We start from the raw sequence: 57,671 nt of genomic DNA, 5'->3' as shown, positions 1-57,671 counted from the left end.
GCGAGCTTACTTCGCTTTTGCCAGTTCCGCTTCGATGGCGCTCACCACTTCGGATGACTCGGGATTAAGCTTCGGCGCAAAGCGGGCGGCTACCTGACCGTCGCGACCAATCAGGAATTTCTCGAAGTTCCACGAGACTGGGCCGGCGAACTTCGGATTGGTGTTTGCACCGGTGAGGTGTTGATACAACGGGGCGATTCCCTCGCCCTTAACCACGATCTTGCTGAACATGGGGAATTCGACCGCATACTTGGTCTTGCAGAACTCGGCAATCTCGGCGTCGGTGCCAGGCTCTTGCTTGCCGAACTCGTTGGCGGGGAAGCCAAGAATCACCAGGCCCTGACCTTGATACTTGCGATACAGACTTTCCAGGTTGGTGTATTGCTTGGTGTTGCCGCAACGGCTGGCGGTGTTGACAATCAACACGACCTTCCCTTTGTATTGCGATAAGTCGGCCGGTTTGCCGTCGATCGTGGTCACCTGATAGTCCAGCGGCGTCTGGGGCGAATCGGCAAAACCGACGTTGGCGGCCAGGGCCAGCGCGCCGGCCGCGACTAGTAGAACAAGTTTCTTCATCACGGATCCTTTGCTCTCTGAGGTGGGAAATGGGGCGGGAGTGAGACCGTCGAAACGATCCACCATGAAAAGCCTACTCGCCGCTGGCGTGCATTGCAAAGAGCGCGCACAGATTGCCGCCCAGCGGGGATAGATCGCTAGCTCGCGGTGGGATATGCTTGCAATGACTTGCCCACCGGAGACATTCACTTGCCCCAGCGGCGCCAATGGCCGACATGCGCCGCCTTCTCCTACAGCCTTGCCTGGGTGATCGCTCACACCTACTCAACTCGCGAAGTAGTATCCATGACTTGTGCGCGCGGCCGATGGCCGAGACTGTTCAGGTGCTCGTTCCCGCTGGTCGCGAGCTTGCTCGCGACTTCGTTGACGGTTTCCGCGGCCGATCCAGCGCCAGTCGACTTTTCCGTGAAGTTGGAAACCGTCATCAAGCATAACGGCGGTGACTTTCTCTGGTTTCACCCTCGTGCCGCCGCCATTCCCGCCCCCGAGGGCGTTGAGCCGTCGATCGTCATGACAATTCAAAAGCACCTCAAGATATCGGACTATTACTCCGGCTTGCACGTGCTAACTCGCGAGTCCCCGACTGGCAGTTGGGCCGGGCCGATTCTTCCCCAGGAACTGGATTGGCGTCAACAACCGGACGGCGTCACCATTAGCGTCGCGGACGTCACGCCCGGCTGGCACGCCCTCACCGGCAAACTGCTCGCCATCGGCTGCCAGGTGCGCTACAACGCCAAAGGGAAGCAGTTGGAAGACATCCCCCGCGCGCACCAAACGGTCTACGCGGTGTTTGACCCGCGGACGCGCCACTGGTCGCCTTGGCAAATGCTGGAGTTGCCCCCAGACGAACAATTCAATTTCGCGCGCAATGCCTGCTCGCAATGGCTGGTGCGGCCCGATGGCCGCCTGTTGGTGCCGCTGTACATTGGCCGCAACGCACGCGAACCGTTCAGCACGACGGTGGCCGAATGCCGCTTCGATGGCGCGCGGTTGACCTATGCGCGGCACGGGAGCGTGTTGCGGTCAAGCGTCGCGCGCGGACTTTACGAGCCCTCGCTGGTCGAATTTGGCGGCCGCTATTTCCTGACGCTGCGCAACGATGTCCGGGGATATGTGAGCGTCGGCGACGCAAGCCTGCAATTCGCCGAGCCGCAACCCTGGCTCTTCGACGACGGCGCGGAACTGGGCAGCTACAACACACAGCAACATTGGCTGGCGCACAGCGATGGCCTGTTTCTCGTTTATACCCGCCGCGGCGCGAACAATGATCATATTGTCCGGCATCGCGCGCCCTTGTTCATGGCGCAAGTCAATCTCGACAGCTTACGCGTATTGCGGCGTACCGAGAGAATCGTCGTGCCGGAGCGCGGAGCGGAACTCGGCAACTTTGGCGCCTGCCCGATCAATGCGGCGGAATCGTGGGTCACGGTGTCGGAAGGGATGTTTATGAAAGATTCCCAGCAACGCGGAGCCGAAGGGGCGACGTTCGTGGCCCGCGTGCTGTGGGCCAAGCCGAACCGACGATCCGATGTCTTGCCGCGGAGCAATCAGCCGTGAGCGAACCGGTAGTCTATCTGAATGGCGAGTTCGTGCCTGCCTCGTTGGCCAAGCTGAACATCTACGACCTGGGCCTGGTACTTGGCGCGACGTTGACGGAGATGACGCGAACATTTCGCCACGTTCCGTACCGCGTGGAAGATCACGTGGCGCGATTGTATCGCTCGTTGAAATACGCCGGCATTGCCGTCCCCATGACCCAGGCCGAGATGGTCGCCAAGACGCGCGAGTTGGCCGAGGTCAATGGCCGGCTACTGAATGCCGCGGACGACCTGGGCATCGTGCATTTTGTTACTCCTGGCGAGAACCTGATGTACGCGGGCAGCGCCGGCGCGTCGGGGGCGTTGCGGCCGACGATCTGCATTCATTCGTTCCCACTCCGCTTCAGCATGTGGCGGCACTTGTTCACCGACGGCGCGCACGTGGTCACCCCGTCGATTCGCCATGTCCCTCCCCAGTGCGTCGAACCAAAGATGAAGAACCGTAGCCGCCTGCACTGGTTTCTTGCCGACCGGCAAACCCAGGCGGTCGATCCGCGCGCGATCACCTTGCTGCTTGATCTCGACGGCAACGTCACCGAATGCGCCGGCGCCAACTTTGTCATTGTCAAGGACGAGACGATCGTCACTCCCACGACGCGGAACATTTTGTGGGGCGTCAGCTTGCAGACGGTCAAAGAGCTGGCCGCGTCGGTTGGCCTGGGGTTCCTCGAGAAGGATTTCCAGCCCTACGACGTGGTCAACGCCGACGAGGCCTGGCTGACGACGACACCTTATTGCCTGGCCCCCTGCACCAAGGTCAACAACATTCCGATCGGCGGCGGCGCGCCGGGCCCTCGCTTCCAGCGGATGCTCAACGCCTGGAGCGAGCGTGCCGGCATGGACATCGCCGCTCAGATCGCCAATTCGCGAATCTAGCCCGGCATTTGCCACGGCGACGGTCACGCTGCTTTACCTTGGCTCGTGGAACGCTTGACTTCGCGCCACGGGATGCCAAGCTACGTGTGCTTCCCGCCCCCCTCCCGCCACGCCACGGAAATAACCCACCATGCGATTGTGCCGTTTCACCCATCAAGGCCAGACCTCGGTTGGCATCTACGATGAGCAGCAGGTGGTCTCGCTGTCGAGCGCGGCTCGCGCCTATGCCGACGCGACTCACGAGAATATCGCGCTGCCAGCGAGCGACAACCTGCTCGACTATCTGCCCGCCGGGACGTCATTCGCCGCGGCGAAGAAAGTCGCCGGCTGGGTCGAACAGAACCGCGTCGCGCTAGCGGGCAAGCTGGCCATCGCCACGTCCGCGGTCAAGCTGCATGTCCCCATTCCCCGGCCGAACAAGTTGTTTCTGCTGGCTGGCAACTACGCCGATCACATCAAGGAAGGGGGTGGCATTGCGGCCGCCCGGGCCGAGACGTTTCCCTATGTCTTCATGAAACCGCCGACGACCACGTTGACCGATCCCGGCGCGCCGGTCGTCATTCCCAAGATTTCGCCGGCGGCGATCGATTGGGAGTTGGAACTGGCCGTCGTGATTGGCAAGCGCTGCAAAGCAGTTCCCGAGTCCGAGGCACTCGGCGTTGTGGCTGGCTACACCGTGATCAATGACATCTCCAATCGGAAGTTTCGACCGAACCCGGGGCGCAAGAAACGCGACAAAGACGAGTTCTTCGACTGGTTGCACGGCAAATGGCACGACAGCTTTTGTCCCTGCGGGCCGTGCATCACGTCGGCCGACGTGATTGCCGATCCTCAGCAGTTGGCGATGCAACTCAAGTTGAACGGCGAACTGCGCCAGAACTCGACTACCGGCGCCATGATCTTCCCGGTCGCCGCGATCATCGAGTTCATTTCAAACATGGTCACGCTAGAACCAGGAGACATCATCTCGACCGGCACACCGGCCGGCGTCGGCGCATCGAGCGGAACCTTTGTGAAACCTGGCGATCGGCTCGAGGCCTCGATCGAGCGCATTGGCCTGCTCAGCTCGCCCATCGTGGCGGAATGAGGCTGCCGGACCAGCGCCGACTAGTTTGAGTTGACATTGCTTTCACTTCTTCTTGCTGACAAACGAGGTTCACCATGCAGACAGCTTACCTGTGGGCGATTGGTGCGGCGGCCGCGCTGCTGGTCGCGATACCCGATGCGATGACACCCGACCCCGCCGGGCTGCGGCCGATTGCGGCGGTCGATTCAGTGTTTGTCGAGGAGCTTACCTGGATGGAGGTCCGCGACCAGCTCGCCCAAGGCACCGACACGGTCATCGTTGCCACGGGGGGAGTTGAACAAAACGGTCCCTATCTGGTGACCGGCAAGCACAACTACATCTTACGCGGCACGACCGAAGCCATTGCGCGCAAGCTAGGAAAAGCACTGGTCGCCCCCATTGTTCCGTTCGTGCCCGAGGGGGATATCAATCCGCCGTCGATGCACATGAAGTATCCCGGCTCGATCAGCGTGACGGAAGACACCTTTGAAAGATTGCTGATTGACATTTGCGGCAGCTTCAAGACGCACGGCTTTAAGCGGATTGTTTTGCTCGGGGACAGCGGTGGCAACCAGGCCGGCATGAAAGCGGTAGCCGATCGTCTTAATTCCCAATGGAGTGGAACTCCCCGCGTCGTTTTCGTGCCCGAGTATTACGACTACGCCGGTCTGACCAAGTGGATCGAAGCAGAGGGGGTCCACCAGCAGCCCGAGGGCTTTCACGACGATTTCGTGATTTCGGCGCAGATGATCGCCGTCGACCCACGAACCGCGCGGATGGACGAGCGCGTGAAGGCTGGCAAGTTTCGCATCAATGGCGTCGAGTTAGCGCCAGTCGAGAAGACGATTCAGTGGGGGCGTCGCATCATCGACCATCGCGCGGCCGAGACCGTGAAAGCGATCCGGGCCAAGTCGTAGTTGACGACCGCAACTGCGAAATGCAGGTCATGGAACCTATCACGCTTCAACAGCGAACGATCGTCGGCCACGCGGCGGGCCCTCGTCTACTGATCACCGGCGGCGTGCATGGCGACGAGTTCGAGCCCCTGGCGACGGTGCGCCGGCTGATGCACGAGTTCGCGCCCGAGCAACTTCGTGGGCAGGTCACGCTGGTTCCTGTGGTGAATGAGCCCGCCTTCGAGCGCGGCCAGCGAACGGCCGACGACGACAAGGATCTGGCCCGCACTTGTCCAGGTCGCGACGACGGCACGATCACCGAGAGGATTGCCGCGGCGCTGGCGCGGCTGATTCGTGACGCCGACTATTACATCGATTTGCACACCGGCGGCACGGTGTTCCAGATATTAGCGCTGGCTGGTTACACGCTGCACGCTGATCGCGTGGTGCTCGAACGCCAGCGACTGATGGCTCGCGCGTTTAACTTGCCGATCGTATGGGGAACCTCGGCCCGGCTTGAAGGTCGCTCGTTGTCGGTAGCCCGCGATGCAAATGTGTCCGCGATTTATGTCGAGAATGGAGGCGGTGGCACCTGCGACCCGCGACGCGTCGAGCAGAATGTGCAAGGCTGCTTGAACGTCGCCCGGGCGCTCGGCATGCTGGACGGCGCCACGGCCGCCAGCCAGGTCCGCTATGTTGTTGAAGACGATCGCGACCAGAGCGGCCACTTGCAAGTGCAATGCAACGCGCCTTGCGCGGGATACTTTGAACCAGCGGTCACGTTGGGCCAAACCGTCGAGCGCGGCCAGACGATTGGTCACATTGTCGATCCGCTCGGCAACCGGCTGGCGGCCATCACCGCGTATCAGGCAGGGACCGTGCTCTTATTGCACTCGTTCCCGAGCGTTCGCGTCGGCGATCCCTTGGTGGTGATCCTGCCGGTCACGGCTCCCGGGGAAGCGTCGTTCCCGCGGTAGCGAGGGTCTCGAAGAGTATCGTTACGTAGCCTGCTCGATCGGCCAGCATGTGCCGCTGGTAAAGCTGCTCGCGACGAACAGCTTGCTTGCGGCGACCGCACGTTAACGGTCAGTTAGGTAAAGGGAATAGAGACGCGCCTGGCTGTTCTCGGGGAAACTGACTTTGATAGCCAGTTGCTTCCCCGCCGGAAGTGACGCCGTTTTGGTCTTGGCCCAAATGACTTCTTGCTGGGTGCCGCTGTTGGTCAACATTGCCGCGTCAGGTCCGGACCAACCTGTCATCGGTTGGTCGCGTTCGTCGACAAGTTCGACTTTCAGGGGCGCCTCGGGCGAAAGGCCATCCACATTCATCAGCAAGCGGCTCGTCGCCCCTGACATCAACGTGGCCGTGACGCAATGGGCGTCGCTGTTCGCTTCCTTTCGCGATAGGTAACCGAAACCGTCACGGCGCAATGTGGCGAGGCCGATATCCATCGATTTCAATTTGCCGCCAGTGTCCCAATGTGAATACCAGATCATGGTCTGGTCGCCGACGTTAACGAAGGCGTGCCCCTGCAGCAGAGCTACGTCGTCCCATTCCCCCGGCTGGCCGCGGGGGATCACTTTGAAGTCGGGCACCGGTTCACGGAAATGGATGCCGTCGTTACTGACGATCAGCCCCAGATCGACATGAACACCTAGTAAATGCGATGCCCCTTTCGGTGGCGGAGTTGGGGCATCCTGCCACATGCCATACAAGCCGACAAGGACATTGCCCCGGCTCCATAAGCCCGCCCCCATGTGAGTCTGCTGGCCGGTGATCGCTGGCCGAGTGAGCTGCCCCGGCCGCGCAAACGAGAAGGCCTTGGCTGGGGACCAAGTCACGAAATCAGGGGAGCGATACGCCAACATGACGCGGCTGGAATTGCTGCCATCGAGCAGCCACGTCCAAGGCGAGATCAATTGCCCGGTTGTGTAGTAGAAGTTGCCAAAGCGATACAAGCTGCTGACCTCAAAACGCTCGCCTCCCGCGTTCGCCGGCCGATGGCCCACGACTTTCCACGTCAAGCCATCTGCGCTCGTTGCACAGATGGTCGCGCAGACCCGTTTCTCTTTAATACCGATCTTGCTCATGCCGCCGGTGATCTCATCGTAAGGGACATGGGCGATGAAAGCGGCTTTGTAGCGCTGCGCCGGATCGGGATCGCTTGGGTCGTGTAGCACCGACAGAAAATCGTTCACCCGCGTCAGTGAAAAGGGCTCGCCTTCGATCAGACAGATATTGTTCCGCTTCGAGCCGTTGAATTCGACCAATCCCAGCTCGGGCTTGGTCCAGCGGACGCCGTCCATGCTTTCGGCATAGCACATGGGACGCCACATCCCGGGCGCCTGGCCACGTTCGATCTTCTCCTCGAACATGCCCAAGTACCACATGCGAAACTTCTCGCCTTCCTTGATCACGGTACCGTAGAGGACCGCGTGTCCATGATCGGGCGCTCCTTCCGGCCCGCGTCGTAAGACAGGATTCTCGGCGTGCTTGGTCGCCTGCACCAACGTGAGCTTCAGATTGTGTGACCAGGGAATGCCGTGGTCATCGAAGGCAAAGAGCGTTTTTTCCTCGGCGCGCGCGGCGGCTGTCCCGAGAGAGATCAAAGCGACGATCAAGAGCAATGTATTCTTCATCGTATGACCAAGGTGGGAGAATCGAATTGTCACGTGGCTTCTAGAGAAAGAAAGCTACGGCGTGAACTGCAGCGAGTAGAGATCGGCATCCCGCATCAGAAACCGGAGTCGCACCGTTTGGCCGGCCAGCGCACTCAGGTCGTGCCCCCCTTTCCACCCGACGGCCTGTTCAATCCGATTGCCGAGCAACGCGACACAGTCATCGGCCGTGTAGCCTGGCAACGGAACCCCTTGTGCGTCTTGAATCTCGACTCGAATGCTCCCCGCGGCCGACGTGGCGTAATTCAACTTCAAATTCCGCCCCGCGAAGCGCAGCGGCTTGGTAATAAACTCGCCCGCCTCATAGGGGGCATTTATCGAAGCAAAGCCATCGAGCCGCAGCGAGTACCGCCGCAAGTGAGCGCTCGGCTGCGCGTAATCCTGGTTCGTGTAGAGCGACATTTCGTTCGGACCAGTCTGCACGACATTCAACGCCGGATACCCGGTTCGCGACACCCATTCATTCGGGCGCAGGCCCGGTCGAATCAAGGCTTCGCGGAATGTTTGTTGATAGGTGTGGCCGTCGCGCGAGGTCAACAGTACGGCGTCAGACACGTCCAGGAAATAGCCCGGGCTGACGTTGATCTGTTTGGCTTCCTCCTCGGTGATGGCCTGCCGGCCTTGCATGAACCGGGCCGCGGTGGCGAGATAGATGTGCGGCGCCCGGAAATAGGGATGCGTTTGACTGATATAAATATGAACTTCCTGCGGCGGCTCCCAACGCATCCGCTCGGGTTGGCTCCAATGAATGAAATCGCTCGAAGTGGCGCGCGACACCGAGCGTAGGCCAGCGACCTTCCATTCCGTGGCCGTGGTAACGCCCGAAGTGAAGATGCGGAAAAAGCAGACGTAACATTGCTCGGTCGGCGACCAGAACGCCACGTTCTGCGAATCGAACGCGCCGCGCGTGATGACGGCGGTATTGTGGAACGGCCGCCAATGTATGCCATCCGCCGATGCCAAGGCCATCAATCCGCCACTGGGATTCTTGCTGTCATGCACGCCACCGAGCGCCTTGAAACGCTCGTTGGTCGGCACGTCGGGCCTGGTGTCGAGGAAAGGGCTGAAATTGTGCGTCACTCCGGCCTCGTCGAGGATGACGTTATTATCCTTCGAGCCAGCTACTTCACACAGCCCCAGCTTCGGCTTGGCCCAGTGCTGGCCGTCCTTGCTTTCGGCATAACAGGTGACTTCTCCGGTGCCGTCGCGCCCCGCCGCCTTGCCGCGGTAGTAAAGCCTAAATGTGTCGCCGTCGCGGATCACGGTGCAGTAGCCACAGAACTGGCCTTCCCACGGTGCGTCATAGCGCAATACCTCGCCCTCATCGCGAGGCTCGTGCAGCTTGAGCCGCACGTTGTCGAGTTTCTCGATCAAGTATCGGTCGACGAACAATTCGCGCCGCGAGCCCAAGTCCAACGGGGCGTCCGCGGTTGGCACAGCCTGGACGATGCGCGCGACGCCGGTAACGGCCAGGGCCGATAGGGCGCCGGCGGTTCGCAGGAAATGCCGGCGCGAGGCTGAGTTGGCGAGGTGAGTTATCATGGTGTGGCGGTATTCTCCGGGGGGCTTCGGATTAGGCGGGCGGGTTCGCGGTAGCAGCCGCAGCGTAGGTGGCTTGGAGCCCGGGGTCGGTTCGCGTATGTGCGCCGCGATAGACGAGCAGCAGTCCCAAACGCGATTGGCCGCTCCGATTTGGCGCCGATTGGTGGATCGTCTGGCAATGATGAATCAGGGCGTCACCGGGCGCGAGCAGTCCGCAAAGCTGGTCAGCAAGCGGCGTCGCCGGAGGCTCGGCCAGGCCGATCGAGTTCCCTTTCACGCCCGAGGGTTTTGTCGGCAGCACGCCCGACGTGTGCGAGCCGCGCACATAGTAGACCGGGCCATTGTCAGGCGTGGCGGGGTCGAGCGCAATCCAGATCGTCAGCATGTCGGGGGGCGTCTGGCAAAAGTAGGCGTTGTCCTGATGGGGAGGCACACCGGACCCGACGCGTGCCGGTTTGTTGAATGTCTCGACGGCGCACAACCGTGGCTCGCCGCGAACGAGTCGCCCGGCCAGCGCCACGATGTCTGGGCGAGCCACCATCGGCACGATCGCCGGCAGATGTTGCTCTAAACGCCACAGGTTCCGCACGGTCTTGCCGTCGTCTTCGATCGTGCGCGCGTCGGCCGGTTTGGACGCCAGCACGTCGCGGACATAACCATCCAACTCTCCGCGTAGCGCGGCGGTTTGTTCGGCGGTGAACAGTTCGCGAATCACGACCACGCCGTCGCGCTCATAATCGTGTTGAAGTCGGGCAACATCAATGTTCATGGCTGGGCAGGCTTGGGACGCGTTGCCGTGGCTCCCTCGAGATAATGTCCTGATCGGGTCGTCGTATCGTCAAAGGTGAAGCCCAATGGGGCGAATTGCCGCTGGATAGCTTGCAGCCCACGTCGCACCAGCACGATGTCGGCCATGTGAAAGTGCAGTCGCGCGCCAAGTTCCATCAACTGTTGGGCATGCTCCACTGAAAATGCCGGCGTCCCCCAATGCTTGCCCTGATTGCGGGCGGCGTCCGCAACCTTCTGCACGGCGCTTTGAATCCGGGGGTGATCAAACGCGCCGGGAAAACCGCCCAGCACGGAAAAATCGGCTGGCCCGAACATCAGCACGTCGACGCCCGGCACCGCGGCAATCTCTTCCGCGCGGTCAACGGACGCTTGTTCCTCTAACTGAATCACGCAGAAAGTCTCGCGGTTGGCGGCGGCTACATAGTCGGCCATGGGCATCGAGCAGTAGCCAGAGTCGGCGCCGGCGCCGTCGAATCCGCGCGATCCGTGCGGCGCAAACTTCATCCAGCGCACCACCTCGCGGGCCTCGGCCGCATCGTCACAGCGCGGATACATGATCCCCTGCGCGCCAGCTTCCAACAGCCGGCCCATCCGCATGAATTCTCCCTTGGCCGGCCGAGCAAGAATGTCGGAAACCCCAACTCGCGCTGCCCGCATCAATCCAGCGGCGGTTTCCTGGCCCGTCGCGTGATGTTCCAGGTCCATCCAAATCGCGTCAAAGCCGAGCAGGCTGGTCATCTCATAGACCGCCGGATCGGTAAAATGCAGGCAGGTCACCAGCGCCGGTTCGTCACGATTTAGCTTGGCCTTCACTCGACTTGCTCTCATGACTACTCCTTAGGTGGATCAGTTAAATCGCGGTGATCAAAGCAGGCGGGCCGACGGTTGTCGGGTTCAGGCAATCCGTACCGGTTCTTGAGTGGCCTGAGGGCCCTCGGGCAGATAACGACGCACCTGGGCGCGAATCATCGCGCGGGCTCGCTCGACGTCGCGGTCGCGAATAGCCGCGGCCAGTTCCGCGTGCTCCCACACAATTCGTTCGGCATTCGAGGCATCCAAGGGTGTGCTCGTGGTCACCGTGCGAAAGAAATCGACCAGTACACGCTGCATACCGGCGACCAGGGATGACCCGGTCATCTCCAACAACAGCGAGTGAAAGGCGATGTCGAGTTCTTTCTGCTTCTTCGCCGCCGCCCGGCCATTGACCGCTTGCTGGAACTTCTGGCCAATGCTCACCAGCCGTGCGATCTGTTCATCGCTGGCGTTCTTGACTGCCAGCTCGATGGCGCCGACTTCCAGGACATAGCGCAGCCGGGCGAGTTCGGCCAAATCCTGGTCCGACCTGATCAATGACGGCAGACTGGCGGAGAACAATAGCACCGGATCGGGGCGGCGCACGATCAGTCCTTTGCGCTTCCGCCCCTCGAGCAACCCGATTGCCCGCAATCGCCCGACGGCTTCACGCGCGACGGTTCTCGACACTTGGAACTTCTCGGCCACCTCGGCCTCGGTCATGAACAACTCACCGTCGGGCAGACGAGCCTTTTCAATATGTTGCCGCAGGCGCTCGGCGAGTTGCTGTGACAGGTTCTTTCGCGATTCGTCGGCCATCAATTAAAACCTATTTTATGAGACGCCATGCCGACCGCTGCTGCTCCTGGGCGATCTCGCACTATTCCGCGGCTGGAAGAACGGTAGTAAACTGCCTGGCATAGTTTGCGACCTGCCGCTCTTGCGGCACTCGCATTATATAATACCATTTATTGTCGCCTGTCAAGGAAATCCGCTGCTGCCGGCCAGTGGCAATGCGGGGGCACGCTTAGAATCACCACCGTGGCGACCGCGAGCGGTCGAACCAGAAAGCCAGACGATGAACCATCGACATCGCGTCCTGATCATCGGCGTGGGCTCGATTGGCGAACGCCATTTACGCTGCTTTCAGGCGACCGGCCGAGCCGATGTCTCGTTCGTCGAGACGAACGACTCGCTACGCGCCACGATTGCCGAGCGTTATCGAGTGCCCGGTTTCGCCGAGTTGGCCATGGCCACGCCAGGTTGCGACGTGGCCGTGGTCGCCACCCCCGCTCCGTCCCACCTGGAAATCGCCACCATTCTCGCCGATGCGGGCAGCCACGTGTTGATCGAGAAGCCCCTCGGCACCAGCACGCTGGGGAGCGACCGGCTGGCGTGCGTGGCACGCGAGCGTAACGTAGTCGTTGGCGTGGCGTATGTTTACCGGTGCATCCCAACCCTGAGCGCTATGCGCGAGGCCATTCAAAGCGGCCGTTTCGGCAAACCGGTCGAGATCGTCGCCACCTGCGGCCAGCACTTCCCTAGCTATCGACCAGCATATCGCAATACCTATTACGTTGACCACGCTTTGGGCGGCGGCGCTATTCAGGATGCGCTCACGCACGTCCTCAATGCCGGCGAATGGCTGGTTGGGCCGATCGATCGGCTCGTCGCCGACGCGGCCCATTGCGTGCTCGAAGGGGTGGCCGTGGAAGATACGGCCCATCTGCTGACGCGCCATGGCGACGTGCTGGGGAGCTACAGCCTGAATCAATTTCAACCGCCGAACGAAGTGGTGATTACCGTCAATTGCCAACGCGGCACCGTGCGCTGGGAGTCGCACACCCAGCGCTGGCGCTATATGACGGTTCCCGACGGGCCGTGGACCGACATGCCTGGCGAGCCGCTGTCGCGCGACGCAATTTTCGTCGAGCAAGCCCAGCAGTTTCTCAACGCGGTCGACCATCGCACACCCCCACCATGTACACTGGCCGAAGGTTTGCAGACGTTGCGAGTCAATCTGGCCGCCCTCGCCAGCGTCAAAGTGGGCAAGTGGCAGACCATTGGGCGCGATGCCTGATCGCGGTGCGCACTCTCTAACGGCTTGATTACTTGATCACTGACGTTGTCAACACGGTCCCCATAATGACCAACTCCACGAATGCGACCGAACCCAGCGTTAAACAACTGTTCGACCTGACTGGGCAGGTGGCGCTGGTTACCGGCGGCTGCGGCCATTTGGGGTCGGCGATGTGCCGCGGACTGGCTGAAGCCGGGGCCTCGGTAATCGTGACCAGCCGTGACGCCCAGCGCGCCCAAGCGGCCGCCGCGACCTTGCCAACGGTTGGCAAGGCACAGCACGCTGGCATCGCGCTCGACCACATGCGCCTCGATTCGCTCGAGGCCAGCTTTCAAGTAGCGCTCGGCCGCGCTGGCAAAGTCGACATCCTGGTCAACAACGGCCACGAGGCCCTGGCCGCCGATTGGACAACCGTGACGCCCGAAGAGTTCTCGCGGCACCTCGGCAACGCCACTGGGTATTTCGAACTGGCGAAACTAGCGCGCGACTCAGCCGTTGAGCGCGGGGCGCCGGCGAGCATCGTTTTGCTCGGTTCGATGTATGGCGTCGTCGGCTCCTATCCCGAGGCCTATGCCGGAGTCTGCGCGGCAAGCCCGGCTGCGTACCACGCGCTCAAGGGAGCGATTGTCCAATTAACGCGACACCTGGCGGTCTATTGGGCGAAGGACAACGTCCGTGTGAACTGTCTGAGCCCAGGTCCGTTCCCGAGTGAAAAGGCGCCGGCCGAAATGGTCGAACGGCTGCAACAGAAGTCGCCGCTGGGGCGCATGGGGCATCCGCACGAACTCAAAGGGGCCGTAGTCTTCCTGGCCAGCACGGCCAGCAGCTACATGACGGGCCAAAATCTGATCATCGACGGTGGCTGGACCGCCTGGTGAGGTTTTGGCTTGCGCGCTTAGGTACGTTTCGAGTTGCCATCGCGCTTGCTTTGCCAGCCACGCGCCTCGGCCACCACGTACAAGGTGCCGCTTGAAGCGGGCACGACCGGGGGGGCAGGTCGTGGTCGTGGCGACCGGTGCGACGGGGTGGCTCGGGCCTGACTTGCCGCCACGGATCAGCATCGACCGTCCGCTGCTGGCGACTCGTTGATTAGCCGATCAACTCGGGAATTGGCCGACCGTGGTCGACGATCGGCGTGGGGCGGCCGTTGAAGTCCTGAATGAAGGTCGTCGCTGAGTCAATGCCCAGGTGGTGATAGATCGTGGCCAAGAAATCGTGCGGGCCACAGCGGCGCTCGACTACGTCTTCGCCGCGTTTATCGGTCGCGCCAATCACCCGGCCCGTTTCGATGCCGCCGCCGGCCCAGATGTTTGAGTACGCCCGCGGCCAATGGTCGCGGCCCGGCTGCATCGTGCCGGCCGGCGCGCTGGCGTTGCCGACGCCGGTGCTGGCGGCGTAGCTGATCTTGGGCGTGCGGCCAAACTCGCCCGTCACCACGACGAGCACTCGCTTGTCGAGTCCGCGTTCGTAAATGTCCTCGATCAGCGCGGTCACGGCCTGGTCATAGACTTCGGCGCGGAATCGCATGGCGTCAAAGACGTGATGATTCACCGCGTGATCGTCCCAGTTGTTGACTCGGCCGCACAACGGGCCGCTCAGGCTGGTCGTCAGCACGTCAACGCCCGCTTCGATCAAGCGTCGCGCCAGCAGCAGTTGTTGCCCCCACTGGTTCCGGCCGTACCGATCGCGAACGCGGTCCTCTTCGCGGGTTAGATCGAACGCTTCTTTCGTCTTGGGATTGGTCAGCAGGGTCAGCGCTTGCGTCTCGAACTCGTCAAGCGCGGCCAGTTCGCCTTGTTGGTCGAAGGCGCGTTCCAGCGTGTCGAGCTTGCGGCGCAGCGCCGTGCGTCGATCGAGCCGCATCACTTCGCCCGCGTCGGCCAACCCGATGTTCGGCACCGAGAACGTGGGGGAACTGGGGTCTCCTCGGACGATGAATGGCGAGTAGGCGTCTCCTAAGTATGCCGGGCCGTTGTATTCCAGCGGCGGATTGACCCCCACGTAGGCCGGCAGCGGATTGTTGCGCGGGCCTTGCTGGGATCGCAAGTAGTTCGTCACCGCCATCCAGTCGGGCAAGCGCGGCTTGGGCTTGTCGCGAGTGTCCGAGTCGCCCGACAACATCTGCATCGAGCCGGCCGGGTGGCCGCCGGCCCCCTGCTGCATCGACCGCAGCACCGTAAAGCGATCGGCAAGCGCCGCGTGCCGCGGCAGCAACTCGGTGAATTGCAGGCCCGGCACCTTGGTCGAGATGGTGGCAAAGGGCCCGCGATAATCGCTGTTGGCGTTCGGCTTGGGATCGTACGAGTCGATGTGCGAACAGCCGCCCGGCTTCCAAACCATGATGACGGCTTTCTTCTCGCGCGGCGTCTGGCCCATGTCGGCCGCATAGAGCGAGTTCTCGGCGCGCAGCCGCAACAGCCCCGGCAGCGTCAGGCAGCCGAACCCGGCCAGCCCCATTTCGAGGAACGACCGCCGACTGGCCGAGGTTCCACTGGCGGGACCAGGGCAATGTTTGGATCGAGCGCTGGACATGGCTATTTTTTCTCCGCCGACAAGACGCGAATCATGATCGGTTCCGAGACGACGATATCGGCGATCCCCTTCGGCTCGGAGGCTGCCGCCGCTTTCTTGGCTTGTTCGGCCGCCGTGTTCAGCGCCGCCATGGCCGTCTTTTGCTTGGTGGCCATTTGCTTGCACGCCTCGTCGGCTTGCACCTTCTTTTCGGGCGGGGCAGCTTTGGCCGCGGCGTCGAGTTTTTTCGCCTCGCTGTCGAGCGCGGCGACCTGGGCCTGGGCGTCGCGCTGTTGGGCTTCGGCCTTGACCGCGGCCTCGGACCAGGGACGATACTTGGCGACCGTGCCGCCGTACAAGGCGATCAGATAATCGCCCGGCGGCGTCTTGAGCGCGGCCAGATCGAACACCACTTCGGTCTTGTCGGCGGCGAGCGACACGCTCACCGCCGCTGACTGTTCAAAACCAGCGCCAAAGACACGCATCGAAATCGCGTTGGCATTCAGCTCGCCGCGGCGAACTTCGGTGAGCGGAATCGTCAGCTTCGTGCCAGCCGGCGCCTCGAACGCTTCGCGCTTGGCCGCGGCCAAGGTTACCGGCGCCAACTCTTCGCCGCTGGTCGAAACGGGCACATCGGCCATCAGCCGCGGGTAAGGGAGTTCGCCCCAGGCATCGGGCACGGGCCAGGCCATCGTCGCCAGCCGACACGGCCGCGCGACTTCGACGCCGTCGATCTTGGCGCGACCAAGGAAGTTGGCGCTGGCATACCCGTGCGAGGCGTGCTCGTCGGCGGTCACCAACATGATGCCGCGCGACTTGCCGGCCGGAATCTTTAGCCCCGTGGCACGAACGCCCGAGGGCAAGCGGTCCATGGCAAGTTCGATTTCTCCGTCGAAGCCATCGCGCCGCACGACCACGACTTCGAGCGCCATCGTCGCGCCGCCACGCAGGGCAATCGGCTTGGAAAGCGCGTTGCGGTCGCCATTGCGCAGCTCCATGTGCAGCGGCCAGGCGACCAAGGCGAAGTCGGGCGCTGCCTTGCGAATCACCAACCGATAAACATTGCGCGGATCGTTTCGCGTGCCGCCGAACAAATCGGACAACGACAGCCGATGACGGCCATCTTGCTGGATGACTACTTTGCCCAGCACGTCGGCCGAGCCGGCGTTGTAAGGAGGACCATCGTACGCATAGCCGTTGCTCGAAATCTTGACCGGGCTGGGAATGTCGCTCAGCTCGGCCACATCGGTCAGCTTCTCGGCGCCATCGGCCGTGCCGACATGTTGCACCAGCGCGGCGGGATCGGTCGGCAGCCCGAACCGCTCGGAAGCAACCTCGACCCACCAGACGTCCCCTTTCTTGGCGTCGAACTCGAACACATCCACATCGGCGGCCGGGAAAAAGCTGCCCGAGATGTCGCAAGGAAGCGTGATCTTTTGCGCCTGGGTGACGTTGTTCGGTTCGACTTCCTGGGCGGCCGCTTGCTCGGCAAGACCAGTGGGTGGCCACGAAAAGGAGTTCACGGTTCGCGTCGCCGGCAAACGCACGATGGGGGCGCCGGGGGCCAACTCCTGCAGCGCCAGGCGATAGAAATAGGCCGGGCCACCTTGGTAGGTCAACTCGTGAACTTTGATCAGGTACTTGCCGTCCTGCGGCAGCGTGAAGTCAAGCGCGCCGCCTCGCCGCTCGACGGCCAGATCGTTTCCTGTCGCGTCGGCCACGATCAGCACGGCCGATAACTTGGAATCGATTCCCTTCGCGCCACAGTCGACGACAATCCGCTGTCCCTTGCGCCCCTCGAACGAGTAGTAATCGATATTGCGCGGGCTGGTCGAGGCGTTGCAAATGGAATTGACCTTCAGTTCCATCGCGGTTTCCGCCGACGTGTTCGCCTTGGTCCGCGCGACCTCGGACAGCGCGCCGACCGAGAAGGCCCGCGATGACGAAAGGCCCAGGCGGGTCATCACGCGGGCCTCGTGCAGCCCCAAGGGGCAATCAGCCGCGATCTTGACCGTGTATTGATTCGGCAGAATCTTGCCGGCCGCGTCTCGCTTGTGCGTAGCGACCAGGCGTGGATCGGAAAACACCAACTCGTCGGCTTGCTGTAAATCGTCACCGGCGATCGTCACGTCGATTTCGCCGCCGACCTGAGCGCCCATGGGCATGGTGGTCAGCAAGCGAGGCGCCGGCAGGCCCACCGGCTGGGCCCACACCAGATCGGTTGGCATGCTCCATGCCAACAGCGTGCCAACGGCGAACAGCGCCAGCGAACGACGGCGCCCGAGCGTGCGAATGAAGTGCGGCATCAGTCCCATAGCATCTTGCCTGGTCATCATCGGTTTAGTGATTGAACTGGAACTCTTTGGTGTTAATCAGCGCCCAGAGCAGATCCTGGAAGTTCTCGCGCGCCACTTGTTGCGGATCGATCGGCTTGCCGTTGACGTCGGTGCGCGCTTCGGCCAGGTAGTCCGTCGCGGTCTTCAACTCATCGGCCCGCGGCTCGCGCGAGAACGCCAGCAGGTACAACTCGCGAATCTTGGCCTCGGCCGGCCGGTCTTCCTTGGCCAGCCGCTGCGCCCGGCCGGCCGCCGCCGTGAGCTTGGCCTTGATATCGGCGGCGTTAATCAGGTGCAGGCTTTGCGCCAGGCTCGACGATTGAACACGTTCGCATTCGCAAACGCTTTCCCCGGCGGGGCGACCAAACACCTTGAGGAACGGCGACGATTGGTTGTAGCTGCTATCGGGCAGCGCAATGGCGTGGGTGCCGGCAGGCAAGTTGGCGAAATCGGTCTGCGCCCCCGCCAGCCGGTCGATCGCGTCGAGCATCACTTCGGCCGGCAGCCGGCGGGGATAGAACCGCGAATAGTTCTGCCGATCCCCCAGGTTGTATTCGTTCGGCTGCGAGCTGAGTTGATAGGCGTTGGACCGGACGATGGTGCGGACCAACGCCTTCAGGTCGAACTTGCTCTTGATGAAGTGCTGTTCCAGCGCCGCCAACAGTTCGGGATTGGTGGGCGGGTTGGTGTCGCGAATGTCGTCCTCGGGTTCAATCAGCCCGCGCTGAAAGAAATGCTTCCAGTAGCGGTTGACTAGCGACTTGGCAAAGAACGGGTTGTCAGGCGAACTCATCCAATCGGCCAGCCGCAGCCGCGGGTCTTCGTCGGGAGCGATGCTCGGCATGTTGTCCCCGAGCGCGGCCGGCTTCAACTGGTGGCCGGTCTTCACGTTGGTCGCCGTGGCGAGCCCGCGCTTGTGGAAGATCAGATCTTCGTCGCGCGTCAGCGAAGGCTTGCGGCCGACCTGGCTGAAGAAAGCGGTCAGAGCGTAATAGTCGTCCTGGCTCCACTTCTCGAACGGGTGATGGTGGCACTGGGCACACTGCATCCGCACGCCCAGGAACAACTGGGCGATGTCTTCGATCTGCTGCTTGGGTTCTTTGACGCGCTTGTACCAGGCCACCGGCGGATTGCCGACGATCGTGCCCGTGGCGGCCAATAGCTCGCGCACGAACTGATCGTAGGGCTTGTTGGCCAGCAGGCTGTCGCGCACCCAGGCATGAAAGGCAAAGTTCGCCACCAGGTCGCTGGCGTTTTCGCGGCGGTTCTTCAACAGCGCCGCCCATTTGCCGGCGAAATAGTCGGCGTAGTCCGCGCTGCCCAACAGTCGATCGATCAGCCGGTCGCGCTTCGCGGCATCGCCATCGGCCAGAAACGCCGTGGTCTCGGCCTCGGTGGGCATCCGACCGGCAATGTCCAACGTGACACGCCGCACGAACGTGGCATCGTCGCAAACAGGCGAGGGCTGCACGCCCAGCTTCTTGAGATTGGCGAACACCAGGTCATCGATAAAGTTGCGCGACGCCGGCAATTGATCGACCGGAGAGCCCAGTGGAATCGACACGCTCAGCACGGCCACGCGCCCCTGGTAACGCACCATCACCGAGGCGTTGCCGGCAATATCCAGCACGCGAACCAGCCCCTGGCCCGAAACTTCGGCCAACGCGCGGTCGCTGGTTTCGTAGAGGGCCATGCTCGTAATGTCGCGGACGCTGCCGTCCGAATAGCGGGCCAGCGATTTGAGCTGCTGTTGCGAGTTACGCGCCATCGATGCGCGAGACGGTTCGATTTCAAGCGCGGACAGGGTGGGGCCCGTCGGTGGATCGAACAACGCCCCTTGGCGAATCCACTCGCGCAACACGGCATAGCCTTCCGAACTGCGGTCCAGGCGCACGCCACCCCCGTGTGGCAACTGACCCGAAGCCTTCAACAGCAGCAGGCTGCGGTCGGGAGCCGGCAGGAAGATGCGCCGGCCGCGACCTTCGTGGGCGATGTGATCGTAATCTTCGCGCGGCTCGTAGCCGAACAGCGACAACTGGAACCCGTTCTGACCCTTGATCGCCTTGGCATGGCAGACCCCGGCGTTGCAACCCGCCTTGGTCAGGACCGGCACGACTTCATTGATAAAGCTGACTGGCCGATCGGCAGCCGAAGCCCCCGGGGCCAAGCCCAGGCAGACACCAAGCGCCAATAGGGCTCCCCATAAGAACATCGGGAGCGTCGTTCGACTGGTCGAGGTCGACGGGAAAGACATTCGTCTCGATCCGAAGTGAATGCAGTTGGTGGGAGTTCAAACAGGCGGGGGCTTGGTGTTTGATCCGCTGGGCTGGGGACCAGGGAACCACCAAGTTCATCGGTCAATTTTAATGAGTCAGTGTGGACTCGATCAATCACATTCGCGTTATAAGATTGCCGTTGCAGACCAGTAGCGAGATGCAAGTTGTTTTGCAGCATCCACTTGCGAATGCTATCGCGGCATCCGGCCAGGTTTGCCATCTGTGCGGAAATCGGCGCCGCAGCCGAGAAAAGAGCGGGCCGTCAAAGTGACTTCAAGTACGCGACCAGGTCGGCAAGCTCCTGCTCGCTGAGCGTCTTGTCGAGCCCGGTCGGCATGATCGACAACTCGCTCCGCTGCATTTGCTCGACCGCCGCGCGCGGAATTCGGTAGGTTTTGTCGACACCGGCCGACAGCAAGATTTCATCGGGGCGGTCTTCCAACAACACTCCATTCAACATCCGCCCGTCGGTGGTGGCCACGACCCACGATTCGTAGCTTTGCACCAGCGACGCGCTGGGAAACAGTATCGACTCGATCAGATCCCGTTCGGTGCGACGCTTGCCGACTCCCTGCAGGTGCGGCCCCGTCACCCCGCCGACGTGCGCCGCCTTGTGACACGAAGCACAAGCCGCCTTCTGGCTCAAAAACACCTGGATGCCACGATGAGGATCGGCGCTTTGCAACAGGGTCAACACGCGAGTCGCCTTGGCCAGTTGCTCGGCCTGGGCCTGTTCGAGCCGATCGAACAGCGGCTGGGCTTCCTTGAGCACTGGCTCGCTGAACGTGCCCAGCACCGTGCGCAGACGAAAGGCGTTCAACCCGTCGGCTGACGACGAGCCCTGCAGCGATGACACCAGCCGGCGTCCCAGCGCGTCGTCCGCTTGCCCCTGGAACAAAGGCAGCACGACGTTCAGTTCGGACAGTGCCAGGTTCTTCAAACCGCCCGCCAGACGTGACAACTGGTTAGCGTTCAGTTTGCTCCGGGCCAACGCCTCAGCCGCGCTGGTGCGCAAGGCCAACGGTTGATCGGGCGCCAGGTTCAGCAGCAGAAACCCAAACAACTCGTCGTCGATCGCGCCGAGCGACTTGTCGCGAATGCCCGCCAGGGCGCGAACTCGCGCCTCGGGGGCAAGCTGAGCGTCGCGCGCCGAAGCGAGCAAGCCGGCATTGAGCGCCTTGTAAAGTTTGCGCCCGGCGTCATCGCGCGTGGCCACCGGAGGCATTTTCGCCAACGTGGCGATCAACTGCGTTGACAGTTGCCGATCGGCCGGCTGTTGCAACATGGTCAACAGCGCCTCGACCCACTGGGGCTCGGCAAACTGGCCGCCAGCGTCGCTCATGGCCTCGAGCAGCAGCATCCGCGTCTCGGGCGCTACCTGGGCGGCGGTCAACTCGGTCACCAGCCAACTCGACAAGCCGGGCGCTCGGGCCAGCTTGGCCAAACGCTTTTTCAACACGGCGCGTTCGTCCGCGCTCGCGCTGGTGTTGGCCAGACTTTTTCTCAGGCGTTCGGCCAGCAGTCCGCCCCACTCCTTGGCATGTCGCGACACGATCCACCAGGAGGCATCCTGCATCCGCTCGTCGGCGGTATCGAGTTCGGCGATCACTCGTTGCGGATCGAGAGTTTTGGCGTGCATTTGGTCCAGCGCAATCAGCGCGCCTCGGCGGACAGCGACGTTGCGGCTTGTCAGACCTTGCGACGTGGCATCGGCGTCGGCAATGTCGATCAGAGCGTAGATCAACGCGTGCTCCAAGAATCGATCAGCCGGAGTCGACAGACCGGCCAAGAGGGCTGGCACCGCGGCACGGTCGTGCAGACGCCCCAACGTCTCGGCCGCCAGTCGACGCTCGTGGGGCGTGCCCGAGGCGAGCATCTTGGTCAGCGTCGGCGAAGCCGCCGGATCACGGTGCAGGCTAATCGAGTTCAGCGCCGCTTGGCGGACTGTTACATCGCGATCGGCGAGCGCTTCGCGAACGAGCGCCCGCGCCTCGGGGCCGGCGATGCGCGTCGTTGTCCAGACCGCGGCACAGCGGGCTTCGACCGACGGGCTGTCCTTCAGCGTGGCTTGCAACGCGGGGAGCGCGTCCACTCCGCGCCCGGCAAGTTGCTCGGTCGCCTGGCGACGTACCGCGGGACGCGCGTCCCCCAGCATCGTCGCCAACGCATCCGGCGCTAGATTGGCAAAAGCAACCGTGGCCCCGCGTGGGTCGGCGACTTTCGCGGCGTTCGATTTTCGGACCCGGTAGATCGCGCCGCTGACGTCGGGGCGATAGAACGTCGACGACGGACAACAGTGCAAGTACCAGCCGCCGGTTTCGATGACCAGCAAACTGCCATCGGCGTCTTCGAGCACATCGGTCGGATGAAACGCCACATCGTCACAGACCAGGAAGTCCTCGTCGCGCGATGCGTACGTCGAGCCCGACGGCGCCAGCGCGTGGCGCATGACCTTATGACCACTGAACAGGGCCGAGAACAGATTTCCCTGGTATTCGCGACCGAGGACCGACGATTCATTGCACATCAGCCCCGCCGGCGACATCGCCCCCCAGCCGGTCAACGGCGGCATCAAGTCGGGCCCCGTCCACGGGTACTCGAACACGGGGCCAATGTCTTTGGGGTGAACCGCGCCATACACGGCGTGCAGAATGCCATCGTCGCGCGGGGTGCCCAGCATCTGAAAGTTGGTGCAGGTGACAAACCGTTCGCCGTTGGCGGCAAAGGCGATCTCGACCGGGTTGTCCATGCCGCCGACCATCAAGACATCGACATCTTTTCCGTTTGGCGGGCGGCGCAAGATGTGTCGCGCGGCGCTGGTCCAGGGTTTGCCGTCGCGCGAGTAAGTCTGGGTCGCCGGCCCCTTGCACCAATAAACGTTGCCGTCGGGCCCCAGGTACGGGCCGCGCAGGTCGTTCAGACAGCCCGTCACGGCGTCCGTTTTCACCCATTCTTCGCAGCGTTCGGCCACGCCATCATCGTCGGCGTCAGTCAATTTCCAGATCACCGGCGCGGCCGCCACGTAGAGCGAGCCATCGAGCCAGCAGCTTCCCTGGGGCATCATCTCGAACTCGGCGAACGTCGTGCGGCGATCGAACACGCCGTCGCCGTTCGAGTCCTCGAGCCGAACGACGCGATGCCGAGTTTCGATGGGCTGGGGCTTGTTCCACTGGGCCGTGCCCGATGCTTCGCAAACGTACAGCCGGCCCCGTTCGTCGAAGTTGGCGCAGACCGGATACTTGACCAGCGACGTGTCGCACGCCAACTCGACGGTGAAGCCATCCGGCACACGGATCGTGTAGCCGCGCACCTGGAACTCGGCGGTATGGGCCAGCGGCGCGCACGCCAACCAGGCCACACTCCAGAACGCGAACCCAAGCAGCGCTCGCTGATTTGACACGGCAAGTTCTCCGTAACGGCAGGATTCAGGGCGGGATGACGCGAAGGGGGAAGCCAGTATCTCAGTCCGCGAGCTTGGCGACAACCAGTCGCGATCAAGGAAGCACGTATACGTCGATGTGGGAAGCGTGGTCCCCAGAGACGTACACGCGCTGGGCCGCCGCTTCGAACTGCTCGGGCTTGGCGCTGTAAATATCGGTGAACGTCTGTGGATTGCGATCGAACAGGGGGAACCAACTGCTTTGCACCTGGACCATCAGCCGATGCCCAGGGCGAAACACGTGGGCCACGTCCTGCAAGGTAAACCGCACGCGCGTCGGTTCGTTCGGCTTGAGCGGAGTGGGCTTCTCGAAGCTGTCGCGGAACTTGGCACGCATGATGTCGCCGCGCACCAACTGCTGATAGCCTCCCAAGCGTACGTTGGTCGGATTCGGGTTTGGGTCCGCGAGGTCGTCGGGGTAGACGTCGATCAGCTTGACGACGAAATCGCTGTCGGTGCCCGAGCTAGATATCCACAAGTCCACTTCTAGCGGGCCAGCCAAGGTGATATCTTCGGGCAACTCATCCGTGGCAAAAGTCAACACATCGGTGCGACGCGAGGCAAACCGCTGGTCGGCGGTCATGTAGTCGACCGCCATGATGTTGCTGATCTTGTCGGTGTGAGGAACCGGCCTGGCGGGGTCGCTGACGTATTGTTCAAAGACGTCTCCCTTGGGTGACGACTCGAAGCCGAGGCCACCCTTGGCCTTGAGGTAAAGCGTCCGCTTCACGGCTTGCTGGGGTGGCCAGGCATCGTAGCGGTGCCATTCATTGGTGCCGGTGTGAAAGATCCAGGCTTCGGGATGGTCCTTGGCCCCTTTGTCCTTCAGATGACGCTCAAACCAGTTGAGCTCGATCGTTTCGCGGTAGAACTCGCTGGTCTTGCTGTTGAACGTGGCGTCCCCCAGCCGATCGCCGTCGCCGCGTGCCCAGCCGCCGTGCGACCAGGGACCCATCACCAGGGTGTTGTTGGTCTGGGGGCTTTGTCGCTCGACCGCGCGATAGGTTTCGAGCGCGCCGAACAGATTCTCGGCGTCGAACCAGCCGCCGACCGTCATCACCGCCGGCCGAATGTCCTGCAAATGGGGCCGCAGGTTGCGCGCTTTCCAGAATTCGTCGTACGTGCCGTGCCGCATCAATTCGTGCCAGAAGGCCACCTCATCTTTCATATGCACCAGATTCGCCTTTGCCAACGGTCCCATCCGCAGGAAAAAGTCATACCCATCGGGCGTGCCGTGCTCGAACGGATAGTCGAACTTCTTGGTCGGCTCGGGGCGCGGGCGGCCGAACTTGACCATGAAGTTAAACGCATGCGTCAGGTGCAAGGCGCCGTTGTGGTGCCAATCGTCGCCGATGAACCAGTCGCAAATTGGCGCCTGGGGCGATACGGCTCGCAGCGCCGGGTGAGCATCGATCATTCCGGCCGACGAATAGAACCCAGGGTACGAGATGCCGTACAAGCCCACGCGGCCATTGTGTCCCTTGACGTGATTGATCAGCCACTCGATCGTGTCGAACGTGTCGGTGCTTTCGTCGATGTCGGTCGGCTTCGCCTTCCGGGCCAGGTGCGGCCGCATGTTCTCGTGATGCCCCTCGCTCATCCAGCGACCGCGAACGTCTTGATAGACGAAGATGTAGCCTTCCTTGGTGAACAGCGGCGAAGGGCCGAGGTCGTTGCGGTACTGGTCCGCGCCATAAGGGCGCACGCTGTACGGCGTGCGCGTCATCATGATCGGGTAGGCCTGGCTCTTGTCCTTGGGGACATAGACCGCGGTGAATAAGCGTTTGCCGTCGCGCATCGGAATCCGATACTCGTACTTCGTGTAATGGGCTTTGGTGTACTCCAAACCCACGACTTCGGCGCTCAACGCAGTGGTGGCCGCGGCGCTGAGGACGCCGATCAGAACAAGGAGGAAGCGAGTGCGATTCGGCATGATGCGTAAGCTCAGGTGGTGTTGAATCTCATGGTGTTCAGCGAGCACGCGAGGCGTTGATCGAATGTGCAACGAACCAGGCGAGCACGCCGTCACTTCACGCCGCTGATGTCGATCAGGTAAAGCTGTCGGCCGCGTCCTTCGTGGGCCGAGTCGATGCAAACAAATCGCTCGTCCCGGCTCAATCGCGGGTGATTGTCGACGCGCCACTCCCCTTTGTACTCCTCGGGGGACGGAAAGTGCCCCACGTCGATGCGGCGATTGGTCGCAATCTCGTACAGGTGCGGTGTCTGCAGCCGCTTGGCCCCTTGCGGGTAGGTGTCGTTGAGAATCCACTGGTTGTTGCGCAAGTAGGTGAGATGCCCTCCCGAGTCGAGCACCCCGTGGCCGATCTCGGCGACGATGCCCGACGCCTTGTCCTCGAACAGAAAGTCTCCCCAGTTGTCGTTGCCGAGCCAGCCCTTGGCCTGTGAGAGAATGTGCGTGGGATCGCGCCAGATGAAGTGCGAGGCATAACCGTTGGGAATCACGATCCGCAAATCGCTGCCGTCCATCGCCGCGGTGATCAGCCGCGTCAAGTGCCCACCCTTGGGCTGCGTCCAGCGGTGCAGCAGGATGAACCGTTCGCCGTTAGGACCGCACAACAGGTGATACGCGTGATGCTTTGACTGGGGCGTGTTCTGAATCACTTCGCCGGTCGTGGCCAATTGGTGATGCGAGATAATAAGCTTTGACGTGCCGGTTTCCAGGTTCACGCGCGTAATGCCGGCGGCCGTCGGCGCCATGTCATCGAAGTAAGGGTCGCGAATGCCCGCATAGCCATAACCGGGGCGACAGTCCGCCACGCGGGCAAAGTCGCACGATACGGCTTCCTTGCCGTTGGGGCTTAAGGCGTAGATCGGACTGGGAATCGTTCGCTTCTCGTTGGTCTTCACGTCAAGAATGTGGGCGACGAACTTGTCGCCGTCGCGGTCGTTCCAGATGACCTTCCATGGCGAACCCGGTATCCATTGCAGCATGCACCCTTGTTGCCAGTTCCAGGCGTTCGACTTGCCCAGCGGAATCCAGCGATCGTTCTCGGCCAGGTCGACCATGCCGACTTGAATCTCGTCCTCGGCGGTCGGTGACCGATGCTCGAACCGCGCGCGGTTACCCAACACGAAGCGATTGTCGGGCGAGAATTGCAGCTTGTCGTAATAGCCAAACCAGTAAAAGCCATCACCCTTGGTGATCGCGCGCACGGGCGGAAGTTCGGCCTTGGCCGCCTCTTGGCCCCGGGCCTGTGCGGCGCTGATCGCCAGACCCGCGGCCGCGACCGATACGAATTGGCGACGATTGAAACCGAGCGAGTGATTCCTGGTCATCCTGGCTGTCCCTGGTAGCTTGGCATGTGGCGATGGCTGGCGTTTGCCAAATCAATCTTAAGCGACGGGCGCGGCCGCCGCATCAGGCGACTTGTTTCAACCTCTGACGGCGGGGTTCAAATGAGGCTGATGAGCGTGGAATTGGTTGCATCTTGGGCCGGCGTCTGGCACGATCGTGGTTCTTGCCGGAACTTCCTGCCTTGCACCCAGCCTGGGGCGACACTCATGCCGTGGCATCATCTTTGGCGCACCGTGTTGCTGGCGTTTGGTTTGATTTGGTTCGCGCCAGCCATTTCGACCGTTGCACAAACGGCGAGCGCGCCGGTATCGCCAGCTCAGGCCGAAATCCTGGTCGGCTACGTCAGTGACGAGCGTTACGTGGCCTTGCCCGAGGTGTCGCTTGAGTTCCAGCGGCCGGGGCAAAGTGTCGAAGCCCGTTCCCGCGCCACCGGCGCGGTCTATGCATCACTCGCGCCGGGCCAGTGGCGGGTGACGCTTTACCGTACGGGCTATGGCTCGAAGAGCGTGATGATGACGGTCGATCCCCAGCGGCCTTATCACTTCCGTTTACTCAGCGATACGCTGTTGGGCTACGCCTGGCCCAAGTGGGTGCGCGGCGGCGAGCAAGCCGAGTTTCGCGTTCACGCGGTCGAGATGTACCAGCTTGAGCTGTGGCGCTACGGCTGGAAGCAGGAACTCGTTCGCTCGATCGGCTGGTTCGATGAGCACGGTCCCCGGGCCACCATGCAAATCACGCCCGATGGTGACTACACGCGCACCGGCGTCGAGTGGAACAAAGTCGGCTACAACAACAATCCCGTCCATCGCCAAATGCAGACCGCGCCGGCGCAGAGCGGCCTGTACTATTTCCACGCCCGCACGCCTTCGGGGCGGACGTTCGCCTTTCCGTGGATCGTCGCGCCGGCCAAACCGACGGCCAAGATCGCCGTGCTGGCCGCGAACATCAATTGGAACTGCTACAACAGCTTCGGCGGGCGGAGCAACTATATCCACTGTGCCGAATTGCCGCCGACGCCGACGGTCAATTCGCGGCAAGACCTCGACCGGTACACCGATCCCGAGCATATTTTCTACGACCGAGAGGATTACGCTCCGCTGTCGTTCGATCGGCCCGAGCCGTTCAACCACATCGACCTGCGCGAGCAGATTACCGATCCGATCGAAGGGCGTCAGGCATGCCATCTGGCCCCGGCCGAGTGGCGGCTGTATGGCTGGCTTGAGCGCGAGTCGATCCCATTTGACCTGTACGCCGAGACGCAACTGCACGACGGCACGCTACGGCTCGACGACTATCGGCTGTTGATTATCCATACGCATCCCGAGTACTGGTCGCGCGCGATGTACCAAGCCGTCAAGCGTTGGGTCTTTGAACGAGGCGGCAAGCTGCTTTATCTGGGTGGCAATGGCCTGAACTGCGAAGTCGAGTTCCCCAGCCCGACGTCGATCATCGTGCGCAACGGCGACAAGCGGAATCAACGCGCCCGGAATCTGGAAAGCCGGATGCACGAGCGCCTGGAAAGCGAGGCCAATCTGCTGGGCGTGGTTTACACCGACGCCGGCGCGATGACCGGCGCGCCGTACCGGGTGCTCGATCCTCAGCATTGGGCTTTTGCCGGCACCGGACTGAAAGCTGACGATTTGTTCGGTGTTAAGAGCTTGCACATGCGCTGTCCCGGTGGGGCTTCCGGGCATGAGACCGATAAGATCTCTCCCAGTTCACCGAAGAACATTCACTTGATCGCCCAAGGGACCAATCGCGACGACGGCGGCGCACAGATGATCTATTTCGACACTCCCAGCGGCGGCGCTGTCTTTTCGGCCGGCTCGATCAACTATGTCAGCTCGTTGCCGGTCGACGAACCATTGTCGCGCGTCACCAAGAATGTGATTCAACACCTGCTGGAGCCGAATCGTTAAACGAAACATCGTTCGCCGACAACCTGCGTTGGCGGTCGCCCCCTACCCACGAACCTGGTTGAGTAGCCGATGAAGATTGCTCGCATCGAATCCTACACGGTTCGCGTGCCGCTCGTGCCCGAGCGGCGAATGATCTCGAGCCTGGGCTCGCACACGGTCAGCAATTATGTGCTCGTCCGGCTGTTGACCGACGATGGTGTCGAGGGGGCCGGCGAAGCGACCGCCACCCCGGCGTGGAGCGGAGAAACCGTCTGGGGGTGCCAGGCGGCGATCGATCGGGTGCTGGCGCCGCCGCTGATCGGTTGCGAAGTGACCGACATCGCCGAAATCGCGCGGCGGATGGACGCCGTCTGCAAACACAACTGGTTTGCCAAGTCGGCGATCGAGATGGCGTGCTGGGACGCCTGGGGCAAAGGGCAAGCCAAGCCGGTCTACGAGCTGCTAGGCGGAGCCTGCCGGGCGCACAAGTTCAAATGTCGCTTCTCGATGGGGGCCTATGACCTGCCGCGAGCGCGGCGCGTGGCCGAGGAGCGGATCAAAGCTGGCTTTACCACCATCAAAGTAAAAGTCGGCGGCGAGTCGGACGACGACCTGCAGCGCGTGCGCGCCGTGCGCGAGGTGATTGGCCCTGACCGGGCGCTGGACATCGACGCCAACTGCGGCTGGTCGGTGGAGACCGCCATTCGCAAGATTCGCGCGCTGGCCGATTGCCGATTGGCGGTCGTGGAACAACCGACGCCCGATGGCGATTACGAAGCCCTGGCCCGCGTGCGGCACGAAACCAACAGCGTCGTAATGGCCGACGATATGTGCTTCGACCTGGTCCACGCGCGCGAGTTGGTGCGGCATCGGGCCTGTGACATCCTCAACGTCTATCCCGGCAAGCAAGGGGGCATTGCCAAGGCCAAGCGGATGGTCGATTTCGCGGCCGAGCACAAGATCGCCTGCACCATCGGCTCGAACCTGGAGTTGGACGTCGGCACCGCCGCCATGGGGCACCTGATCGTCGCGTGCCAGAACATGCAGGTCGAGAAGTACCCGGGCGACGCATTGGGGCCGATCTATCACGAGTTCTCGGTGGTGAAGAAGCCGGTCGTGATTGAAGGGCCGTTTGTCACGGTGCCCAGCGGCCCGGGGCTAGGCGTTGAGGTCGATTGGGATGTCGTGCGCCTGCACCCCGCGGCCGACTAAGCACGCCACGTAGCCCGTTGTCGCCGGCAAGTACCTGGCCGATCACGTCGTTTGTAGCGCGAGGACTGTCATGTTGAATCGTCGGCGTTTCATTCAGGCCAGCGGCGCGTCGATTGCCGCTTCGCATTGGGCCAACCCCATGGCGATGGCCCAAGGGCCGCGCAGCCAGCCGCCGCCGCGCTCGAAGCCAGCCACGAAGAAGATCGCCGTCGTGGCCACGACCTATTACTACCTATCGCACGCCTATCACATCTGCGGTCGCTTCTTGCACGGCTATCTGCGCGACGGCCAGATGCACTATCCTGACCACGCCATCGCGGGCATGTTCGTCGAGCAACAGAAGGCAGGCGATCTGAGCCGGCCGCTGGCCGCGCGGCACGGCTTCGCGCTTTACCCCGACGTGGCCCAAGCGTTGACCCTGGGCACTGATAAGCTGGCCGTCGATGGGGTGCTGTTGATCGGCGAGCATGGCGACTACCCGTACAACGCCAAGGGCCAAAAGCTGTATCCGCGCTTCGAGCTGTTTCAACAGATCGCCGAGGTGTTTCGCCGTTCGGGGCGCGGCGTGCCGGTGTTCTGCGATAAGCACTTGTCGTACGACCGGGCCAAAGGCCGGGCGATGGTCGAGACGGCGCGCGAGTTGAAGTTTCCGCTGTTTGCCGGTTCGAGCCTGCCGGTCACGTGGCGTCGGCCCGAACTGGAGTTGCCGCTGGGCGCGCCCGTCGAAGAAGCCCTGGTCGCCTCGCGCGGCGAGATCGAGCTGTTTGGCTTTCACGCCCTCGAAGCGTTGCAATGCATGGTCGAGCGCCGCACTCGTGGCCAGCAAGGGGTCCACGCCGTCACCTGCTTAGAAGGGGACGCCGTCTGGCGCGCCGGGGACGCCGGTCTTTGGTCGTGGGAACTGCTTGAACACGCGCTCGGACGCAGTCCTTCGTTGAATGTCGGTAGCGTCCGCGAGAACTGTCGACATTATGTGTCGCGTTTCGCCTCGCCCGCCAACACCAAGGGGCCGGCCGCGTTCCTGGTCGAGTATCGCGACGGGCTCAAAGCCACGGTGCTGATTCTGAACGGGCACGTCGACGACACGACCTTTGCCGCGCGCGTGCGCGGGCAAGCCAAGCCAGCTTCGACGCTGTTCATGCTGCCGCCGCCACCGGGGGCCGACTTTCTGGGCGCGCTGACCAGCAAGGTCGAAGAGTTCCTGACGACAGGTCGCGCCCCCTATCCGGTCGAGCGGACGATGCTGACTGGCGGCATCCTGGACCTGGCGCTCGAATCACGCCACCAGGGGCACAAACGCTTGGAAACGCCCGACCTGGACGTCAGCTACGCCCCGCCTGCCGATTCAGGCTTCATGCGCGGCGGCGAGACTCACCCGACGTAGGCGACGACCTGGCCAGATGGCTTAGATCAACTCCTTGATCGCCGAGGCGCGATCAACCAGGAACTGTGGCCGGCCGGTCAGATCGCGCAGCGTCACCGCGTCGACGTCGATTCCCAAGTTGCGATACAGCGTCGCGAACACTTCTTTGAATTGAACTGGGCGATCCTGAGCATGCTCACCCAACCGGTTCGTTGAGCCGATCACCTGACCCGTGCGCATGCCGCCACCCGCCAACATGGCGCACGAAACCGCGGGCCAATGATCGCGGCCACCGTTGGCGTTGATTCGCGGCGTGCGGCCAAATTCGCCCCACACCACCACCGAGACGTCGCGTTCCAGACCGCGCTCGCGCAAGTCTTCCAGCAACGCCGTGATCCCTTGATCGAATATCGGGAAGTGATGCCGGGCGTTCTCGAACGTCGTGCCGTGAGGCCGACCGTGCCAGTCCCAGCGACCATAGGCGACGGTGACACAGCGGGCGCCGGCTTCGACCAAGCGGCGCGCCGTCAGGAAGTACTCGTTCATGATCGGCCCGGCATCGCCATAGCCAGCAGGCTCGGGCGATCCATAGCCGTAGCGCTGGCGAACGCGACGATCTTCACGTTCGATGTCGAGCGCCTGGGCCAGTTTGCTGGAAGTGAGGATATCGAACGCTTGTTGATTGAACGTATCGAGCCCCGTCATGAAGCCTTGGCCGTCGGCATCGCGTCGGAAGCGGTCGACGCTGGCCAATAGCGACTGCCGATCGTGCAACCGGTCGACGGTGATGCCGTTGAGGACCATGTCGTCGTGCGCGTCCCCGAGCGTCCGGAAGGGACCGTGCGCCACTCCCAGAAAACCCGGCTGGCCCGGGTCGGCCCAAAACTGCCCTTTCATCTTCGGTACCAGGCTGACAAACGGCGGTATGCCAGGTGCGGCCGCGCCGCGCAGCTTGGACAGCGTGGCGCCAAGCGACGGCCAGCCACCTTGCGGCTGTGACGCCACGCCGTGGCCGGTCAGACACTGAAACGCCGCGTGCCGCCCCTCGGAGCCAACCATAGAGCGAATCAGCGCCACGCGATCCATCATGCCCGCCAGTCGCGGCAGATGTTCACAGATTTGAATGCCGGGGACGTTCGTGTCGATGGGGTCGAACTCGCCGCGGATCTCAACCGGGGCGTCGGGCTTCAAGTCGACCAGGTCTTGATGAGGCGGCCCGCCCGACAAGAAGATCATGATCACCGACTTGTTCGACGAGCGGACGCCCGCCCGCGCTTCGGCGCGCAGCAAGTCAGGCAGCGCCAGCCCTCCCATGGCCAGGCCACCGATTCGCAAGAAGTTGCGGCGCGAAACGCCGTCGGGGAATACTCCGCCCTCACGGGTCGCACGACGATGGCAACGTGTCATGGCAACCAATTCCGTTTGAGGATTCTAAACCGGTTCTTCAATCGGCAGGCCGTTATTTGGAGTCGGCGCAGCGCGCCGAAACGGTCACGGGCGACGTCATGCTACGTCTTCTGCCTTTGCATTTTGTAGACACGCATATAGCCATCGGCACACGCCACGGCCACGCGCAAACCATCGGGATGCAACGCCAGATCTCGCCCGACGCCGCTGGCGAGTTTGAACTTGAAGAATTCATTGGCTGCATCGGGCTTCCAGAAGAAGAGTCCACCGCTGGTGCTGCGCGAGCCAGAGACGCCAATCCAATAGCCGTCAATGTGTGGCGCCACCCCCCAGATCACGCCATTGCCGGCTTCCTTGCTGGTGTGCAGCAGCTTGAGCTTGCCCGACTCCCAGTCGATGTCCGCCACGGCCGGGCTGCCGATTCCGGCAAAGGCGTTGGTGACATTGGTGATGCCCCCCGCGGCCAGCAGCTTGCCATCGAGGCTAAACGCCAGCGACCGCGCGCCGCCGATATCGGCGCGGAATTTGGTGTCGTACTTGTACAACGCATCGGCTTTGAAATCGCGCAGGACTTTGCCAGTCGCCAGCTCCCAGTGTTTGAAATTAGCCTTCAAGTCGCACGACACGAGCGATTTGCCATCAGGATGAAACGCCAGATTGTAAACGTGTGATTCGTGTCCCTTAAATATGGCAATCTGGCGGCCATCGGCGGTGTCCCAAAGCTTGACCAACTGGTCGTTGCCACAACTGGCCAGTTGCTTGCCGTCGGCGCTGACGGCGATGGCGCGCACCCAGCCGTTGTGGGCGGCGATCTTGCGAATAAACGCGGGCTTATCGCCCACCGTCTCCCAAGTGAATAGCTGGCCGTCATAGCCGCCCGTGTAGGTCCACTTCCCGTCGGGCGAAAAGGCGATGGCCCGCACCCAACTATCGTGCCCTTCGAACAAGGTCGGCTGCACTTCGACGGGCTTGCCATCGGGGCCCTTGGCCGGCGGCTGATCCGTGAGAGTCCAACGCTGAATGCTGTTATCCTCGGCGCCGGTGAGCACAAAACGCCCGAGCGGATCGAACCGACAGGCCGTCAACGGCCGCGCATATTTCCATTCGACAGCCAGATGCGTTTGCCGCGGATCGGCCTGTGACGCCGTCGGTTCCTTGGGCGAGGACTGGTCCTTCGGCGCCGGTTGCTTTTCTGGCGCCGCGGCGCTGGCTGGCTTTTCCTGGTCGGCGGCGCTCATGCCAGCAACTCCTGAATGGCCGATTTGGCTGGATCGGCGATGGGCAGCTTGCGCCCGCCAATCGTGAACTCGTTCTTGCTATCGACACCGACCGCGCGCAGATAGGTGTGCAACAGGTGACCGTGATCAACCTCGCGATCGACCACGGCGGTGCCGTTGGCGTTCGTCTTGCCCACGACCGCGCCATGTTGCAGACCACAACCCGCCAGCGCCACGCTCCAAGCCGTTCCCCAATGGTCGCGGCCATAGCCGGCGTTGATCTTGGGCGTGCGGCCGAACTCGCTCATGACGATGATGAGCGTGTCTTTTAACAGCTCGCGCTCCGCCAAATCGGCGATCAGCGTGGCGAAGGGGCGATCGAATTCTCCGAGCTGCTCGATGTGAAAGTCGAAGTTTTCGTAGTGGGAGTCGTAGTCAGCGTGATTGACTTGCACGAAGGGGATGTCGTTCTCGATCAGCCGCCGGGCCAGCAGCAGGTGTTGGCCGAATTCGCTCTTGCCGTACTTGTCGTGCTCCTTGGCCGGCTCTTTCGCCAACTCGAAAACGTCGCGTTGCGCGAGCAGTTGTTGGGCTTGTTCGTACGAGAAGGTGTAGGCGTCGGTGTCGGCGCTGCGTCGCTTGGCCGCGAAATGGTCGTTTGCCAACTGGCGGAAGCGGTTGCGCCGGGCATCCGTCGCTTCGGTCAAGTCGGCGGCACGCTCGGCGTATTGGGGGGGCTTGGCGCCGTCGAGTTCGACGGCTGCAAACTTGGGCCCCAGGTACGCTGGCCCAGCCACGCCGCCACGCTCCCCTTTGACGAGGATGTGCCCCGGCAGCGGGAACGATTCCGACGCCAGGGTCTTCGCCGCGAGCGCGCCCAAGTGAGGGTAGTCGGTCCCCGGGGTGCGCGTGCGCCCGGTGAGCATCTCGACTTGCCCCTTGCCGTGGTCACCGTTCTTGGTGTTGATGCCGCGGACCAGCGACAGATGGTGCATCTGCTTGGCGGTGTAGGGGAGCAACTCGCTGATGTGTACGCCCGGCACGCTGGTAGGAATGGCGCGGAACGGACCGCCGGTATCGGTATTCGGTTTCGGATCCCACGATTCGAGTTGGCTGACGCCACCGTGCAAGAAGATCGTCAAGATCCGCTTGTGATTGGTCTTGAGCTGGCTGGCGACCGCCGGCTGGACGAAGCTTGACACGCCGAGCCCCGCCCCGATCGCCCCGACCTGTCCCAGGAACGAACGCCGCGACATCACATGATCGATAGTTCGGCAGGCGTACGGGCATTTCATGGCAATTCTCTCCAGCGTGTGATCGCGCTAGTGATTGAAGCGGAACTCGTTGCTCGACAACAGTGCCCAGGTAATCTCCTGGAGCGCCGCCACGCGTTTGTCCGGTTGCGCTTCCAGAAAGGCGACGACGTCAGCGGTCTCGGCGCTGCTTGGCAGTCGCGAAAAGACGCTCAAATACAATTCTTCGACCAGCAGCCGCTCGTCCTTCTGCTGGTTTAATCGGTCGACCAGGTAACCGGCCTGCGGCTTCAGCCACGCTGAAACCAACGGCCCATTGCCAAAGAACAGCGCCTGGTTCAAGGTCGCGGCAAAATCCTGCCCCGGCTGGCCGCCATAAAGGGTAATGATCGAGTTCAAGTTGCCGCGCACGGCTTCGTACGTCTTTTGCTCGAGCAGCCGGGCCTTGAGCGGTTGCTTCTGCTGGTCTTCCGCCTTCTTCAGTTCTTCGGGAGGCTGCTTCTCGATCGCCGCGGCGCTCGCCGAGCCCTGAGCGGCCAGCGCGCCCGTGGCCTGCATCAGGCTCAACCCAAATTGCTCGGGTGCCAGCGGCTTGAGCGTGGCAACATATCCCAGGTTGGCCCACGATTCGGTCAGGCTGTTCCAGGCGCGCTCGGCCGCGACACGGTCGCTCTTGGCCAGTTGCTGATAAGCGAGCAGCGCCTGGGCGTCGTTTTCGCGGGCGACGCACGTTTTGGCAGCCACGGTTGTGGCGGCCAGCCGGTTCTGGGCGGCCTGTAACTCGGCTTGCAGTTTTTCCAATTCGCTGGTCGCGCCACTCGAAGTTTTCACTTTGGCCAAGGCCTGCTCGGCGGCGCTTAGTTTGGCTGCCGCCTGCTCGGCGGTCTTGGCCGATGCGCTTGCCTTGGTCTGAGCTTGGGTCGCCTCGGCGCGCGTCCGTTGGGCCCGGTCGACGATCTTCCTGGCCGCCTCGACGGCGATTTTATCCGACGCCAACTTGTCGATCACCGCTTGATTGGCGGCGACAGCGGCGTTCAGCAACTGGGCGGCTTCGTCGCGAGTTGTGGCGGCTTGTTGCGCGTCCTGGGCTTCTTTGCGAGCCTTGTCACGCGCCGCGATGGCGAGCTTCACAGCCTCTTCCAACTTGGCCAGTTCGGCGGCCGGCGTCTTGGCCGGCTTCAGGAGGTCGATCGCTGTCGTGATCCTTTCCACCTCGGCGCTGGCGGCGGCGCGGGCCGCTTGACGCTGTTGCAATTCGGCTTCGAACTTGTGCAGGCGGGCGGCAACCTGGTCGACGTTGACCTCCGCCGGCGCTGGAAGTTGACACGAGCGTTGATATGCTCGTGTCAAAACCAACTCGCGCAGAAACCATTTGATGTCGTAACGGCGCGCTCGAAACTCACGCGCCAGCAGGTCCAGCAGCTCGGGCTGTGACGGCGGATTGTCCGAGTGCTGGAAGTCGACCGGGTGGACGAGGCCGCGCCCCATGAGTTGGGCCCATAAACGATTGACGATGTTGCGATTGAAGGCCAGGTTCTCACCAGATTCCAACAACTCGGCAAGTTTCTGTCGCCGGCTGTAACGCGGCACCGGCCGTGCGTCCTTTTCGGGCGGAACCAGATACTCTTGCCCCTTGGCCACCGCCGGCTCGACAATGGCCACGTCCCTAGGCAATCGCGGCTTGACTCCTTGCCCTTCGTCGCCGGTGAACACTGATTTAAAGCTCACATCGCCGTCGGCCTTCTCGGCCATGAGCTTGGGGGCCTTCTTGTCCTTTTTGTCAGTGAACAAGAAGGAGCGATTCACAAACGCATACAAGCCGTAGTAGTCCGACTGAGCGTAATCGTCGACCAGCGGATGGTCGTGGCACTGGGCGCACTGCAAATCCATGCCGAAGAATAGACGCCCGATGTCGCGCGTGAGCAAGTTCGGCTCGACATCACGGTCGAGCAAGAATCGCGACGCAGGTGGATTGGCGCCCTTCACGACATCGGCGCCGATGATCTCGCGAGCCAACTGATTGTAAGGTTTGTTGTCGAGAATCGACTGGTAAAGGTAGCGCTGGAAGTCGGTCGCTTTGACCACTTTGTCGGGACGCCGCTCCATGAGCATGACGTCAAACACCGTCGCCCACCACCGCGTGTACCGTGGGTCGCCAAGCAGTTGGTCGACCAGTCGCGAACGCTTGTCGGCTGATTTGTCATCGAGGAACACGCGAGCCTCGGCCGAGGTGGGAACCACTCCCACCAGGTCCAGGTAAACGCGCCGTACAAACTCGGCGTCGTCGGCCAAGGGTGGCAAAGGGCCGATGGCCGCCGACTCGAGCAGTTGATCGACCTGGGCGTGCAATGCCAGCGCGTCAGCCGCACCGCCAGTTGACGAAAACGACGCCAGGAAAATGGCGACCAGACAATAGCCAAGATGTCGGCCAGCAGGCTGCGACATGGCGACGGTTCCCCAGGCGTGCGGACGGGAAAGGCGGGAATGTTTTCGGGCGGGCAAATCGGCTGGAGGGAGGGGGAAGACGCTTCGACCCGATCAGCAGCAGACGCGGATCAAGTCGATACATCGACACAGCTTGATACGTTAATGCTTTCCGAGGAGAGCGTCAACGGTTTTTTTACCCATCGCAGAAGTTCGTTACGCGGCAACTTCGTTTTAATTAGTGCGCCGTTGCATCCAGACAAAAAACGGCACGCCGGCCACGATCAACATCGTGCCAGCAAGCGATTCGCCTGGGGAGTTAAGCAGCAGGCTTACTAACGCGCCACCAAAGGTCAGCAAATACAACGCCGGCGTCACGGGATAACCCCAGGTGCGATACGGCCGCTTCAGTTCAGGTCGACGTCGGCGCAACACAAACACTGCCGCCACCGCCAGGGCATAGAACACCGAGCCGCCAAAGATCACGAAATCGGTCAGCTTGTTGAATGCGTCTTTCGGTGCCTCGGAAAAGTGAAACGTCCCCACGATCAACAAGGTTGCCCAAACTCCCTGCAGCACAATCGCATTCGCGGGTGTCTCGTAGCGCGAGTGTACCTGGTGGACCGCTCGCGGCAACAAACCATCGCGGGCCATCGCCAGATAGATTCTCGGCCCGGTCAGTACGTTGGCGTTCACCGCGCCGAATGTCGAGCACATCACTCCCAGCGCCACCCAGCGGGCTGCTTCGCTTCCCAGCAGCGCGCGAAACAGATCGAACACGACCGCGCCGCTTTGCGCGATCTCCTGATGTGGCAAGGTCAGGTGGTACGACACGTTGGCCGCCACATAAACGCTGATCACCACGCCCATGCCCAGGATGATCGCCAGCGGCAGATTTCGGTGCGGGTCGCGAATCTCTTCGGCGACGGGCGCGATGTTGATCCAACCATCGTAGGGCCACATCACCGCCACCATGGCCATCCCCAGTCCGCGCCACAGCGACATGTCAACCTGCGCCGGGAATAGCGGCTGTAGGTATTCGCGGTGCGCGCTTCCTAGCGCATAGGGGGCAATGATGATCAGCCCCAAGAACCCCAGCTTGAGCACCGTGGTAATGTTCTGCACCCGCGCCACCCAGCGGGTGCTGACAATGTTGATGGCGCTAAGCGTCAGGACCAGGCCCACGGCGACGGCTTCTTGGTGTAAGCGGCTGAGGGGCGCGAACTGGCCCAGGTAAATCGCCGTCGCGGTTGACAGCGCGCCAATCGAGCCGGTGCGAATCACCCAGAACTCGGTCCAGCCCCACAAGAACGCCGGCAGCTTGCCATAGGCCTCGCGCAGATAGATGTACGGGCCGCCCGCGTGCGGCAACATGGCAGCCAGCTCGGCCAGCGCCAGACTGCCACACAGCGTAACCAGTCCGACGAAGATCCACACACAAACGATCGGCCCGAAGTTGGGCAACTCGGCGGCCGCGATCCCAGGCTTGAGAAAGATGCCGCTGCCGATCACCGAACCAACCACCACGGTGCATGCATCGAGCGGCCCGAGCACGCGCGGCAATGTAGTTACCTGGGAACGCTCGTCCTCCATTGCCGATCGTCCCTTGTGGGAAGAGCAAGTTGCATGGCTCGTGGCGCGCATGCTATTGCACGCCAAACATCGCCCAGAATGCCGCCAGTCTCAGTCGCGCGATCGCACTAGCTCAACATCGCGCCGGCGTCGGGTTGGTTGGCCGAGAATATCATCGCCGCGGCAACGAACACGCCAACGATCACGATCAGGCAGAGCAGACCGATGCCGACCACGGCCCACCACGAGCCTAATTGGCCCCCCTGTGCCACGTGCGCTTCGACTTCTTTCCCTTGCAGCGCCTTGGCGATGTAGAGCATGGCGAAGACCTGGACCAGCGGTAGCGCGATGTTGGGAAAGTTCTCGGGCAGAAAGGAACTGAGCGTCAGCAGCGCCACCGTCGCCAATAATCCCAACACGAGCGCCTGGACGCCGGCCCCAGCGCGACCGGACTGGCGATAGTTCTGGAACAAAAACCAGGTGCCGGCGATCGGTGCGCCGAGAAACGTGGCCAAAGCCACTTGCTGGGGCGAATACAGCTTGTAAGGAATGGCCGGATTGGCGGCCGGGTCCAATTGATTCGGCGGCGCGTAAGGGTTAGTGTCCATGACAGCAAGATAACAGATGTGGTTGATGACGCAATCTTTTCACGATGCCAGAATTTCGCGACGGAGATCGTGGCAAGGTGCCAGGCGCTTTGTCGAACTGGGCGGCGTTCGCCCGCCGGGAGGCGACATGCCAAGATTGATTAGGCAAAAGGCGTTTTACGTATTTTGCTGGGTGGGCACCCTCATTTTTGGCGCGATGTCCTGGCCCTTTCTCAAGGGCACTGGGAGTACCATCGCAGCACAATCGTGGCAGGCCACTCCTTGTGTCATCACGCAGTTGAATGTCGAAACGAACTACAAGGGCAATTCGCGTTTGCGCGTCGAGTTCGAATATCAGGTCGGACAGCAGACCTATCGCTCGAAACGACGAGATTTTTTCGCCGACATGTTCACGAGCGAGCGTTGGATGCTCCGTGGCGACCTGGGGCCGGGCATGCAAGCCACCTGCTACGTCGATCCGGCCAAGCCGGAGAATGCGGTTCTCGATCGTGGTCTGGCTTGGCCGATGTTATTTGGCCTGATTCCCTTGATGTTCTTTGGACTCTTTGGCCTGTGTTCCCTCGCCAGTTTCTTCGTCTTGTACAGGCTGTTCCGAATGCGGCGTGCGGCATCGATGATTCTGTTTCTGGCGGCCGTCGCGACGCCCGGCGCGATCCGCGCTGAAGACGATGCCTTGCGCGGCCAATGCCGCGACGCGCTTAAGCGTGCTGCCACCTATTATCGCACCCGCGCGGCCAGCCACGGCGGCTACGTCTATTACTACAGCGAAGACTTCACGCAGCGTTGGGGCGAAGGCCGGGCCGACGCCGACACGATCTTTGTCCAGCCGCCGGGCACGCCGACCGTGGGGATGGCGTACCTGCGGGCGTATCAGGCGACATTTGACCAGTTTTATCGCGACGCCGCGCAAGAAGCGGCCGAGGCGCTGGTCAATGGCCAGTTGCAGTCCGGGGGCTGGACCCAGACGATTCATTTTGCGTCGGCAAAGCGGCTGGGCAAGTATCGCCATGGCCGCGGCGGCGACTGGAACGCCTCGACACTTGATGACGATCAGACGCAATCGGCGTTGCGGCTCTTGATGCACGTCGATCGCGCGCTCGGCTTCAAGCACGCGGCTATTCACGAGGCGGCTACGTATGGGCTCGACGCGTTGCTGAAGGCCCAATTTCCTAACGGCGCGTTCCCACAAGTCTGGACCGCGCCGGTCAAGCCGCAACCGATCCTCGCGGCCAAGTATCCCGATTACGACTGGCGAACCGAGGGGCGGCTGAAGAACTACTGGGACTACTACACGTTGAACGACGGCCTGGCTGGCACGGTGGCCGACGTGCTGATCGACGCCGACACAATCTATCAAGACGATCGTTACCGGGCAGCGCTGCGCAAGCTCGGCGACTTCCTACTGTTGGCCCAGATGCCCGAGCCGCAGCCCGCCTGGTGCCAGCAGTACAACTACGAGATGCAGCCCATCTGGGCGCGCAAGTTCGAACCGCCGGCGGTGACGGCCTGGGAAAGCCAGGACGTGCTCGAGACACTCATCAAGATTTCGCGGGTGCTGGAAGACAAGAAGTTTCTGGAACCGATTCCTCGCGCGCTCGCCTACCTGCGGAAGTGCGAATTGAAAGAGGGCCAGGTGGCGCGCTATTACGAGTTGAAGACCAACCGGCCGCTGTACATGAACTCGGCCTACGAGTTGACGCACGACGATCGCGACCTGCCGCCGCATTACGGCTGGAAACAGGTGTCGCGACTGAGCGAGATTGAACAGGCTTACCAGACCGCCAAAGATGGGGGCGCCGTCGCGGCAAAGCTAACGCCGGTGCGCGAGCGCGCCGAGCAGACGCTCAAGGAACTCGACGCCGAAGGGCGCTGGGTGTCGACATTCAACGGCGAACGACTGGTCGGCCAGCCGAAGTTCCAACCCGGTTTCAGGTACCTGTCGAGCGAAGCCTTTGCCCGCAATATCGAGGCGATTTGCGCGTGGCTGGAGACACTTCCGAATACTAAGTAAGCGCCGGCAGAGACGAAACACACCTCCCTTCCATGAAGGGGCTGGGGGAAGCTTGCGACGTTGCCTACCAACACAGGCGAGACTACTGTTCCGGCCGCCTGGAACTCAGGCGATGTAATTCAAGTTAGGGAAGGACGGTGCGTTCGTTCGCGGGTCAAAACTGCTTGTCGGCCACATCGCCCCGGGGCACAATGGAATGGTCTGCCGTCTTTGCCTGCCGCGCCGTCTCCCCTTCCCCTGCTGGTCATGCGCATGCTCGCCCCGTTGAGCCGCTGGCTTGGTTGCTTGCTCGCGCTCATTGTCTGCGCATTCGCTGCCACGGTTGGCGCTGCTGAGAGGCCCCCCAACAAGCTCGACTTTTCGGCCCAGGTTTTCCCGCTGCTCAAGCGATCGTGCTTCGAGTGTCATGGCCCCGAGAAGCAACTCGGCGGCCTGCGACTCGATCGGCGCGAAGACCTGCAACGCGGCGGCGACAGCGGCCCGACCCTCGTGGCGGGCAAGCCGGACGAAAGCGAAATCCTGGCCCGCGTCTCGCTACCGGCCGACGATCCGCAGCGAATGCCCAACCGGGGCGAACGATGGAACGCCGGCGAGATTGCCACGCTGCGGCGCTGGATCGCCGAAGGGGCCGTCTGGCCCGATCACGTCGCCGAGCAACAGCACTGGTCCTATGTCAAGCCAGTTCGCCCCGCGCCGCCGGCGTTCGACATTGCCGACACAAATCGCGCAAACAAGAACACCCACCCGATCGATCGCTTCGTTCGCGCACGGCTGGCCGAAGAGAAGCTGCCACCGTCCCCCGCGGCCGAACCGGCCGTCCTGGTGCGGCGCGTTTACTTGGACCTGATCGGCATACCTCCGTCGCCGGCCGAGGTCGCAAAGTACTTGAACGACACGCGCGCGGATCGTTACGCGCGGCTGGTCGACGATTTGCTCGCTCGACCCCAGTTCGGCGAGCGTTGGGCCCGGCCCTGGCTCGATCTGGCCCGCTATGCCGACTCGCACGGGTTTCAACGGGACGACCTGCGCGAAATCTGGGCCTATCGCGACTGGGTGATTCGCGCGCTGAACGCCGATATGCCGTTCGATCAGTTCACCATTCATCAGGTGGCGGGCGACCTGATCGACGGGGCCGACGACGCCTCGCGGATCGCCACCGGTTTTCACCGCAACGCGCCGACCAACGTCGAAGCCGGCAGCGATCCGGAAGAGACCCGAATCAATCAACTGATCGATCGCGTGAATACGACCGGCTATGTCTGGCTGGGGACGTCGCTCGAATGCGCCCAGTGCCACGACCACAAGTACGATCCCTTCACCATGCGCGACTACTACGGCTTGCTCGCGTTCTTCAACCAGACCGAAATCGAGGCCGACCGCAACAACCCCAAGGTGCCCGGCTCGATTCGGTTCCTGGGGCCGCGGATGAATCTGGCCGACGCCAAGGTCGACACCCAGCGAACCGAGCTGCGCCGCGAGCTAGCCTCGCTCGACAAAGAGTTGGATGGTCTGAAACAAGCCGCGCGCGAGAAACTTGACGAGCGCCTGGCGGCCCTCGCGGTCGAAGCCGGCAGCAAACCCGCCGAAGAGGTGATGCACGTCGACGATTTCGACTCGGCGGGCGGCGCGGCGCACAAGGTGTTGGACGATTGCTCGGTGCTGTTGGTGGACGACGCGCCGGACAAGGACACCTACACCGTCGTGGCGACGACCGATCTACCGAACGTGACGGCCATCCGGCTCGAAGCGCTGACCGATCCGTCGCTACCCGGCAACGGTCCCGGGCGCGGCGACGCCGAGCGGCCGAACTTCGTGCTGAACTCGTTCAAGGCGACAGCTGGCCCGACGAACGCCAAACCCGAAGGTGACAAGCCAGTGAAGTTCGCCGACGCCCAGGCTGATTTCTCGCAGACCAAGTACGACGTGGCCGGAGCGATCGACGACAACGAGCGATCGGCGTGGGCGATCAATCCCAAGTTCCACGAGCCTCACTGGGCCGAGTTCACGTTCGACAAGCCCGTGAGCAACGCGGGCGGGACGCGGTTCACGTTCACGATGGTGCAAAATTTCGGCAACGGCCGCACGATTGGTCGCTTGCGATTGGCGGCGCTGGCGGGCTCGAAGCGTGGCGGCGAGATGCCAGCCGACATCGCCAAGCTGGCGAAAGTCGATGCTAAGAGGCGGACCGCTCCCCAGACCGACAAGCTGGTCGATTACTTGGTCAGCCAGGAGCCGGCCGGACGCAAGTTGCTCGAGCGGCGGGCCGACGTCGATCGCCGCGTGAAGCTGCTGCCGCAGCCGACGACCCTGGTGATGAAAGAAGTCGGCCCAGCGCGCGAGAGCCACCTGTTCACGCGCGGCGATTTCCGCGCGCCGGGGGACAAGATCGAACCCGCCGCGCCGGCCGTGCTGCACCGGCTGCCCGAGGGGCCAAAGAACCGACTCACGCTGGCACGCTGGCTGGTCGATCGGGACAATCCCTTGGTCGCGCGAGTGACAGTCAATCGCTGGTGGGCCGAGTTGTTCGGTCGCGGCCTGGTCAGCACGGTCGAAGATTTCGGCATCAAGGGGGAACCGCCGTCTCATCGCGAGTTGCTCGACTGGCTGGCGGTCGAGTTCATGGAGTACGGCTGGTCGACCAAGCACGTGCTGCGGAGGATCGTCACGTCGGACACTTACCAGCAGCAGTCGTACCTGACACCCGAGTTGCAGGCCCGCGATGATCAGAACCGGTTGCTGGCACGCGGCCCACGGGTGCGGCTCGACGCCGAGGCGATTCGGGACAACGCCCTGGCGATCTCGGGCTTGTTGAGCCTGGCCGGTGGCGGCCCGCCGGTGCGGCCGTTTCAACCTGACGGGCTGTGGACCAAGATCGGCGGCGAAAAGATCGAGTACGTCGTCAGCCCCGGCGAGGCCAAGTACCGCCGCGGGGTTTACGTCGTCTGGAAGCGCGGCGCGCCGTACCCCAGCTTTGTCAATTTCGACGCCACGGCCCGATTGGCCTGCACCGTCAAGCGGTCGCGCAGCAACACGCCGCTCCAGGCGCTCACGCTGTTGAACGACCCGGTCTATGTCGAAGCGGCCGAGGCACTGGCCCGCCGCGTGATCCGCGAGCGGCCAAGCGCCGGTGTCGACGCGCGGCTCGTCTTTGCCTTTCGATTGTGCGTGGCCCGCGCGCCGAGCGTGGCCGAAGCGGCGATCATGCGCCGGTTGTACGACGATCAGTTGCGCACACCGGCCAGTGACGACACCAAGCCGCCGGTAAAACTGACGGCCCAAGAATGGGCCGCCTGGCGCGCCGTGGCTACGGCGCTACTGAATCTGGACGAGACGATTACCAAGGGGTAGTTGCAGCGAAAACAATGGGTTCGGGTGCCATGCTCAAACTTCTTGTTTGAGCATGCGAACCTGTTATCCAAGAAGATGAAAGAGAAGGTCGACCACGACGGCACAACGGACACGACGTAAAACCGACCTGTCCGACGTCGTGACCGTCGTGCCGTCGTGGTTGAATCTGCCTTTTTTGAACTGTTGAATGATTTCAAGTTGCCTCGCGTTCTTGACAAGACTCGCGATATGAAACCTGGCGAATTATCAATGCCGGCTGAATCGATCAATCACGTCGCGCGGCGCGCGTTCTTGCAACGGTGCGGGTTGAACCTGGGGGGCTGGGCGCTCGGGACGTTGTTGGCGGGCGAGGCGATGGGGGCGACGCCGGCGGCCGCGTCGAACGATCCGCTCGCCGCGCGCAAGCCCCACTTCACGCCTCGGGCGAAGCGCGTGATCTATCTGCACATGATCGGCGCGCCGTCGCAGCTCGATCTGTTCGAGCCCAAGCCCGAGTTGGTCAAACGGGACGGCGAGGTCTGCCCCGAGGAACTGTTGAAAGGTCGCCGGTTCGCGTTCATCGGCGGGCAAATGACGCTGGCCGGCTCGCAATTCAAGTTTCAGCAGCACGGCCAGGCCGGCCACACGCTGAGCGAGTTGCTGCCGAACCTGGCCGGCGAGGCGGACAACCTGGCGTTCGTTCACTCGCTGCACACCGAGGAAATCAATCACGCCCCGGCCCAGATGTTCCTGCACACCGGCTTTGGCCGCGGCGGGCGGCCGAGCTTTGGCTCGTGGGTCACCTATGGACTGGGGAGCGAGAACGCCGATCTGCCGGCCTATGTCGTGCTGGTCAGCGGGCCGACCGGCGGCGCTGGCACGTCGATGTGGTCGTCGGGCTTTTTGCCTAGCGTCTATCAAGGGATTCAGTTCCGATCGACCGGCGACGCGGTGTTGTTCCTGTCGAATGCCGAAGGGGTGACGCGCGAAGATCGCGGCCGCGTGATTGGCGCGATCAACCAGTTGAATCAACTGCAACTCGACAAGGTCGGCGACGGCGAGATCGCCACGCGAATTCGCCAGTACGAAATGGCGTTTCGCATGCAGATGAGCGTGCCCGAGCTGGTGGAGATTGGCCAGGAATCGCCGACGACCTTGGCCGACTATGGGGCCGAGCCGGGCAAGGCGTCGTTCGCGAACAATTGCCTGCTGGCGCGGCGGCTGATTGAGCGGGGCGTGCGGCTGGTCGAGCTGTACGACAGCGATTGGGACCATCACGCCAACCTGGCCAACGCCTTGCCGGCCAAGTGCAAGAACGTCGATCGGCCGATGGCGGCGCTGATTCGCGATCTGAAACAGCGTGGGCTGCTGGACGATACGCTGGTCATCTGGGCCAGCGAGTTCGGTCGCACGCCGCTGCGGCAAGGAATCTCGGGCGACGGCGCCGCGACCAAGCCGGGGCGCGATCATCACAAGGACGCCTACACCGCCTGGCTGTGCGGCGGCGGAATCAAGCCGGGCGTTTCGTTCGGCAAGACCGACGAGTTCGGCTTCAGCGTGGCCGAGCAAGGAGTACACGTCCACGACCTGAACGCGACGGTACTGCACCTGCTGGGCATCGATCACGAACGATTGACGTACAAGTACCAGGGTCGCGAGTTCCGCCTGACCGATGTGGCGGGCCGAGTGGTGCGCGAACTGCTTGCATGAGAGGGATTAACCACGGAGCGGACACAGAGGAAGACACGGAGAGGTCAAGGAAAAGGAGGAGCAGAAAAGGCGTTGAATGTCGCATCGCGGCTTAGCCGAATGGCCATAGACCCACGCGCTGTCCTTTTCTACTCATTATTCAGCACTCATCACTCATCATTTCCTCCGTTGTGTCGTCGTGGTTGGTCTGCTCCGAATGAATCGCGACGCACCCAGCCTCTCTCCGAAATGCCATGAATCGGGTATGATCCAGGCTTTTGTCCCAGGCCTGTTGCGCCCGTCCCCATGTCGCTTCTCTTAAGTGGTCAATCGCTGAGCAAGTCGTTTGGCGGCGGGCCGTTGTTCGACGCCATCTCGCTCGACGTCTTCGCGGAAGAACGCCTGGGGCTGATCGGCCCCAACGGGTCGGGCAAGTCGACGCTCTTGAAGATGCTGGCTGGCCAGATCGAGCCCGACAGCGGCCGCACCAGCCGCCGCAAGGGACTCCGCGTCGGTTACCTCCCCCAGGTCGATGAATTCCCGACCGGGGCCACAGTCGAGCAGGTGATCGAAGCCGCCCTGGCCGAGCAGTTCCACGAGGAGCACGAGCGGCACACCCAGGCGGGCATCGCGCTGGGCAAGTTCGGCTTCGAGGACCGCACGGCCTTGGCCGATTCGCTGTCGGGCGGGTGGCGCAAGCGGCTGGCGCTGGCCCGCGAGCTGGTGCAACAGCCCGAGGTGTTGCTGCTCGACGAGCCGACCAATCATCTGGACCTCAACGGGATTCTGTGGCTCGAAAGGATTCTGCAGAACGCGCCGTTCGCGTTCGTCGTGGTCAGCCACGATCGTTACCTGCTCGAAAACGTCACCAACCGCGTGGTCGAGTTGAACCGGGCGTATCCGCAAGGCTACTTTCGCATGGCCGGGAACTATAGCGAGTTCCTGGTCAAGCGCGAGGAGTTCCTCACGAGCCAGCAGCGGCAGCAAGAAGCCCTGGCCAATCTGGTGCGGCGCGAGATCGAATGGCTCCGCCGCGGTCCGCCGGCCCGGACGACCAAGAGCCAGTCGCGCATCGACCGGGCCGGGCAGATGATGACCAATCTGAAAGCGCTCGGCGAGCGGAACGCCCATTCACGCAAGATCGACATCGACTTCACCGACACGGGGCGCGTGGCCAACAAGCTGCTCACGGTCGAGAACCTGTCCTATGCTTACGGCGATCGCGTGTTGTTCCGCGACGTCAGCTTCACGCTCGCGCCAGGGGACCGATTGGGTCTGCTGGGCGCGAATGGCAGCGGCAAGACCACGCTGATGAAGCTGGTGACCGGACAGTTGGCCCCGCAGTCGGGCACGATCAAACAGGCCAAGAATCTGTCGGTCGTCTGGTTCAATCAGAACCGCGACCAGCTCGATCGCGAGCAGACGCTGCGCCAGGCCCTGGCCCCGCAAGGGGACACCGTCAAGTTCCGCGACAACTCGGTCCACGTCACGGCCTGGGCCAAGCGATTCCTGTTCCGCGAAGAGCAACTGCTCACGCCCGTCGGTAAGCTTTCCGGCGGCGAGCAGGCGCGAATCCTGATCGCGCGGCTGATGTTGCAGCCGGCCGATATCTTGCTGCTGGACGAGCCGACGAATGATCTCGATATTCCGTCGCTCGATGTGTTGGAAGAGGGCCTGTCGCAGTTTCCCGGCGCGATCGTACTGATCACGCACGATCGGTACCTGCTCGATCGGCTGTCGACGATGGTGCTGGGGCTCGATGGTCGCGGCGGCGGGCAGGTTTACGCCGACTACCGGCAATGCCTGGCCGCCCAGGCCGAGGCCGCCGCCGAAGCCGAACAGGAAGCGACCAAAAAGGCCAAGAAACCGGCCCCCCAGCCCGCGACTAAAGCGGTCAAGTTGAACTATCAACAGCAAAAAGAGCTGGACCAAATCCAAGATCGGATCGCCGCGGCCGAAGCACGGGTAGCGGCCTTGCACGACGAAGTAGCTGTCGTGGCGGCCGGGGCGGACTATAAACTACTGACCGTGAAGAGCAGCGAACTGAACGAAGCCACCGCCGCCGTCGAGACGCTGTACGCACGCTGGGAAGAGCTGGAAACGCTACGAGCGGGTAAGTAAGCGTGAGCTTTTGAGCTGCTAAAAGGTCAAGAAAGAGATCATGGCCATTCAACTTGACTTCTCCGGCAAAACGGTCGTGGTCATCGGCGGGACCAGCGGGATCAACCGCGGGATTGCCGATGCCTTCGCCCGGCATGGCGCGCAGTTGGCCGTGTGCAGCCGGCGGCAAGAGAAAGTTGACGACACGGTGCGCGCGCTCACCGCCCTGGACGCTCGGGCCGTGGGCTTCACGGCCGACGTGCGCGAGTTTGATCAGCTCGATGCCGGCCTGGCCCGTGTGTACGAGCAACTCGGCGACTTCGACGTGGTCGTCTCGGGCGCGGCGGGCAACTTTCCGGCCTTGGCCAAGGATCTTTCGCCCAACGGCTTTCGCTCGGTCGTCGATATCGACCTGCGCGGCACGTTCCACGCGATGAAGGCGATCTACCCGCGGTTGCGCAAGCCGGGGGCCAGCGTGATCAATATCTCGGCGCCCCAGGCCGCGCTGCCGATGAAGGCCCAGTCGCACGTCTGTGCCGCCAAGGCGGGCGTCGATATGATCACGCGCACGCTCGCGCTCGAATGGGGCGCTGAAGGCGTGCGGATCAATTCGGTCATGCCCGGGCCGATCGACCAGACCGAAGGTATGGCCCGGCTGGCCCCCGACGAGTTCGCCCGACAAAAGGTCGCCGAGAGCGTGCCACTGGGTCGGATGGGGCTGCCCGTCGATGTGGCCAACGTCTGCTTGTTCCTGGCCTCGGAGCTAGCGGGCTTTGTCACCGGGGCGGTCATTCCGGCCGACGGAGGCTGGTCGCAGAACAATTGTGGCGGCCTGGGGGAATACCTGGCCGCCTTGGCCGAACTAAGTGCCGTCGAGCGGCGTAGAGAGTCTGCACGGAACGCTTAAATCACGGAGAGAGCCGTATGCACCTCAAATCCTGGCTCGAACGCGCGGTCGTGCGCGCGCCCATTCTGAGCTTCGCCCTCGCGCTGGTCATCTCCACCTCCTCGGCGGCCGAGCCGGCCCCCAATGCCCCCTCGGTCGGGCGCGAACCCGCCCCCGGCGACGAGCCCCCCACGGGGCGCGACGAAGCCGAGACCGAGCGATTCTTCAAGCGGTGGAGCAAGTCCACCATGGGGGGCATTCAACTGTGGGACGACGAGCTCATCTTCCGTGAATATCGCATTCAACGCCACTCGCTGACCGGGCACTGTCGGCTCTTGGATAAGAAGGAAACGCGGCTGACCTGGGGCACGTTTGAGACGTGCGCCGCGGAACTCGAGAAGATCAAGCGCGACAAGAAGCTGGTGCCCATGACGGGCCGCGTGGTGATTGTGCTGCACGGCCTGGGTGGCTGGCGCGCCAAGATGGAACCGTTGTGTGAGTACCTGAACCAGCAAGGATTCCAGACAGTGAACGTCGGCTACGCCAGTACGCGTGGCAGTCTGGCCGAGCATGCCCAGTCGCTGGCCCGCGTGATCAGCCACCTGGACCAGGTCAGCGAGATCGACTTCGTCGGGCACAGCATGGGCAACCTGATCATTCGCCATTATTTGGCCGACAATGACAACCCGTCGATTGGGCGCACACCCGACAAGCGAATCAAGCGGTTCGTCATGCTCGCGCCGCCGAACCATGGCGCCGAACTGGCCACGGAACTAGGAACCTACAAGCTGTTCGAGCTGGTGCTCGGGGACGCGGCCGTGGAACTTGGTCCGAAGTGGGGCGAAGTCGAGCGGCACCTGGCCACGCCGAAGTGCGAGTTCGGCATCATCGCCGGCGGACTGGGCGACCAACGCGGCTACAATTCGCACCTTGACGGCGACGACGACTTTGTGCTTACCGTGGCGACGACGCGGCTTGATGGGGCCGCCGACTTTACGGTGGTGCCGGTGCTGCACCCCTTGACGATGAACGATCGCCGGGTGCAGGAAGACACCGTGCGGTTCCTGAAAGACGGATACTTCATCGCCGCCGACCAGCGCCACCCGTTGCCCGAAGCTAAGTAATCGCACCGAGCCTTTAAGCGAGCGCGCATCGGGTGGCCCAGGTGCTTGCACCTGGGCGGCCGAAGGCCGCAAGAAACCTCGGGCGACGCGCTCCCTAGATAACAAGCGTCAATGGTCAAGCATTCGGCGCTCATCAAGTTTCTTGTTGCTGCGCAACCCCGATTGCGTGGCAATCGAGGCCACCCGACCTAGGCGGCGTGTGGCGGGTTCGTCTCAGCGCGCGTCATCAGCCGCGGCGGTGAGGACCATTTCGACCTTGTAGCCAGCCCCCAGTTGCACGCCGACACAGGCCCGCACCGGGGCGTGCCCCGCCGGAACCCAGGCGTCCCACAACTCGTTCAGCGCGGGCGCGTCGGCCAGATCGGCCAGGTAGATGATCACCTGCAGTAATCGCGTGCGATCGGCCGAAAGGCTGGCGAGCGTGGCGTCGATTTGCGTCAAGACTTGCGCGATCTGCCCGCGGGCGTCGAGCGCCGGCGACTCGGCCACCTCAACCCAGCGGGCGGTTCCCTGGTGAATGACAATTTCCGACCAGCGCGGGCCAGCGCCGATACGCTTGATTTGGTTCATGGCATGAAATCGTGTGTTATGGAAAAATAAGCACCATCGGGTAGCCTGGACAACTTGTTGTCCAGGTCGCGCAAGCGACAAGAGGAGTCGGGGCAACGGTCGCGCGCCTTGCGGCTCAGCCCATTTCCCTCTTGTTGCTGCGCAACCCCGACAACAAGTTGTCGGGGCTACCCCCGTTTGATCAGAACCTCCATTGTGGCGGCCAAATGCGGGCAATCAATGGCGCAGGAAGCCGCTTCCAGCGCGCTCGTCCACAAGCCACAATGGCGGGCTGACAGTTCCGCCGGCCCCACTTGCGATGGAAACGCTTGGCCAATCACGGAGACACTGCGACACGGTGGTTGGCACGGAGTTGGCGGAGGACAGGTGAGTAGAGGGGGTATTGCTGTTGCGCGTGGCGTTAATCATTGCGACGTTGGTTACATCGTGGCTCGGCATGCAGGCGGTGCATGAGGCCGGGCATTGCCTGGGGGCGTGGCTCACCGGCGGCAGCGTGGCCCGTGTGGTGCTAACTCCGTGGACGTTTTCGCGGACTGATCTGGCGAGCAATCCGCGTCCGCTCGCCGTGGCCTGGGCGGGACCGATTGTCGGGGGCACGATGCCTGCGTTGTTCTGGGGCGCTGCGGCGCTGGCGCGAGCGGCCGAGGCGTTCGTCTTGCGCTTCTTTGCCGGCTTCTGTTTGTTGGCGAACGGGCTGTATCTGGGGCTGGGCTCGTTCGATCGGGTCGGCGATTGCGGCGAAATCATCCGTCACGGCGGGCCGCTTTGGTCCCTCTGGCTGTTCGGCATCGCGGCCGTGCCGCCGGGCCTCTGGCTCTGGCACCGACAAGGTCGCTACTTCGGCCTCGGCCAACAACGCGAACCGATCAAGCCATGCGTCGTTTACTCAACGACTGCGGCAAGCGTGGCGTTGCTCGCCCTCGCGCTCAGTATCGGCGGCGAATAGAGAACTTTCGCCCTCTTCTCCCCATCCCCTCAGCGCATTTCTCCACAAACTCCGTGCAAACCTCCGTGTCACCGTGCCTTGTGGTTAATCTTTCTTAGTGACGGCGACCATCGGGGCGACGATGCGTGATGCGTGCTGGCGATTGTGATGGACCGCGTTGACGGCTACGACTTGTTCGCTGGGCGGGTCAATGGTCAGAGGCAGCCCGGTGTTGGGGTTGGGCTCGAAGAACGGCGCGCCGGTGCTGGCCACGGTGACGCGAATGCGGTGGCCGCGGTTGAACACCTGGCTGATCCAACCGATGTCGAAGTTCAGCGGCACGATCTCGCCCGGCTTCAGCAAGGCTTCATGGTCGTACCCTTCGCGATACCGGGCGCGGCGGACATAGTCGACCAGCAACATCGACCGGCCGTCGGGGTACACGTCGCAAACGCGGACGATAAAGTCGGTGTCGCGGGCGGATGAGGAGACTTGCAACTCGGCCCGCACCAGCCCGGTCCATTCGACCGGCTGCTCCAATACCTCAGTCGTAAAGGTGCGGACTTCACTCTGGCGTTCAAAAGCCCGGGCGTCGCGCGCTCCCGGGAAGGCCCGGCCGGGAATCTCGTTGGGATGCACGGGATCGGCGCGGAACTCGGTCTTCCCCTCGCCGCTGGTCGGCGCGCCGAGCGACAATTGCTCACCCGCAGCCAGATAATACGGCGTGTCCTTGGCCGCGACTGGCCAATCATCGGCCGTGCGCCAGACGTTGCCCGGCGCGTTGGCTTCGCCCAGCGCTCCCATCGTGTAGTAGCGCACGGTCGGCTCGCGCTCGACGCCGTTGTCGATCCCTTTCAGGTAATGATCGAACCAGCGGACGAGGTGATCTTCCATCGCGAACCGCGCGCGCTCGGGAAAGGTCATCTCGCCCGCGACGTTCGTATCTTTGTAGCGACCATGCAGCCACGGGCCGATCAACAGTTGTTGCTGACCCCGCCCACCTGGGCCGCCGTGTTGCCGCCGGCCGCGATAGCTTTCGATCGAGCCGATGCACATAAAGTCGAACCAACTGCCGACCGTGAAGCACGGGACGTTCATCTTGTCGAAATGCAAGGCACAGTTTTCGGCCGCCCAATAGTCGTCGTAGTTGGGATGCCGATACCATTCGTCGAGCAGGCGGCGATTGTCGTCCGGATTGCGACACAGCTTGCCTGCTTCGAGGAACCGCTGGGGCCGCGTGATGCCGCCGATGCGATAGCCTTCATGGAACAAGCTGAGTCCGGTATCGATCATGTACTGGGCCACCAAGTGGGGCGGCCGCGTGACCGCCAGGAAGTTCTGCACGAAGCCCCCTTGCGAGCTGCCGAAGGTTCCCACCTTGCCGGTCGACCAGGGCTGCACGGCCAGCCACTCGCAAATGTCGTAGCCGTCTTTTTGCTCTCCCCAGCCCAGCGCGCGATAGCCGACCCAAGTTCCTTCCGAAAGGTGCGTGCCACGAAAGTTGACGACAGCCACTGCGTAGCCGCGCGCGGCCAGCGCGGCAAAGCTGGCCCGCGTGGTCTTGGCCGAGACATCGGCGTAGCGCTGTTCAAAGATCACCGGCCAGGGCCCCTCGCCGCGCGGCAAGTAGACATAGGCCGACAACCGCACGCCGTCGCGCATGGGAATCATGACCTGCTGTTCGCGCACGCTGTCGAGGACAACCTGTGGATCGGGCCTTTTGGCCTGGGCTAATGAAACTTTGGCCATGCCGGCCAACAGCAAAACAAACGCAGTCAAAGTCACAAGCAGCAATCGAGGCATGACAATGCTCACTAATGTGGATCAAAACCGTGGGTGAGTTGAGCTGGCAGGTAGCTCGGCAAGAGCGATTATCATAAACTGTTCGCGGTGAACTTGCTCGCGCTGTTTGGAGGAGAGGCTGCTCGTGGTTGCCGATCGAACGCACGACGGGCTGGCTATTGGCGTGGCCGGCTTGCAAAAAACCTATCGCAGCGGGCTGTTCGGCGGCTGCCGGGTCGAAGCCCTCAGAGGGGTCACCTTCCGCGTCGAGCGGGGTGAGATATTCGGGCTGCTGGGGCCGAACGGCGCCGGCAAGACGACGCTGATCAAGATTCTGCTGGGGATCGTCCGCCGCACGCACGGCGAAGCGACGCTCTTGGGCCACGCGGCCGGCGATCGAAATGGCCGCATTCGTGTCGGCTATCTGCCCGAGAATCATCGCATCCCGCGGCATCACACGGGCAACTCGGCACTGTTCTATTACGGCGGTCTGAGTGGCTTGTCGCGCGGCGAGGTCCGCCGCCGCGCGCCGGCGTTGCTCGACAAGGTCGGCCTCGGCAAATGGGGCACGACGAACGTCGGCAGCTACTCGAAAGGGATGCTGCAGCGGTTGGGGCTGGCCCAGGCGATGTTGCACGAGCCCGAGTTGCTGATCCTGGACGAGCCGACCGACGGGGTCGATCCGGTCGGGCGCTCCGAGATGCGCGAAGTGCTGCGCGACCTCAAGCAGCAAGGCAAGACGATCTTCCTGAACAGCCACCTGCTGCAAGAGATCGAACTGGTCTGCGACCGGGTGGCGATCCTCGACCACGGGCTGGTGCTGCGCGAAGGCCCCGTGGCCGAGATCAAGCACACGACCGGCGTGGCCATGCAAGCGTCGAGCGAGTTACGGTTCAGCCTGGTGGCCAGCGAGCTGGCGGCGCGCGAGGCGCTGCAAGGATTCGAGTTCGGCCCGTTGCAAATCACCGCCGAGGGGCAGGTGCAAGTGACCGTCCGCGCCGCGGACCAGGGGACGGTCGATCGCTGCCTGGATCAGCTGCGCCAGCGCGGCATCAGCGTGGTCGAAATGTCCCGTCGCCGCCTGACCTTGGAAGAAGCGTTCCTGAATATTGTACAGGCGACCGCCGCCGAGTGACTTTGACCACCCTGATACGGCAAGCATCGCGACGCCCCCAACGCACCGACTGAATCGACACCATGCGACCTTACCTGGCAATCTTGCGTGACTCTTTCGACGAGGCCCTGGCATCGCGCGTGCTTTGGATTTCGATCATCCTGTCGACGCTGTTGCTGCTGGTCATTGCGCCGGCCGGCGTGACCGAGCACATGGCCTCACGGTTCGACGACGAAAGCTTTCTCAACCCCTCCGCCTTTGCCCAGCGACTGGTCGACGCCGGGAAAAAAGAGACGCGTTCGCCAGCCAAGCGTATTTACGATTTAGCCAGCAACAGCACGAAAGAACAACTTGAGAAGGCCGAAGCGGGGGCCGGCAAGTTGCCCGAGCAGCTTCGCTTGCGCCGCGCCCTGGTTGCCGAGCTCAATGGCTTGATCACCAAGGTGGACTTGTACAACCAGGACGATTGGCGAGGCATTCCGTTGCGTCCCGAGGCCCGGTCGCTGCTTGGCGAAGGTCTCGACAAGCTCTCGGCCGAACGGTTGGCGCGGTTCAATCGCCTGGCGATTGACGCGGCGTTCCCTGCCGACCTGCGCGCGGTCGGCGCGCATCAAATGCAGTTTTATTGGGCCATCTGGGAGTCACGGCCTTTCCCCATGGAACGGAAAGACCTGCATTTGCAGTTGACGAGCACGCTACAGATCGTGATGGGCTTCTTTCTGGGCGTGCTCGGCATCCTGGCGGCGATTCTGGTCACCTCGCCAATTATTCCGCACACGTTTGAGCCCGGGGCCATCGACCTGCTGTTCAGCAAGCCGGTGGCGCGGACGCTGGTGCTGTTGACTAAATTCCTGGGGGGCTGTGCCTTCATCTTGGTGCTCGTGGCCTGGATGGTCGGGGGACTGTGGCTGATTCTCGGCTTTCGTTTCGGTCTTTGGCACCATCGGCTGTTGCTCTGCATTCCGCTCTACATGTTTCTGTTCGCCATTTACTACGCCGTGTCAGCGCTGGCTGGCGTGATCTGGCGGAACGCGATCGTTTCGGTCGTGCTCACCGTGTTGTTTTGGGGTGTCTGTTGGCTGGTCGGCACGGCTAAGACAACCACCGAAACGCTGTCGATCAATCCACAGCGGATTGTGAAGCTGATCTCCGCGGGCGACACGCTGTTGGCGGTGACCGAAGGGGGCACGGTGCGGCGTTGGGATGCGTCGAAGGGCGATTGGAATGACGTCTTCGAGGGAAGCCAAGACATGGGGCCGGCGTTTGCGCTCGGCTTGTTCAACGGCATGATCGGCCCGATCTACGATCGTACCGGCAACCGCATTTTCGCCATCGACAATCCGCTGCAGCAGTTCGGCCCGCTGTCGAACAAGACGCCGTTGTTGATCGGCAAGCCCGCGGGTGACTGGCGGCGCGAGCGCGGCCCCACGGTTCCGACCGGTCCCGAAGCGCTGCTGCTCGACAACGAAGGATCGCTGCTCGTGGTGACGCCGTTGGCAGTCTATCGCTGGGATGGCAGCATCGACGACAAATCGCCGCCGGCCAAGGTGCTGGGCTTTGATGTCCCCTTCACGTCGGGCTCGCACTTTGCCGAGGCCAGCGTCCGGCTATCGATGACGTCGCCGTTGAGCGCCGCGTTGAATCCGGCGAACAATGAGATCGCGCTGTTCGACGGGCGACGATTCGTGATCCTCGAACGGGATGCCAAGCAAAAGTATCGGGTGCGGGTCGAGACCATCATCGAGGACGAAACGCAAGGCATCGTGACCTACGCCGGCAAGACGTTGGCCCTGGCGCTCGACTATGGCCGGATCGCGTTTTATGACCCGGCCGACTTGAAGGAAAAGATGACCGTCGCGCTCAGCCGTACCAACACGCCGCGCTATCTGAACGCGTCGCCCGATGGCCGCTGGCTGTCGGGCGTGTTTCATGACGGTCGGCTTTGGCTGTACGACACCACGGCCTCGGCCGAACGCGTGCCCAGCGGCATCAATATCGGTGACGTCTCGGCTGCCGCGTTCGTTGACAACGACCAGTTGCTGGTGGCCGACCAGGGGACGCGAATCTCAGAAGTCGCGATCGAAGGGCTGACTGTCACCAACCGCCGGCAAGGGCCGCTGTCGCTGGTGAGCAAGGCTTACTATTACGTCGTCAAGCCGATCTACACCGTTTGTCCCAAGCCGTCGGAACTCGACAACCTGGTTCACTATGCTTTGACGGGTCAGACGAGCGTGGCGATGGGCAACCGGCGCGGCCTCGACGCCGGACGCTTGAAGGTCGACATTTGGCAACCGCTGTGGAGTAATCTGGCGTTTCTGAGCGTGATGCTCGCGCTGGGGTCGATCTATGTGGCGCGGAAAGATTTCTGATGTGATTGGATTTAACCCTTCTCCACCGGGGAGAAGGTGGTGAGCGCAG

Annotated in this window: 39 protein-coding genes; 19 read left to right on the top strand and 20 right to left on the bottom strand. The window is 62.7% G+C overall.

The features are described 5' to 3' along the window. Positions 1–6: 6 nt before the first annotated feature. Positions 7–576, bottom strand: a complete 570-nt coding sequence (locus JSS27_14330) for a glutathione peroxidase (GenBank protein MBS0210122.1) — start codon at positions 574–576, stop codon at positions 7–9. A 405-nt stretch (positions 577–981) separates the two neighbouring features. Between JSS27_14330 and JSS27_14325 the strand changes: the two genes are divergently transcribed. From JSS27_14325 to JSS27_14305, 5 genes are all read left to right on the top strand, one after another. Next, on the top strand, positions 982–2,133 hold the full coding sequence (locus tag JSS27_14325) for an exo-alpha-sialidase (GenBank protein ID MBS0210121.1): 1,152 nt from the start codon (positions 982–984) through the stop codon (positions 2,131–2,133). Beyond that, positions 2,130–3,050, top strand: coding sequence for an aminotransferase class IV (locus JSS27_14320; protein MBS0210120.1), 921 nt, complete (start codon positions 2,130–2,132; stop codon positions 3,048–3,050). The genes JSS27_14325 and JSS27_14320 overlap by 4 nt, the downstream gene beginning before the upstream one ends. 130 nt (positions 3,051–3,180) lie before the next feature. Then, on the top strand, positions 3,181–4,137 hold the full coding sequence (locus JSS27_14315) for a fumarylacetoacetate hydrolase family protein (GenBank protein MBS0210119.1): 957 nt from the start codon (positions 3,181–3,183) through the stop codon (positions 4,135–4,137). Positions 4,138–4,211: 74 nt separating this feature from the next. Further along, the gene (locus JSS27_14310) at positions 4,212–5,033 is read left to right on the top strand and encodes a creatininase family protein (GenBank protein ID MBS0210118.1); all 822 of its coding nucleotides are present in this window, start codon (positions 4,212–4,214) and stop codon (positions 5,031–5,033) included. Between the two features lie 29 nt (positions 5,034–5,062). After that, positions 5,063–5,989 (top strand): succinylglutamate desuccinylase/aspartoacylase family protein, encoded by a 927-nt coding sequence (locus tag JSS27_14305; protein MBS0210117.1) that lies wholly within the window; start codon positions 5,063–5,065, stop codon positions 5,987–5,989. Between the two features lie 102 nt (positions 5,990–6,091). Here the strand turns inward: JSS27_14305 and JSS27_14300 are convergent, their stop codons facing one another. The 5 genes from JSS27_14300 to JSS27_14280 all read right to left on the bottom strand — a co-directional run bounded on the left by JSS27_14300 (position 6,092) and on the right by JSS27_14280 (position 11,632). After that, positions 6,092–7,651 (bottom strand): hypothetical protein, encoded by a 1,560-nt coding sequence (locus JSS27_14300; protein ID MBS0210116.1) that lies wholly within the window; start codon positions 7,649–7,651, stop codon positions 6,092–6,094. Between the two features lie 54 nt (positions 7,652–7,705). Next, positions 7,706–9,139: a hypothetical protein gene (locus JSS27_14295; GenBank protein ID MBS0210115.1), complete on the bottom strand. Its 1,434-nt coding sequence runs from the start codon at positions 9,137–9,139 to the stop codon at positions 7,706–7,708. A gap of 124 nt (positions 9,140–9,263) precedes the next feature. After that, positions 9,264–10,001 carry a phytanoyl-CoA dioxygenase family protein gene (locus JSS27_14290; protein MBS0210114.1) on the bottom strand — a complete coding sequence of 246 codons (738 nt, stop codon included), beginning with the start codon at positions 9,999–10,001 and terminating at the stop codon, positions 9,264–9,266. Beyond that, the gene (locus JSS27_14285; GenBank protein ID MBS0210113.1) at positions 9,998–10,849 is read right to left on the bottom strand and encodes an aldolase; all 852 of its coding nucleotides are present in this window, start codon (positions 10,847–10,849) and stop codon (positions 9,998–10,000) included. The genes JSS27_14290 and JSS27_14285 overlap by 4 nt, the downstream gene beginning before the upstream one ends. Before the next feature lie 66 nt (positions 10,850–10,915). Next, positions 10,916–11,632 carry a FadR family transcriptional regulator gene (locus tag JSS27_14280; GenBank protein MBS0210112.1) on the bottom strand — a complete coding sequence of 239 codons (717 nt, stop codon included), beginning with the start codon at positions 11,630–11,632 and terminating at the stop codon, positions 10,916–10,918. Between the two features lie 259 nt (positions 11,633–11,891). Between JSS27_14280 and JSS27_14275 the strand changes: the two genes are divergently transcribed. Together JSS27_14275 and JSS27_14270 are read left to right on the top strand one after the other, a co-directional pair. Continuing rightward, positions 11,892–12,893, top strand: a complete 1,002-nt coding sequence (locus tag JSS27_14275; protein MBS0210111.1) for a Gfo/Idh/MocA family oxidoreductase — start codon at positions 11,892–11,894, stop codon at positions 12,891–12,893. Between the two features lie 65 nt (positions 12,894–12,958). Further along, positions 12,959–13,771, top strand: coding sequence for an SDR family oxidoreductase (locus tag JSS27_14270; protein ID MBS0210110.1), 813 nt, complete (start codon positions 12,959–12,961; stop codon positions 13,769–13,771). Between the two features lie 211 nt (positions 13,772–13,982). Here JSS27_14270 and JSS27_14265 read toward each other — a convergent pair whose 3' ends face one another. The 6 genes from JSS27_14265 to JSS27_14240 all read right to left on the bottom strand — a co-directional run bounded on the left by JSS27_14265 (position 13,983) and on the right by JSS27_14240 (position 26,752). Then, on the bottom strand, positions 13,983–15,350 hold the full coding sequence (locus JSS27_14265) for a DUF1501 domain-containing protein (GenBank protein MBS0210109.1): 1,368 nt from the start codon (positions 15,348–15,350) through the stop codon (positions 13,983–13,985). A 77-nt stretch (positions 15,351–15,427) separates the two neighbouring features. Then, entirely contained in the window at positions 15,428–17,698 is a 2,271-nt protein-coding gene (locus JSS27_14260; protein MBS0210108.1) for a PPC domain-containing protein, read from the bottom strand. A gap of 46 nt (positions 17,699–17,744) precedes the next feature. Continuing rightward, the gene (locus JSS27_14255) at positions 17,745–19,952 is read right to left on the bottom strand and encodes a DUF1553 domain-containing protein (protein MBS0210107.1); all 2,208 of its coding nucleotides are present in this window, start codon (positions 19,950–19,952) and stop codon (positions 17,745–17,747) included. A 326-nt stretch (positions 19,953–20,278) separates the two neighbouring features. Continuing rightward, positions 20,279–23,416, bottom strand: a complete 3,138-nt coding sequence (locus JSS27_14250) for a HEAT repeat domain-containing protein (protein MBS0210106.1) — start codon at positions 23,414–23,416, stop codon at positions 20,279–20,281. A gap of 94 nt (positions 23,417–23,510) precedes the next feature. Next, positions 23,511–25,388: a CocE/NonD family hydrolase gene (locus JSS27_14245; protein MBS0210105.1), complete on the bottom strand. Its 1,878-nt coding sequence runs from the start codon at positions 25,386–25,388 to the stop codon at positions 23,511–23,513. 92 nt (positions 25,389–25,480) lie between these two features. After that, a complete protein-coding gene (locus JSS27_14240) occupies positions 25,481–26,752 on the bottom strand; it encodes a hypothetical protein (protein ID MBS0210104.1) in 1,272 nt (423 codons plus the stop codon). A gap of 345 nt (positions 26,753–27,097) precedes the next feature. Between JSS27_14240 and JSS27_14235 the strand changes: the two genes are divergently transcribed. The 3 genes from JSS27_14235 (at position 27,098) to JSS27_14225 (ending at position 31,265) form a co-directional block, all read left to right on the top strand. Beyond that, entirely contained in the window at positions 27,098–28,690 is a 1,593-nt protein-coding gene (locus tag JSS27_14235; protein MBS0210103.1) for a carboxypeptidase regulatory-like domain-containing protein, read from the top strand. Positions 28,691–28,759: 69 nt separating this feature from the next. Beyond that, positions 28,760–29,881: a muconate cycloisomerase gene (locus tag JSS27_14230; protein ID MBS0210102.1), complete on the top strand. Its 1,122-nt coding sequence runs from the start codon at positions 28,760–28,762 to the stop codon at positions 29,879–29,881. Positions 29,882–29,951: 70 nt separating this feature from the next. Further along, positions 29,952–31,265, top strand: coding sequence for a hypothetical protein (locus tag JSS27_14225; protein MBS0210101.1), 1,314 nt, complete (start codon positions 29,952–29,954; stop codon positions 31,263–31,265). Between the two features lie 21 nt (positions 31,266–31,286). Here JSS27_14225 and JSS27_14220 read toward each other — a convergent pair whose 3' ends face one another. The 6 genes from JSS27_14220 to JSS27_14195 form a co-directional block, all read right to left on the bottom strand. Beyond that, on the bottom strand, positions 31,287–32,651 hold the full coding sequence (locus JSS27_14220) for a DUF1501 domain-containing protein (protein ID MBS0210100.1): 1,365 nt from the start codon (positions 32,649–32,651) through the stop codon (positions 31,287–31,289). Between the two features lie 101 nt (positions 32,652–32,752). Further along, a complete protein-coding gene (locus JSS27_14215) occupies positions 32,753–33,889 on the bottom strand; it encodes a WD40 repeat domain-containing protein (protein MBS0210099.1) in 1,137 nt (378 codons plus the stop codon). After that, positions 33,886–35,163, bottom strand: coding sequence for a DUF1501 domain-containing protein (locus JSS27_14210; protein ID MBS0210098.1), 1,278 nt, complete (start codon positions 35,161–35,163; stop codon positions 33,886–33,888). The genes JSS27_14215 and JSS27_14210 overlap by 4 nt, the downstream gene beginning before the upstream one ends. 27 nt (positions 35,164–35,190) lie before the next feature. After that, complete coding sequence (locus tag JSS27_14205; protein ID MBS0210097.1) at positions 35,191–37,566, bottom strand: DUF1549 domain-containing protein; 2,376 nt, start codon at positions 37,564–37,566, stop codon at positions 35,191–35,193. A gap of 213 nt (positions 37,567–37,779) precedes the next feature. Continuing rightward, positions 37,780–39,138, bottom strand: a complete 1,359-nt coding sequence (locus tag JSS27_14200; GenBank protein MBS0210096.1) for an amino acid permease — start codon at positions 39,136–39,138, stop codon at positions 37,780–37,782. A gap of 107 nt (positions 39,139–39,245) precedes the next feature. After that, entirely contained in the window at positions 39,246–39,725 is a 480-nt protein-coding gene (locus tag JSS27_14195; protein ID MBS0210095.1) for a hypothetical protein, read from the bottom strand. A gap of 196 nt (positions 39,726–39,921) precedes the next feature. Here JSS27_14195 and JSS27_14190 point away from each other — a divergent pair, with 196 nt between their 5' ends. The 6 genes from JSS27_14190 to JSS27_14165 all read left to right on the top strand — a co-directional run bounded on the left by JSS27_14190 (position 39,922) and on the right by JSS27_14165 (position 50,862). Continuing rightward, positions 39,922–41,736: a DUF3592 domain-containing protein gene (locus JSS27_14190; GenBank protein ID MBS0210094.1), complete on the top strand. Its 1,815-nt coding sequence runs from the start codon at positions 39,922–39,924 to the stop codon at positions 41,734–41,736. 246 nt (positions 41,737–41,982) lie between these two features. Continuing rightward, the gene (locus JSS27_14185) at positions 41,983–45,084 is read left to right on the top strand and encodes a PSD1 domain-containing protein (protein ID MBS0210093.1); all 3,102 of its coding nucleotides are present in this window, start codon (positions 41,983–41,985) and stop codon (positions 45,082–45,084) included. Positions 45,085–45,333: 249 nt separating this feature from the next. Further along, positions 45,334–46,773: a DUF1501 domain-containing protein gene (locus tag JSS27_14180; protein ID MBS0210092.1), complete on the top strand. Its 1,440-nt coding sequence runs from the start codon at positions 45,334–45,336 to the stop codon at positions 46,771–46,773. A 285-nt stretch (positions 46,774–47,058) separates the two neighbouring features. After that, positions 47,059–48,873: an ABC-F family ATP-binding cassette domain-containing protein gene (locus JSS27_14175; GenBank protein ID MBS0210091.1), complete on the top strand. Its 1,815-nt coding sequence runs from the start codon at positions 47,059–47,061 to the stop codon at positions 48,871–48,873. A gap of 40 nt (positions 48,874–48,913) precedes the next feature. After that, positions 48,914–49,759, top strand: a complete 846-nt coding sequence (locus JSS27_14170; protein ID MBS0210090.1) for an SDR family oxidoreductase — start codon at positions 48,914–48,916, stop codon at positions 49,757–49,759. A gap of 17 nt (positions 49,760–49,776) precedes the next feature. Then, on the top strand, positions 49,777–50,862 hold the full coding sequence (locus tag JSS27_14165; protein MBS0210089.1) for an alpha/beta fold hydrolase: 1,086 nt from the start codon (positions 49,777–49,779) through the stop codon (positions 50,860–50,862). 213 nt (positions 50,863–51,075) lie between these two features. Here the strand turns inward: JSS27_14165 and JSS27_14160 are convergent, their stop codons facing one another. Further along, a complete protein-coding gene (locus JSS27_14160; protein ID MBS0210088.1) occupies positions 51,076–51,432 on the bottom strand; it encodes a RidA family protein in 357 nt (118 codons plus the stop codon). Positions 51,433–51,868: 436 nt separating this feature from the next. On the opposite strand from JSS27_14160, the gene JSS27_14155 reads away from it, so the two are divergent. Beyond that, the gene (locus JSS27_14155) at positions 51,869–52,378 is read left to right on the top strand and encodes a M50 family metallopeptidase (protein MBS0210087.1); all 510 of its coding nucleotides are present in this window, start codon (positions 51,869–51,871) and stop codon (positions 52,376–52,378) included. Positions 52,379–52,462: 84 nt separating this feature from the next. Here the strand turns inward: JSS27_14155 and JSS27_14150 are convergent, their stop codons facing one another. After that, entirely contained in the window at positions 52,463–54,160 is a 1,698-nt protein-coding gene (locus tag JSS27_14150) for a CocE/NonD family hydrolase (GenBank protein ID MBS0210086.1), read from the bottom strand. 172 nt (positions 54,161–54,332) lie between these two features. Between JSS27_14150 and JSS27_14145 the strand changes: the two genes are divergently transcribed. Together JSS27_14145 and JSS27_14140 are read left to right on the top strand one after the other, a co-directional pair. Beyond that, positions 54,333–55,274 carry an ABC transporter ATP-binding protein gene (locus tag JSS27_14145; GenBank protein ID MBS0210085.1) on the top strand — a complete coding sequence of 314 codons (942 nt, stop codon included), beginning with the start codon at positions 54,333–54,335 and terminating at the stop codon, positions 55,272–55,274. 62 nt (positions 55,275–55,336) lie between these two features. After that, the gene (locus tag JSS27_14140) at positions 55,337–57,622 is read left to right on the top strand and encodes an ABC transporter permease (protein MBS0210084.1); all 2,286 of its coding nucleotides are present in this window, start codon (positions 55,337–55,339) and stop codon (positions 57,620–57,622) included. The last annotated feature ends 49 nt before the right edge of the window (positions 57,623–57,671 follow it).

This window comes from Planctomycetota bacterium, from assembly GCA_018242585.1.
In the GTDB taxonomy this organism is placed as follows: Bacteria; Planctomycetota; Planctomycetia; order Pirellulales; family PNKZ01; genus JAFEBQ01.
The sequence above is the reverse complement of the archived record's forward strand: the minus strand, read 5'-3'. Positions and strand labels throughout refer to the sequence as shown.

What these genes read in the sequence shown, in the direction of transcription:
- JSS27_14330 (MBS0210122.1), bottom strand. Translation starts at nt 576, where the DNA reads ATGAAGAAACTTGTTCTACTAGTCGCGGCCGGCGCGCTGGCCCTGGCC.
- JSS27_14315 (MBS0210119.1), top strand. Translation starts at nt 3,181, where the DNA reads ATGCGATTGTGCCGTTTCACCCATCAAGGCCAGACCTCGGTTGGCATC.
- JSS27_14310 (MBS0210118.1), top strand. Translation starts at nt 4,212, where the DNA reads ATGCAGACAGCTTACCTGTGGGCGATTGGTGCGGCGGCCGCGCTGCTG.
- JSS27_14305 (MBS0210117.1), top strand. Translation starts at nt 5,063, where the DNA reads ATGGAACCTATCACGCTTCAACAGCGAACGATCGTCGGCCACGCGGCG.
- JSS27_14300 (MBS0210116.1), bottom strand. Translation starts at nt 7,651, where the DNA reads ATGAAGAATACATTGCTCTTGATCGTCGCTTTGATCTCTCTCGGGACA.
- JSS27_14290 (MBS0210114.1), bottom strand. Translation starts at nt 10,001, where the DNA reads ATGAACATTGATGTTGCCCGACTTCAACACGATTATGAGCGCGACGGC.
- JSS27_14285 (MBS0210113.1), bottom strand. Translation starts at nt 10,849, where the DNA reads ATGAGAGCAAGTCGAGTGAAGGCCAAGCTAAATCGTGACGAACCGGCG.
- JSS27_14280 (MBS0210112.1), bottom strand. Translation starts at nt 11,632, where the DNA reads ATGGCCGACGAATCGCGAAAGAACCTGTCACAGCAACTCGCCGAGCGC.
- JSS27_14275 (MBS0210111.1), top strand. Translation starts at nt 11,892, where the DNA reads ATGAACCATCGACATCGCGTCCTGATCATCGGCGTGGGCTCGATTGGC.
- JSS27_14270 (MBS0210110.1), top strand. Translation starts at nt 12,959, where the DNA reads ATGACCAACTCCACGAATGCGACCGAACCCAGCGTTAAACAACTGTTC.
- JSS27_14265 (MBS0210109.1), bottom strand. Translation starts at nt 15,350, where the DNA reads ATGGGGCTGGCCGGGTTCGGCTGCCTGACGCTGCCGGGGCTGTTGCGG.
- JSS27_14255 (MBS0210107.1), bottom strand. Translation starts at nt 19,952, where the DNA reads ATGTTCTTATGGGGAGCCCTATTGGCGCTTGGTGTCTGCCTGGGCTTG.
- JSS27_14245 (MBS0210105.1), bottom strand. Translation starts at nt 25,388, where the DNA reads ATGCCGAATCGCACTCGCTTCCTCCTTGTTCTGATCGGCGTCCTCAGC.
- JSS27_14240 (MBS0210104.1), bottom strand. Translation starts at nt 26,752, where the DNA reads ATGACCAGGAATCACTCGCTCGGTTTCAATCGTCGCCAATTCGTATCG.
- JSS27_14230 (MBS0210102.1), top strand. Translation starts at nt 28,760, where the DNA reads ATGAAGATTGCTCGCATCGAATCCTACACGGTTCGCGTGCCGCTCGTG.
- JSS27_14225 (MBS0210101.1), top strand. Translation starts at nt 29,952, where the DNA reads ATGTTGAATCGTCGGCGTTTCATTCAGGCCAGCGGCGCGTCGATTGCC.
- JSS27_14220 (MBS0210100.1), bottom strand. Translation starts at nt 32,651, where the DNA reads ATGACACGTTGCCATCGTCGTGCGACCCGTGAGGGCGGAGTATTCCCC.
- JSS27_14215 (MBS0210099.1), bottom strand. Translation starts at nt 33,889, where the DNA reads ATGAGCGCCGCCGACCAGGAAAAGCCAGCCAGCGCCGCGGCGCCAGAA.
- JSS27_14210 (MBS0210098.1), bottom strand. Translation starts at nt 35,163, where the DNA reads ATGAAATGCCCGTACGCCTGCCGAACTATCGATCATGTGATGTCGCGG.
- JSS27_14205 (MBS0210097.1), bottom strand. Translation starts at nt 37,566, where the DNA reads ATGTCGCAGCCTGCTGGCCGACATCTTGGCTATTGTCTGGTCGCCATT.
- JSS27_14200 (MBS0210096.1), bottom strand. Translation starts at nt 39,138, where the DNA reads ATGGAGGACGAGCGTTCCCAGGTAACTACATTGCCGCGCGTGCTCGGG.
- JSS27_14195 (MBS0210095.1), bottom strand. Translation starts at nt 39,725, where the DNA reads ATGGACACTAACCCTTACGCGCCGCCGAATCAATTGGACCCGGCCGCC.
- JSS27_14190 (MBS0210094.1), top strand. Translation starts at nt 39,922, where the DNA reads ATGTCCTGGCCCTTTCTCAAGGGCACTGGGAGTACCATCGCAGCACAA.
- JSS27_14185 (MBS0210093.1), top strand. Translation starts at nt 41,983, where the DNA reads ATGCGCATGCTCGCCCCGTTGAGCCGCTGGCTTGGTTGCTTGCTCGCG.
- JSS27_14180 (MBS0210092.1), top strand. Translation starts at nt 45,334, where the DNA reads ATGCCGGCTGAATCGATCAATCACGTCGCGCGGCGCGCGTTCTTGCAA.
- JSS27_14175 (MBS0210091.1), top strand. Translation starts at nt 47,059, where the DNA reads ATGTCGCTTCTCTTAAGTGGTCAATCGCTGAGCAAGTCGTTTGGCGGC.
- JSS27_14170 (MBS0210090.1), top strand. Translation starts at nt 48,914, where the DNA reads ATGGCCATTCAACTTGACTTCTCCGGCAAAACGGTCGTGGTCATCGGC.
- JSS27_14165 (MBS0210089.1), top strand. Translation starts at nt 49,777, where the DNA reads ATGCACCTCAAATCCTGGCTCGAACGCGCGGTCGTGCGCGCGCCCATT.
- JSS27_14160 (MBS0210088.1), bottom strand. Translation starts at nt 51,432, where the DNA reads ATGAACCAAATCAAGCGTATCGGCGCTGGCCCGCGCTGGTCGGAAATT.
- JSS27_14155 (MBS0210087.1), top strand. Translation starts at nt 51,869, where the DNA reads ATGCAGGCGGTGCATGAGGCCGGGCATTGCCTGGGGGCGTGGCTCACC.
- JSS27_14150 (MBS0210086.1), bottom strand. Translation starts at nt 54,160, where the DNA reads ATGCCTCGATTGCTGCTTGTGACTTTGACTGCGTTTGTTTTGCTGTTG.
- JSS27_14140 (MBS0210084.1), top strand. Translation starts at nt 55,337, where the DNA reads ATGCGACCTTACCTGGCAATCTTGCGTGACTCTTTCGACGAGGCCCTG.